Annotated in this window: 51 protein-coding genes, 3 pseudogenes and 1 riboswitch (1 of these 55 running past the window's edge); of the genes and pseudogenes, 18 read left to right on the top strand and 36 right to left on the bottom strand. The window is 64.1% G+C overall.

All coding sequences use genetic code 11. The features are described 5' to 3' along the window. The 6 genes from BLQ39_RS07110 to BLQ39_RS07085 all read right to left on the bottom strand — a co-directional run. Positions 1–25 carry the start of a GntR family transcriptional regulator gene (locus BLQ39_RS07110; protein ID WP_166784476.1) on the bottom strand. Its footprint begins 893 nt before the window's first position, so the window shows 25 of its 918 coding nt (coding positions 1–25); the start codon lies at positions 23–25; the stop codon falls past the left edge of the window. A 218-nt stretch (positions 26–243) separates the two neighbouring features. Beyond that, positions 244–1269, bottom strand: a complete 1026-nt coding sequence (gene pdxA / locus BLQ39_RS07105; protein WP_092322852.1) for a 4-hydroxythreonine-4-phosphate dehydrogenase PdxA — start codon at positions 1267–1269, stop codon at positions 244–246. Then, a complete protein-coding gene (locus tag BLQ39_RS07100) occupies positions 1266–2609 on the bottom strand; it encodes a four-carbon acid sugar kinase family protein (protein ID WP_092322850.1) in 1344 nt (447 codons plus the stop codon). Before BLQ39_RS07100 ends, pdxA begins: the two co-directional genes overlap by 4 nt. Further along, complete coding sequence (locus BLQ39_RS07095; RefSeq protein ID WP_092322849.1) at positions 2606–3661, bottom strand: 2-keto-3-deoxygluconate permease; 1056 nt, start codon at positions 3659–3661, stop codon at positions 2606–2608. Before BLQ39_RS07095 ends, BLQ39_RS07100 begins: the two co-directional genes overlap by 4 nt. Before the next feature lie 142 nt (positions 3662–3803). After that, entirely contained in the window at positions 3804–4847 is a 1044-nt protein-coding gene (locus BLQ39_RS07090; RefSeq protein WP_092322847.1) for an LCP family protein, read from the bottom strand. Then, the gene (locus tag BLQ39_RS07085) at positions 4847–6160 is read right to left on the bottom strand and encodes a UDP-glucose dehydrogenase family protein (RefSeq protein WP_092322846.1); all 1314 of its coding nucleotides are present in this window, start codon (positions 6158–6160) and stop codon (positions 4847–4849) included. The genes BLQ39_RS07090 and BLQ39_RS07085 overlap by 1 nt, the downstream gene beginning before the upstream one ends. Before the next feature lie 135 nt (positions 6161–6295). Here BLQ39_RS07085 and BLQ39_RS15820 point away from each other — a divergent pair, with 135 nt between their 5' ends. Further along, a complete protein-coding gene (locus tag BLQ39_RS15820) occupies positions 6296–6436 on the top strand; it encodes a hypothetical protein (RefSeq protein ID WP_166784477.1) in 141 nt (46 codons plus the stop codon). A gap of 25 nt (positions 6437–6461) precedes the next feature. Here BLQ39_RS15820 and BLQ39_RS07080 read toward each other — a convergent pair whose 3' ends face one another. Both BLQ39_RS07080 and BLQ39_RS07075 read right to left on the bottom strand, forming a co-directional pair. Further along, entirely contained in the window at positions 6462–7922 is a 1461-nt protein-coding gene (locus BLQ39_RS07080; RefSeq protein WP_092322844.1) for a hypothetical protein, read from the bottom strand. Then, positions 7919–8728, bottom strand: coding sequence for a glycosyltransferase family 2 protein (locus tag BLQ39_RS07075; protein ID WP_134575331.1), 810 nt, complete (start codon positions 8726–8728; stop codon positions 7919–7921). Before BLQ39_RS07075 ends, BLQ39_RS07080 begins: the two co-directional genes overlap by 4 nt. A 65-nt stretch (positions 8729–8793) precedes the next feature. Between BLQ39_RS07075 and BLQ39_RS07070 the strand changes: the two genes are divergently transcribed. Continuing rightward, on the top strand, positions 8794–9270 hold the full coding sequence (locus tag BLQ39_RS07070) for a GtrA family protein (protein WP_092322841.1): 477 nt from the start codon (positions 8794–8796) through the stop codon (positions 9268–9270). Positions 9271–9277: 7 nt separating this feature from the next. On the opposite strand, the gene BLQ39_RS07065 is transcribed toward BLQ39_RS07070, so the two are convergent. After that, complete coding sequence (locus BLQ39_RS07065; RefSeq protein ID WP_166784478.1) at positions 9278–10999, bottom strand: DUF4012 domain-containing protein; 1722 nt, start codon at positions 10997–10999, stop codon at positions 9278–9280. 249 nt (positions 11000–11248) lie between these two features. Continuing rightward, positions 11249–13117 (bottom strand): hypothetical protein, encoded by a 1869-nt coding sequence (locus tag BLQ39_RS07060; protein ID WP_134575332.1) that lies wholly within the window; start codon positions 13115–13117, stop codon positions 11249–11251. Between the two features lie 364 nt (positions 13118–13481). Here BLQ39_RS07060 and BLQ39_RS07055 point away from each other — a divergent pair, with 364 nt between their 5' ends. The 6 genes from BLQ39_RS07055 to BLQ39_RS15575 all read left to right on the top strand — a co-directional run bounded on the left by BLQ39_RS07055 (position 13482) and on the right by BLQ39_RS15575 (position 20116). Beyond that, positions 13482–14717, top strand: a complete 1236-nt coding sequence (locus tag BLQ39_RS07055; protein ID WP_134575333.1) for an O-antigen ligase family protein — start codon at positions 13482–13484, stop codon at positions 14715–14717. Positions 14718–14780: 63 nt separating this feature from the next. After that, on the top strand, positions 14781–16049 hold the full coding sequence (locus BLQ39_RS07050; RefSeq protein ID WP_092322836.1) for a nucleotide sugar dehydrogenase: 1269 nt from the start codon (positions 14781–14783) through the stop codon (positions 16047–16049). A 52-nt stretch (positions 16050–16101) separates the two neighbouring features. Next, positions 16102–17031 carry an NAD-dependent epimerase/dehydratase family protein gene (locus tag BLQ39_RS07045; protein WP_092322834.1) on the top strand — a complete coding sequence of 310 codons (930 nt, stop codon included), beginning with the start codon at positions 16102–16104 and terminating at the stop codon, positions 17029–17031. A 45-nt stretch (positions 17032–17076) separates the two neighbouring features. After that, positions 17077–18444, top strand: a complete 1368-nt coding sequence (locus tag BLQ39_RS07040; protein ID WP_092322833.1) for a lipopolysaccharide biosynthesis protein — start codon at positions 17077–17079, stop codon at positions 18442–18444. An 82-nt stretch (positions 18445–18526) separates the two neighbouring features. Further along, positions 18527–19654 carry a glycosyltransferase gene (locus tag BLQ39_RS16260; RefSeq protein WP_092322831.1) on the top strand — a complete coding sequence of 376 codons (1128 nt, stop codon included), beginning with the start codon at positions 18527–18529 and terminating at the stop codon, positions 19652–19654. Between the two features lie 147 nt (positions 19655–19801). Beyond that, positions 19802–20116: a hypothetical protein gene (locus BLQ39_RS15575; protein WP_135109379.1), complete on the top strand. Its 315-nt coding sequence runs from the start codon at positions 19802–19804 to the stop codon at positions 20114–20116. Between the two features lie 59 nt (positions 20117–20175). On the opposite strand, the gene istB is transcribed toward BLQ39_RS15575, so the two are convergent. The 13 genes from istB to BLQ39_RS06965 all read right to left on the bottom strand — a co-directional run bounded on the left by istB (position 20176) and on the right by BLQ39_RS06965 (position 36270). Further along, entirely contained in the window at positions 20176–20940 is a 765-nt protein-coding gene (gene istB / locus BLQ39_RS07025; RefSeq protein WP_092322828.1) for an IS21-like element helper ATPase IstB, read from the bottom strand. Further along, entirely contained in the window at positions 20937–22178 is a 1242-nt protein-coding gene (locus BLQ39_RS07020; protein WP_092322827.1) for a Mu transposase domain-containing protein, read from the bottom strand. Before BLQ39_RS07020 ends, istB begins: the two co-directional genes overlap by 4 nt. A gap of 385 nt (positions 22179–22563) precedes the next feature. After that, positions 22564–23811, bottom strand: a complete 1248-nt coding sequence (locus BLQ39_RS07015) for a glycosyltransferase (protein WP_092322825.1) — start codon at positions 23809–23811, stop codon at positions 22564–22566. Between the two features lie 9 nt (positions 23812–23820). Beyond that, entirely contained in the window at positions 23821–24909 is a 1089-nt protein-coding gene (locus tag BLQ39_RS07010; RefSeq protein WP_092322824.1) for a glycosyltransferase, read from the bottom strand. 11 nt (positions 24910–24920) lie between these two features. Further along, on the bottom strand, positions 24921–26054 hold the full coding sequence (gene wecB / locus BLQ39_RS07005) for a non-hydrolyzing UDP-N-acetylglucosamine 2-epimerase (protein ID WP_092322822.1): 1134 nt from the start codon (positions 26052–26054) through the stop codon (positions 24921–24923). Then, a complete protein-coding gene (locus BLQ39_RS07000; protein WP_092322821.1) occupies positions 26051–27151 on the bottom strand; it encodes a polysaccharide biosynthesis C-terminal domain-containing protein in 1101 nt (366 codons plus the stop codon). Before BLQ39_RS07000 ends, wecB begins: the two co-directional genes overlap by 4 nt. 6 nt (positions 27152–27157) lie before the next feature. Next, positions 27158–28210: a polysaccharide biosynthesis protein gene (locus tag BLQ39_RS06995; RefSeq protein WP_092322819.1), complete on the bottom strand. Its 1053-nt coding sequence runs from the start codon at positions 28208–28210 to the stop codon at positions 27158–27160. Continuing rightward, the gene (locus BLQ39_RS06990; protein WP_092322818.1) at positions 28203–29447 is read right to left on the bottom strand and encodes a glycosyltransferase family 4 protein; all 1245 of its coding nucleotides are present in this window, start codon (positions 29445–29447) and stop codon (positions 28203–28205) included. Before BLQ39_RS06990 ends, BLQ39_RS06995 begins: the two co-directional genes overlap by 8 nt. Then, positions 29444–31453 (bottom strand): NAD-dependent epimerase/dehydratase family protein, encoded by a 2010-nt coding sequence (locus BLQ39_RS06985; RefSeq protein ID WP_092322816.1) that lies wholly within the window; start codon positions 31451–31453, stop codon positions 29444–29446. Before BLQ39_RS06985 ends, BLQ39_RS06990 begins: the two co-directional genes overlap by 4 nt. Further along, entirely contained in the window at positions 31450–33255 is a 1806-nt protein-coding gene (locus tag BLQ39_RS06980) for a polysaccharide biosynthesis protein (RefSeq protein WP_241982923.1), read from the bottom strand. Before BLQ39_RS06980 ends, BLQ39_RS06985 begins: the two co-directional genes overlap by 4 nt. Beyond that, entirely contained in the window at positions 33246–34208 is a 963-nt protein-coding gene (locus BLQ39_RS06975) for a hypothetical protein (RefSeq protein ID WP_092322813.1), read from the bottom strand. The genes BLQ39_RS06980 and BLQ39_RS06975 overlap by 10 nt, the downstream gene beginning before the upstream one ends. An 8-nt stretch (positions 34209–34216) precedes the next feature. Continuing rightward, entirely contained in the window at positions 34217–34822 is a 606-nt protein-coding gene (locus BLQ39_RS06970; protein ID WP_092322811.1) for an arsenate reductase/protein-tyrosine-phosphatase family protein, read from the bottom strand. After that, on the bottom strand, positions 34822–36270 hold the full coding sequence (locus tag BLQ39_RS06965) for a tyrosine-protein kinase domain-containing protein (RefSeq protein ID WP_092322809.1): 1449 nt from the start codon (positions 36268–36270) through the stop codon (positions 34822–34824). The genes BLQ39_RS06970 and BLQ39_RS06965 overlap by 1 nt, the downstream gene beginning before the upstream one ends. Before the next feature lie 276 nt (positions 36271–36546). Between BLQ39_RS06965 and BLQ39_RS06960 the strand changes: the two genes are divergently transcribed. After that, on the top strand, positions 36547–38022 hold the full coding sequence (locus tag BLQ39_RS06960; RefSeq protein ID WP_092322808.1) for a calcium-binding protein: 1476 nt from the start codon (positions 36547–36549) through the stop codon (positions 38020–38022). A gap of 100 nt (positions 38023–38122) precedes the next feature. On the opposite strand, the gene BLQ39_RS06955 is transcribed toward BLQ39_RS06960, so the two are convergent. Then, entirely contained in the window at positions 38123–39475 is a 1353-nt protein-coding gene (locus tag BLQ39_RS06955; RefSeq protein ID WP_092322806.1) for a putative bifunctional diguanylate cyclase/phosphodiesterase, read from the bottom strand. Between the two features lie 286 nt (positions 39476–39761). Between BLQ39_RS06955 and BLQ39_RS06950 the strand changes: the two genes are divergently transcribed. Continuing rightward, a complete protein-coding gene (locus BLQ39_RS06950) occupies positions 39762–42065 on the top strand; it encodes a putative bifunctional diguanylate cyclase/phosphodiesterase (protein WP_167738561.1) in 2304 nt (767 codons plus the stop codon). A gap of 41 nt (positions 42066–42106) precedes the next feature. Here BLQ39_RS06950 and hxlA read toward each other — a convergent pair whose 3' ends face one another. After that, positions 42107–42730, bottom strand: coding sequence for a 3-hexulose-6-phosphate synthase (gene hxlA, locus BLQ39_RS06945; RefSeq protein WP_092322802.1), 624 nt, complete (start codon positions 42728–42730; stop codon positions 42107–42109). A gap of 48 nt (positions 42731–42778) precedes the next feature. Then, positions 42779–43438, bottom strand: coding sequence for a 6-phospho-3-hexuloisomerase (hxlB, locus tag BLQ39_RS06940; protein WP_241982924.1), 660 nt, complete (start codon positions 43436–43438; stop codon positions 42779–42781). 177 nt (positions 43439–43615) lie between these two features. Here hxlB and BLQ39_RS06935 point away from each other — a divergent pair, with 177 nt between their 5' ends. Then, positions 43616–44284: a helix-turn-helix transcriptional regulator gene (locus BLQ39_RS06935; RefSeq protein WP_241982925.1), complete on the top strand. Its 669-nt coding sequence runs from the start codon at positions 43616–43618 to the stop codon at positions 44282–44284. Positions 44285–44336: 52 nt separating this feature from the next. Here BLQ39_RS06935 and BLQ39_RS06930 read toward each other — a convergent pair whose 3' ends face one another. Both BLQ39_RS06930 and BLQ39_RS06925 read right to left on the bottom strand, forming a co-directional pair. After that, positions 44337–45956 carry an alkaline phosphatase D family protein gene (locus BLQ39_RS06930; protein WP_092322797.1) on the bottom strand — a complete coding sequence of 540 codons (1620 nt, stop codon included), beginning with the start codon at positions 45954–45956 and terminating at the stop codon, positions 44337–44339. A 123-nt stretch (positions 45957–46079) separates the two neighbouring features. After that, complete coding sequence (locus BLQ39_RS06925; RefSeq protein ID WP_092322796.1) at positions 46080–46649, bottom strand: metal-dependent transcriptional regulator; 570 nt, start codon at positions 46647–46649, stop codon at positions 46080–46082. Between the two features lie 18 nt (positions 46650–46667). Next, positions 46668–46741, bottom strand: a riboswitch (cyclic di-GMP riboswitch). 225 nt (positions 46742–46966) lie between these two features. Between BLQ39_RS06925 and BLQ39_RS16105 the strand changes: the two genes are divergently transcribed. Next, entirely contained in the window at positions 46967–47101 is a 135-nt protein-coding gene (locus BLQ39_RS16105; protein ID WP_256332716.1) for a hypothetical protein, read from the top strand. An 85-nt stretch (positions 47102–47186) separates the two neighbouring features. Here the strand turns inward: BLQ39_RS16105 and BLQ39_RS15570 are convergent. Continuing rightward, positions 47187–47306: pseudogene (locus BLQ39_RS15570) on the bottom strand (IS3 family transposase); the annotation flags it as partial. 1000 nt (positions 47307–48306) lie between these two features. Here BLQ39_RS15570 and BLQ39_RS06915 point away from each other — a divergent pair. After that, complete coding sequence (locus tag BLQ39_RS06915) at positions 48307–49959, top strand: GAF domain-containing sensor histidine kinase (RefSeq protein ID WP_241982926.1); 1653 nt, start codon at positions 48307–48309, stop codon at positions 49957–49959. Here BLQ39_RS06915 and BLQ39_RS06910 read toward each other — a convergent pair. After that, the gene (locus BLQ39_RS06910) at positions 49956–50645 is read right to left on the bottom strand and encodes a response regulator (protein WP_092322793.1); all 690 of its coding nucleotides are present in this window, start codon (positions 50643–50645) and stop codon (positions 49956–49958) included. The two genes, BLQ39_RS06915 and BLQ39_RS06910, sit on opposite strands and share 4 nt — an antisense overlap. A gap of 499 nt (positions 50646–51144) precedes the next feature. On the opposite strand from BLQ39_RS06910, the gene BLQ39_RS06905 reads away from it, so the two are divergent. Further along, on the top strand, positions 51145–52095 hold the full coding sequence (locus tag BLQ39_RS06905; protein WP_092322791.1) for a sigma-70 family RNA polymerase sigma factor: 951 nt from the start codon (positions 51145–51147) through the stop codon (positions 52093–52095). Positions 52096–52543: 448 nt separating this feature from the next. After that, entirely contained in the window at positions 52544–52729 is a 186-nt protein-coding gene (locus BLQ39_RS15565; RefSeq protein ID WP_134491973.1) for a hypothetical protein, read from the top strand. Between the two features lie 323 nt (positions 52730–53052). Here BLQ39_RS15565 and BLQ39_RS06900 read toward each other — a convergent pair whose 3' ends face one another. Continuing rightward, the gene (locus tag BLQ39_RS06900) at positions 53053–53403 is read right to left on the bottom strand and encodes a hypothetical protein (protein ID WP_092322789.1); all 351 of its coding nucleotides are present in this window, start codon (positions 53401–53403) and stop codon (positions 53053–53055) included. A 241-nt stretch (positions 53404–53644) separates the two neighbouring features. Between BLQ39_RS06900 and BLQ39_RS06895 the strand changes: the two are divergent. Beyond that, positions 53645–53797 (top strand): annotated as a pseudogene (locus BLQ39_RS06895) (SulP family inorganic anion transporter); the annotation flags it as partial. Between the two features lie 85 nt (positions 53798–53882). On the opposite strand, the gene BLQ39_RS06890 reads toward BLQ39_RS06895, so the two are convergent. From BLQ39_RS06890 to BLQ39_RS06875, 4 genes and pseudogenes are all read right to left on the bottom strand, one after another. Beyond that, positions 53883–54386 carry a hypothetical protein gene (locus tag BLQ39_RS06890; RefSeq protein ID WP_092322786.1) on the bottom strand — a complete coding sequence of 168 codons (504 nt, stop codon included), beginning with the start codon at positions 54384–54386 and terminating at the stop codon, positions 53883–53885. A gap of 52 nt (positions 54387–54438) precedes the next feature. Further along, entirely contained in the window at positions 54439–54828 is a 390-nt protein-coding gene (locus BLQ39_RS06885) for a DUF7882 family protein (RefSeq protein ID WP_174775369.1), read from the bottom strand. Between the two features lie 207 nt (positions 54829–55035). Further along, positions 55036–55329: a sigma-70 family RNA polymerase sigma factor gene (locus BLQ39_RS16220; protein ID WP_092322785.1), complete on the bottom strand. Its 294-nt coding sequence runs from the start codon at positions 55327–55329 to the stop codon at positions 55036–55038. 53 nt (positions 55330–55382) lie between these two features. Beyond that, positions 55383–55637: pseudogene (locus tag BLQ39_RS06875) on the bottom strand (integrase core domain-containing protein); the annotation flags it as partial. Positions 55638–55733: 96 nt separating this feature from the next. Between BLQ39_RS06875 and BLQ39_RS16255 the strand changes: the two are divergent. Next, on the top strand, positions 55734–56165 hold the full coding sequence (locus BLQ39_RS16255) for a transposase (RefSeq protein ID WP_092322783.1): 432 nt from the start codon (positions 55734–55736) through the stop codon (positions 56163–56165). Positions 56166–56532: 367 nt separating this feature from the next. On the opposite strand, the gene BLQ39_RS06865 is transcribed toward BLQ39_RS16255, so the two are convergent. Then, positions 56533–56895, bottom strand: a complete 363-nt coding sequence (locus BLQ39_RS06865; RefSeq protein WP_134575344.1) for a hypothetical protein — start codon at positions 56893–56895, stop codon at positions 56533–56535. Positions 56896–57130: 235 nt separating this feature from the next. Between BLQ39_RS06865 and BLQ39_RS06860 the strand changes: the two genes are divergently transcribed. Continuing rightward, a partial coding sequence (locus tag BLQ39_RS06860; RefSeq protein WP_143006459.1) for a hypothetical protein occupies positions 57131–57671 on the top strand: 541 nt, incomplete at its 3' end.

Here is a 57671-nt window from a genome sequence, read left to right as displayed (position 1 = left end):
CGGGCGATACCTCGTTTAGCCACATGGTGCCATCGTATATTCCAGCCGCGGCGGCCCCGGACGCCCCCGCGCTACGCGGCCTGGGCTGCTTGCCAGACATGATCCCAGCCCGGGGCCAGCTCGGCTGCTCGCTCGAGATCTCGAGCTGCGCGGGCCCAACGCCGCTGCGCGGGTGGCGCATCGCCGGCGAAGCGGCGTAGTACCCGCGCATCGACCCGACACGAACGAATGGGGAGACCCGCGCTACGCGGCCTGGGCTGCTTGCCAGACATGGTCCCAGCCCGGGGCGAGCTCGGCCGCGCGCTCGAGCGACAGCACCAGGCTCGCCTCCCGGGCGATGCCCTTGCCCGCGATGTCGAAGGCCGTGCCGTGGTCGACGGATACCCGCACGACCGGCAGGCCGACCGTGATGTTCACGCCGTCATCGCCGTAGACCGCCTTGAAGGGCGCGTGACCCTGGTCGTGGTAGCAGACCACGGCCAGGTTGTACTTGCCCCGCACGGCCGCCGGGATGAGGGCGTCGCCGGGCAGCGGGCCGACGACATTGAGCCCCCGGGCCCTGGCCGCCGCGACGGCGGGAGCCAGGATGTCGGCGTCCTCGTCGCCGAAGAGGCGGTTCTCCCCGGCGTGGGGGTTGAGCCCGGCCAGTCCGATCAGCTCGTTGGGCTTGCCCATGGACCGGGCGAAGGCGCCGGCGAGTTCGAGCACGTTGAGGGTGCGGTCGAAGGTGATGCCCTCGATGGCCTGGCGCATCGAAACGTGCGTGGTCAGGTGGAAGAAGTAGAGGTCCCCCGCGGAGAGCACGAGCGAGAAGTTCTTCACCCCGAACTCGTGCGCCAGAAGCTCGGTGTGGCCGGGCCAGTTGTGGCCACCCGCGTGCATGGCCGCCTTGTTCAGCGGAGCGGTGACGATGCCGTCCACTTCTCCCTCGCGGGCGAGGCGGCAGGCCTCCACCACGAAGCGGTAGGCGCCGTCCCCGGCGGCCGCGCTGAGCAAGCCGAGCGGAACGTCCGCCAGCGACGGGCCGGTCTGCAGCAGCTCGATCGTGCCGGGCAGGTTCTTCGCCTCGGAGACGCTGGTGATCACGCGGATGGCGCTCGGGTCGCCGCCCACGTTGAGAACGCCGCGGCGCATGGCGGCTTCGTCGCCCACGACAACGGGAATGCACCTGGTGCGCAGGTCGTCGTGGTTGAGCAGAGCCTTGGCCGTGATTTCGGGGCCGATGCCGGCCACGTCGCCAATGGTGACGGCGAGTCTGGGAAGCGTCATGGGGTTTCTCCTAGGTTGAGCAGTTGGCCGCGCACGCGGGCGGCCGAGGAATCGGGGTGCACGAGTTCGGGCAGGATGTCAGCGACCGAGCGCACGTCGCCGAACCCACCGGCCTTGGTGACAACGGTGAGCCCGTGCGCCCGCCCACCCTCGACCACGCCAATGGGGATGCCTTCGCGGATGGCGTCGGTCACGAGCACGGAATCGGCGCCCAGTCGGTCGAGCACGGCTCGAGCGCCCTCCCCGCCCATGAGCACGAGGGCTCCGACGCTGCCGTGGTCGAAGACGGCCGCGGTGATCGTGGCTAGACCGGCGGCAATCGCCATCGAGGGAGTGCCCCCGGCGGAGAGGCCGGCTTCCGTGCCGGGCCGCTCGCTCGGCGCGGTGATCGTGATGACACGGGGCAGGCCGGGGGCGGAGGCCAGCTCCCGGCCGATCCAGTCGTCGACGCAATCCGGGCTGAGGAACTCGGCCAGTGTCGGCGCGAACGCGCGATGCTGGTCGGCCGGCAGCGACTCGACCATGGTCGAATGCTGGGCGCGGGAAACCTCGTGCAGCGAGCTGACCACTACGACCACCCGGTCGACGCCCGGCGGGCGATCGACCGGGGACGCGTCATTCGTCGCTCCCGCCCAGACCTCGGCCATGGCCACGGCCAGACCGGCCGAGCCGACCGGAACGGCCCGCGGGCCGAGCTCGGCGACCGCGGCGGCGATCTCGGCGAGTTCGGTGTCGGTACTCGCATCCAGGGTCACGACCCGGGCACCCGAGGCCACGACCGCTGTGATGCGGGCGACGCAGGCGACCGCCCCCTGCCCGGGAGCCACCGCGGTGCTCCCCGGCAGAAGATCGCTCAGGGCGCTCGTTGTGACCGGCGTCACCGGGTCCAGGCCGATCGCGGTGGCCTCCACGCCGTCGCCGTTGACCAGCACTCGGCCGTGCGCCACGGTGCGGCCCATGGCCGGGTAGGCCGGGCACACGACGGCGAAGGCGCCCGGGTGGTGAGCCTCCCAGGCCTCCAGGGCGCCGAGCACCTGGTGGGCGACCGATCCCCGCATGGTGGAGTCGATCTTGAGGAACAGGCGCGTGGCGCCGGCCCGGCCGAGGGCGGTCACCGCGGCTGCGGTGCCTTCCCGGGCGGCCTGGTCCGGCTGGGCGCGGGAGTCCGTGACGACGGCCAGAACCGAGCCGGGCAGCAGGGCATCCAGGCTCGGCGTGCCCAGGGTGAGCCGGGCGCGCCAGCCTCGACGGGCGAACTGCACGGCCGAATCGCCCGCGCCGGTCAGGTCATCGGCGGCTATGCCGATGGCCACCGCTGCCTGGCGGCGCGCCTCGCTCATCGAGCGTCGGTCCGGCCGCCCTGAGCGATCGGCTCGCCGGCTGTCGGCTCCGGCTGGGGCTCGGCGATTGCGGCGGCATCCACGAGCCCGCCTTCGCGCTTGAGCACCCAGGCCGCGAGCAGCGGGGCGAGCACGGCGCTCACGAGCACGGCGGATGCGACCTGTGCGGTGGCAATCTCGACGAACGGCGCGAAGCTGGGGTCGGCGGCCGCGATTATGGCGGGGGTCGCGATGGCGTTGCCGGCGGTCGTGCCCACGGCGATTCCGATACCCGACTTGTTGCCGCGGCGCAGCACGAAGCGGTAGCCGATGTAGGCGAGCCCTCCGGTGACCAGCGTGGCGATTGCGCCGACCACGAGGCCGGACAGGCCGCCGTTGAGCACGTTGCCCAGGTTGATGCCGGTGCCGAGGGCGAACGCGAAGAAGGGGATGACCATGTTCGGGATCGGGCGCATGATCTCGGTCCAGCGCTGGTCGAGGTTGCCGACGATGATGCCGAGCACGAGGGGGATGACGGCGGCGAGCAGCAGCTGGAACGGGATGTCGGCGAGGCCGGCGACGCCGAGGAAGAGCATGGAGAAGAACGGGCCGTCGTTGATGGCGGAGGCCATGTACGCGCCGCGGTCGCGGGCGTCGCCGTAGCGGCCGGTGAACGCGAGCCAGAGGCCGCCGTTGCTGTTGTCGACGATCACGAGCAGGGCGAGGATCGAGACGCCGAGGATTCCGTTGATGCCCACCAGCTGGGCGATGAGCACGACGATGGTGGCCGGGATGATCGACTTGAAGAGCAGGATGACGCCGGTCGTGGCGAGAACCGGCCCGGAGGTCTTCAGCGTGATCTGCATGCCCGTTGCGAAGATCAGCAGGCCGATCAGGGGCAGCGCGCTGCCCTGGAAGAGTGCGGTGGTGAAGTTGCCCATGGCCAGGAAGCCGGGAGCGAAGGTTCCGACAACGGATCCCAGGATGAGCGGAATGAGCATCAACCCGCCGGGGATCCTGTTCATGCCGTCGAACAGGGGAACTCGGCTCTTGATTCTGGATTCGGCTTCCATGGCGAATCTCCTTAACTGAAGGGGCGTCGATGCCCGCGAGGTGTGTACGTACATAGTGTACCTACACTCAAGCGAATATCGCCACTTCAATTCTGCGTCATGGCTTACGTAGCGGACTTCGGGCGGAGCGCAGCCCGAAGGCCTAACCGATCGTCTGCACCTTCGGCTCATAGGTGTCGAGGGTGTCGGTCTGGAACCCTTTCTGCACAGCCTTGAGCTCTTCCCAGTCGATGTTCACGATCGACTGCCCGTCGGGTGAAGTGCCGGTGCCGAGCGTCGGCATGGTGAAGAACGTGACGTTTCCCACCCGCACGTCGCGCATCTCCACTCCCAGGCTGGCGACGTAGCCGGAGGTGAGGCCCTGATCGACCGCGAGGAACGGGGCGACCGCGCCGACAAGGCCGCTGATCTTGCCCGGGTTGGTCAGGGTTTCCGCGCTCAGCGTTTTCGTCAGGACCGCCTTGATGAAGGCCTGCTGGTTGCGCGCGCGCTGAAAGTCGCCGTCATTGAACGATTTACGCTCCCGCACGAATGAGAGGGCCTGCTCACCATCGACGTGCTGAACGCCCTGGGAGAACTGGTGGCCGCCCGCCTTGAAGGGGACCTGGCTGTCGATGTCCACGCCGCCGAGCGCGTCGGTGATGCCTTTGAAGCCGGTGAAGTCGACGATGGCCACGTGATCGATCCGCGCGCCCAGCACACCTTCGATGGTCTCCACCGCCAGTGGCACTCCCCCGTAAGCCAGGGCCGCGTTGATCTTCGCCTGGCCGCGCCCGGGGATGTCGAGCCAGCTGTCGCGCAGGATCGACATGACGTAGATGTTCTTCCGGTCGGCCGGGATGTGCGCGATCATGATCGTGTCGGAGCGCTGCCCCTTCATGTCCGCGAGTGAACCGTTGTTCGAACCGTGCGTGTCGGAGCCGAGCAGCAGGATGTTTTGCGCCTCGCCCGCGTCGCCCGTGAGCGCCAGCGGCCGCCTGCTGTCGTCCGTGGGGAAGGCGCCGGCGATCTTCTCCGTGCCGTCGAAAGTACTGCTGAGCGTCCACGCGTAGACGCCGACGATGCCGCCGACCAGCAGCAGGACCGCGCCGATGGCGATCAGTGCGATTCGCCCTCGCTTGCGCTTGGAGGCTCGCGTGCGCGCAGGCTTTGGCTTGAGGCCCGGGCCTGAAAAGATGTCAGTCACTAAGGTCGTCCCAATCCAAGGTAGGTCCACCCGGCGGCACGCCAAGCGGCCGCGTCGAGCGTATTGCGTCCATCCACAATTGTGGGGGTGCGCACGAGGGTCGCCGCCCACACCGGGTCAAGCTCCCGAAACTCGGGCCACTCGGTGACCAGGACTACGGCGTCCGCGTCACGCAGGGTCTCTTCGAGGTCGGTCGAGTAGGTGAGTTGCGGATGCCGCGCCCGCGAATTGTCGATGGCCTGCGGATCGGTGGCGACCACGTCGGCGCCGAGGCCGCGCAGCTGCACCGCCACGTCCAGCGCCGGGGAATCGCGCACGTCGTCGGAGTCGGGTTTGAAGCTGAGCCCAAGCACCGCGACCTTCGAGTGGTAGACGGGACCGGCCAGCGCCGAGACCGCGAGCTCGACGACCCGCTGGCGGCGGCGCAGGTTGATCGCGTCGACCTCCTTGAGGAAGGCCACCGACTCGCCCCGGCCGAGTTCCTCGGCGCGGGCGGTGAAGGCGCGGATGTCCTTGGGAAGACAACCGCCGCCGAAGCCGACGCCGGCGTTGAGGAACCGGCGCCCAATGCGGTCGTCGAAGCCGATCGCGTCCGCGAGCTGGGTGACGTCGGCGCCCGAGACCTCGGCAATCTCCGCCATCGCGTTGATGAAGCTGATCTTCGTGGCGAGGAACGCGTTCGCTGCGGCCTTCACGAGCTCGGATGTCGCGTAGTCGGTGACCACAGTCGGGGTGCCGGCGGCGATCGCCGCCGCGTAGACCTCGTTCAGAAGGCCCGTCGCGTGCTCGCCGGCCTCGCCCGCCGGCACGCCGTAGACCAGGCGGTCGGGGCTGACCGTGTCCTGCACGGCGAATCCTTCGCGCAGGAACTCGGGGTTCCAGGCGAGAGTGGCGCCGCTGCCGGATGCCGTGATCAGGTCGGCGAGACGCGCCGCCGTGCCCACGGGAACCGTGCTCTTGCCGACAACGAGGTCGCCCACGGCGAGGTGCGGCAGCAGCGACTGCACCGCGGCGTCGACGTAACGGAGGTCGGCGGCATGGCTTCCCTGCTTCTGCGGGGTGCCGACCGCGATGAAGTGCACCTGCGCGCCCGCGGCGTCCGCGATGTCGGTGCTGAAGCGCAGTCGGCCAGAGCCGATGGCCGAGGTGAGTACTTCGGCCAGACCCGGCTCGAAGAAGACCGGCCGGCCCTGGGACAGCCTGGTGATCTTGTCGGTGTCGACGTCGATCCCGACGACGTCGTGGCCGAGTTCGGCCATGGCCGACGCGTGCACAGCGCCCAGGTAGCCACAGCCGATAACGGAAATTCTCATGCGCTTCTCCACATATCCCCCGAGCCTACCGGTGCATCCCTGAGCGATTCCCCGCATGAATCCTGCGCCCAAAAGCCCCCGTTCTGGGGATAGTACGACCGGTCTAGCAGGGCTTTGCGCCGATAGGATGCAGTAATGACGAAAATCCGGCCGGAACAGATGGGCCATAAGGCCATACTTCGGCGGGGACGCAGCCACAAATGGCTGCAGTACACGCTGCTGACGCTGTGCGCGGCCGCCGCGGGTTTCGGCGGTTACGCCGCCTTCACGATGTAGCTGGCGAATGACCTCTATCCCGGCGCTACGGCGCCTCGCACACAACGTACGGGCCCGCAGCTAGCAGTAGAGACCCGCAGGGCAAGCCCGCGTGGTGCCGGATTCTCGGCAGGTCGGCGACATCCGGCGCGTCAACGAGCGCGGCATGGGCGCCCGACATCACCGTCACGCTGACGGTGCCGCCCCAGACACCCGCCAACCAGTCCACGCGAAGTGCCGCGATCTCGGCCGCCACCCGGCGCTGATCGGTGAGCGTCTCGCCTGTGTGACTGCGCACCTCACCCACATGCCCGGCCATTTGCACGGCCAGGACCGCCGTGAGCGCCGCGGCCCCGGCGATCGCCACCGCGCGCACCCGGAATTGGCGTTCGCGGGCCACGACCCGCAACGCCAGCACGACGAACGCGGCCAGCACAGGCACGAAGGCGAACAGCCCGGGCGAGGGGTGCCGAATCCACACGGGCGTGTGCGCGGAGGCGAGCCACCAGCCGAGCCAGGTGAGCAGCCCGAGGGCTGAGGCGGCCAGGAGCACGACGAGGTCACGCCGCGGCGTGCGGGCGACGACGTCGGCGGGCAGCTCGCCACCGCGACGGAGCACCATCACCGCGGCGAGTCCGTGCGCGAGTGCGCCGAGCGCGACCAGTGCGGTGACCGCGAGGGGAAGGCGCCAGTCCGACTGCAGCGCGGTGAGTTTCTCGAACGGCGACCACGTTCCGGTCTGGCCGCCGGAGAGAAGGAATCCGACGAAGTGGCGTGTGGTCACCGCGAAGCCCGCCGGTCCGAGCTCGATCAGCTGCCACAGGGCGAACAGCGCCGTCGGGACCGCAGCCATGCCGACGAAGGGAAGGAGCCGGCGCAGCCGCTGCCGCACAGTCTGCCCCGGCTCGCTGAGGAACACCGCGAGCACGAGGGCCGGCGCGGCCAGGAGCGCAATGGTCTTGGACTGAACGGCCAGGCCGAGGAAGAGCCCGGCGAGCCACGGCCGAGAGCGGAGGACGGCGAGGGCGAACACCAGGAGCGCGGCCGCGGGGATCTCACCGAGGATGTCGGCGGGGCCCTGCAACGGCGACGGCGACGCGTTCGCGTCCAGTCCGAGCGGCACGGCCACGGCCGCCAGGCCGGCCCATTTGCCGCCGATGCGGCTCCCCACAAGCCAGAGCCCCACTAGCAGGGCCGCAAAGAAAAGAAGTATGACGCTGCGCCCCGCCAGCACCATGTCGGCGCCCGTGGCGAGCGCCGCGGCGACCGGCAGAAGCACGACCGGGCCGGTGGAGATCCTCGGGTCGAACGGCGTGAGTTGGCTTCCGGACAAGGTGCCGTCGCTCGTGTAACCCAGGCCGCGGAGCAGATTGAGCGGCACGGTCAGGTTGAACGCCTCGTCTTCCCAGAGGCGCAGTTCGACCAGGCTGGGAACGGCGACGAGCAGGTGCGCGAGCACGACCGCCGCCAGGGCCAGCGGGAACACCGCCCGGCGCAAGAGCGTCACGGCCGGGGCGCACCCGACGCGGCCGCCGCCTCCACCCGGTGGTCGAGCTTGTCGAGACCCGGCCGCAGCGAGTACTGCCACACCTCCAGCGCGGCCCGGCGACTGAAATCGCGCAGCCGGGGCGGCGGAAGCATCGGCTGCTTCGCCTGCTCCCCCCACATGCTGCCGGTCGCCACGCTCCCGCGGCGCGGGATACTGCGCACGGGCACATGGCGCACGCGCAAGCCGAGCCGGCGCTCGGCGACCGAGAAGTGCACGTGCGGCACGAGGGCGGCCTCGGGAACCAGGTCAACGAGACGTGCCAGCACGTCGGGCCGGTAGGCGCGCAGTGGCGTGTTGACGTCGGGGATACGAGCCCCCGTCGCCAGCGCAACCACGAGGCCGACCGATCCCGTCAACACCCGCCGATACCAGGGTTCGGTGCGCTGCTCGCGCACCCCGTGCACGACGTCGGCGCCGTCGAGGGCATGCACGAGCGCGGGAAAGTCCTTCCCCTCGAACTGGCCGTCGCCGTCGACGTGCACGATCGCATCCGGCTCGAGCGCGAGCCCGGCACGGTAGGCGGCGAGGGCCGTGGGGCCGTGCCCCCGGTTGATCGCGGCGGTGATCACGGTGAGGCCAGGTGAGGTCTCCAGGAGGGCCGCCAGCACCTTTGCCGTCGAATCAGTCGACACGTCGTTGACCACGACGATGCTCACCAGGTCGGCGAGCGGGGCGACATGCTCGGCGATTTCGGCGAGGAAGCCGGGGAGCCCTTCGGCCTCGTTGTGGGCCGGCATGACCACGGCAAGATGGTGCAACTGCACGCGGACTCCTAGAGCTGGCCGCCCAAAACGTGATTCCCGGGCTCTCGTAGTAGCGTAGTGCAGCCATGATGAGTCGATCCCGAGTGAAAGGCCTGGCCGGACTGGGCGCCCGGTTCCTCCTGGTCGGCGGGATCAGCACGCTTATCGAAATCGGCGTCTTCAACGTGATCTACCTCATGTTGGGCTGGGACGTCTTGGCGGCGAAGGTGGTCGCGTCACTCGTGGCCCTGGTCAACGCCTACTTCGGCAACCGCGAGTGGACCTTCCGCGACCGGGGCCGGCACCACCGCACTCTGGAGACGGCGCTGTTCATCGTCGTCAACGCAGCCTGCACCGGCCTCGGCGCCGCACTCGTCATCGCCGGGGTCTGGCTGGCCGAGCGGCTGCTGCACACCGCGCCCGGCCCGCTACTGGTTAACATCGTCAACCTGGGCAGCATCGTGCTGGTCGTGCTGGTGCGCTTCCTGCTCTACCACTTCGTGGTTTTCCGCGGCGTGCGCGCGGCGCCGGCGGCCGCTCCGAGCCCGGCCGCTCTCCGCTGAGGCGTGCCTACTGCATGCATCCCGGCGTGGACAGCGTGACCGGCGTCGGGCGCACCATGGGGGTGCCGTGCACCTCGAGCGGGCCGTACTTGCCCGGGGCGCCGGTCATCGTGTAACTGATCTTCCGCACGGCACCAGGGACATTGAAGACCCTGACCTTGACCGCAGGTCGGCCCAAGTGCTGGCCACTGTATGACGGCTTGACCTTGTGCCCGTTCACTTGAACGGAGTCAATGGTCGCCCCAACCGGCCCGTAGAGCACGACGTCGGTGCTGATGTCTCCCGGCCGGAAGTTCACTCCGGCAATGTACGCGGGTAAGTGTCGCGCGTCGGCAGCGTTGATGGTCGAGGTGAGGGTGACGCTTCCGGTCAGGACGGGTTTCCTGGCCTGGCACTGCGTAGACGTCACGTCGTTGGTCACGTCAAGGTAGTAGTCCATCTTGGAGCCGGTGTTGTCGTTGATGTACGCGCCAACGACAGTGGCGTTCGCGTTATCCGTGGGGAGAGTGCCTGTGAGTCGTGTGCCGGCGAGGATCTTGCTCTGGGACTTGTCGTCCGTCCAGTACATGAGCCGGCCTTCATCCGTCGCCCTCGTCAGCTGCTGGACGAGCGCTCCGGTGTCTCCGACGCCGGAGGTGATGGCATCGAAAACCGACGCGGCGGCGGCGGCGAAGAAGACATCCTGGACCTTCGGATCCTCATAGCGGAAGTAGACCTCGTTGAGGAGCAATGGCACAGCATTTTCCGCGGTCAGTGTGTCTCCCGTTGCGAGCGTGACCGGGCCGGTGGCACCCAACAGGTAGCTGAGCGCGACTGGGTCGAAGGAGATGACGCCGTCAACCCTGGTGCCGAATGATTCCGCCCAGTAGGCCTTCGCGAGTTTGACGGTAAACGGGAAGTCGGGGGTGAGGGTCATGTCAGGAATCCAGCGCCCGATCTTGTCGCCGTAGAGCGCCTCCGTCTCACGGTCCAGCGGAATGATCGGTTTGGGCCGCGCATTGACGAAGTCGGTACTGGATGCTTGCTGGGAGATTGAGATCTTCCCGTCCTCGGCAGTGAGAAGCACCATGGCGGCCGGGTTTCCTCCGGTGCCGCGTGATTCCGCATTGCTCTGGAACAACATGAGGTAGTTGCGCGGCCCCTCCGCGCCCAACGCACCGGGGAGAACCTTAACGGTTTTCTCAAGGCCATCGAGCAGCCCCCCGACCTGGCCCAGCCCGCTGTCAAGGCGGGCAATGCCCGCCTCGACTGGGCCGAAGAGCCCCGCCCGATCCACTCGGGCCAACTGCGCGCTCGCTCGATTGGCTGACGCGTTCGCCGCCTGAACGGTTCCTTCCATGGCTGCGAGAGCCTCAAGGTTGATCCGACCATGAACAGGCTTGAGCTGGTCGATACTGAGTCCCGTGGCGGGAACGACCGCATTGACCGCAAGGTCGTTGACCGCAACGGCTGCCACCCGCACTGCGGCCAGGTTGGGGCCCGCGACCGGAACCCATTCGAGCGCACGCCACAGACGACCGCCCGTTGCGCCAGCCGCCTTTTTCGTGTGAGATTCGAGCTTTCGGGCGCTGAGGGCGGCTGCTTCGTTGTCACCGGCAACCAATTGCTTCTGTACGGCCGCTGCCATCGGAATCGCCGCTTCAAGTTCGCCTTTGGCTTGCACCATGTGGGTCGTCATCACGAGCGCCACTCCGCCGAAAACCAGCAGCGCCGCTCCAAAACTGCCCAAAACCCAAGCCTTCGCGCGTTTGTTCAGTGGCTCTCTGGACAAAGCACGTTTTCCCATATTTGGTAAACACTAGCCCGGGACCGCGACCTGTTGCCGCGGCCGGGCGGATTACCCTCCGGTCCCACCGCTCCCCGGCCAACTTCTCCCTAATGACAGTCTCGTGTTGCTAGCGGGCCCCGACGTGCGGGATCTGCGTCACCTAGCGCATGGCCCGGGCGCAGAACAAATGACGCCGACCGATCTGGCTGGTCAATAGAACCGGCGGAACACAATCGCGTTCAACGAAGTGGACAATGCGATTGGCGCAGACGTCAAGTTAGCGAAGATGACTGTGACCGTGTCCCTGACCGACACGTACGCGTGTGAGAGAACTAGTCCCGGGACATGGGACAGCATGGTGACGAGGACGTGGTCAAGAACGGATGCACCGACAAGGGCGAACGTCATTGTTTTCGTAGTTCGCGCCGGGCAGGAGAGAGCACTAACGACGATCAGGCGGGGCGACCTTCGAACCGATGCGATCTCATAGCTCGCCGGGTCATCGGGTCGCTTGTAGGTCAGTATCCCTAGGGTGTTGCCGATCGTCCCGGTCTCTTCCTCGTTGGCCGCGAAAAGGAGTCCCCGGTCGGACAATGCGGCCGTCCACCCTCTTGGGTTTTCGACAGGATTCTGTGCCGCAGGGTAGGCGGCGAAAAGCGGACGGACGGCCGGCGCATAGGCACTGTTTCGCGCGCGGATTGGGGGCAAGTCGTCCGCGGCGTAGACATCGGCAGTCGTGCTTCCGCCCATCTGGACGGAGTTGTCCGTCGCCCCCGCAACGAATATCTGTTCAAGCACGCTAAACGCTGTTTGCGGGTGCTGTATGACGTTTCGTGAGCAGTTGCCCCCCGTCCCGTCGTATCGAATCGTGGGCGGGCGAAAATACGCAAGCGAAGTTCCAGACGAGCCGAACGCGATCGCGGCGCCTCCCCGCTTGCGCGAGACCGAGAATTTGTCCTGGCTATGCACAGTGACCACGTAGTACGGACTTAGCTGGTACATCTTTGTGGGCGCCACGGCTGCGGTGAACGTGACGACATTACCGACCTTGAGGCCATGTGCCACCGACGTGACCGTCGAGCCAGAAACTGAGGCCGCACGGCCGCGAGTGCCCTGCTCGAAGCGGCAGCCGAGCCACAGGTTCTGCAGCGCGTTATGTAACGAAATTGTGTACTCGGAAACGTCCCCCTCGAACGATGTCCCAACGAAGGTATTCCCATTCACCGAGTTGATGGTAAGGCCGTCCATGACCAGGTGCCGCCACTCGCTTCGGCGCGTACCTCCACCGCCGAAACCTGACGACTGCTGGATGCCGCCACCAACAAACGTATTCTGATTGACCCACCCGCCAAGGTCCGGGACCAGTCTCACTGCAACCTTGGCGTAAGACACCCAGCCAATAAAGATTCGGTTATAGACAGTGCCGTTCCCGAGCCCGGTGAAGTGGATGCCCGTCTCGAAGTAGGCAGTGCGCCCAAAATTCAGGTTGCTGTTGTAGAGGTTCTGCACGCGAATGCCGACGCTTCCCGGCGTCAAAGATGTAGACCCCACTTTGACGACGTCCGGCAAAACAATGTCGGCGTTCTGCAGAATGCTCCCGAATGCGGGATGCCCGACAAGGAGGACCGTGCCTCCGTATGCCCGGGGTGCGATCAGAACGGCAGCCGAGCCGCGCACATTGCAGGTAACATCAATCGCCCCAGTCAGGGTCGCTAAGTTATACTCCCCTTCGAGCACGACGACTGCGCCCGGGTGAAATATTGTAGAAACGACGCCAACTCGCGCTGAGGCCGCTGCGGCCGTGAATGCAGCGACCACTGCCGCGGTGTCATCGGCCAGGCCATCTCCCACAGCGCCATGCGCCTCCGGCTTGAACACGCGCTCAAAGGCAGTCGATAGAGAAACCTCAGTCCGAGCGGCGCGGCTGTCGAGCAGCGCCGCGAAGGCCTCGTCCGAGGGAGTGACCAACGGCGCTGCGGCGCCTCCTGCGATGCCCGCGGCTGCGATGCCAGTGACCCTCAGGAACGACCGCCGCGACGCGACCGGCACGTCAGCGTGACCGGGAGAAACCCCGCTCACGTCCACTGACTGGTTGCCCGGATCACATTCAAGTGCCCGCGCTTGAGCCAGCTCAACACCGGAGGCGCTGGCAGTGACGTCCGGAAGATATTCTGTCGGTGCGGACCCAATCGGCCGACCCAAACGTGTTCTCATGTTTCTCCCAAATATGAGGATCACTCGTGTTTGTCGACACTATGCCCTGAACTGCGGGAGGCTGTCACCCTACAGGCACCCCCAAAGCGCGGGACAAACAGGCGACCGCGTCATTCGGGCGAGGGTCACATCGGCCGACTAAGCCTCGGCCTTTTTGTATCGATGGCAAGGTGCGAGACAAAGAGGACGCGGGCGATGAGGCTCCGGCGGAACCCCGTAGTCTTGACCTGTGAAACTGGGAACGCGCGCAACGAGCGTGACTATCGCTGGCCGTGGCAAGGATTCAGGCGCCCCTCGCTGGACGGATTGGCGCGCGGTTGCGCTCGCGATCGTCGCTTCCTTGGCGGCCGCCAGTCCAGAGATTGTCCTCCGCTGGGGAGCGGTGGCGTGTGTCGCGATTCTGGCAACGAGGCTGCTGTCGATGAAGGTGGACGCCACAAACTTGTTTGCCATCGCATTCACGCTCTGGTGCGTTATCTCCCAGACGTGGGCGCTCAATACTGAAGCGACCGGGCTCGCTATTCAGAACCACCTGGCTGTCCTCGCGATCTTCCTCGCGATTCGAACTTCGATCTTCACCCGTCGGGGACTTCTGCTGATCGCCTGGGGATACCTAGCGGGATGCCTTGTTGCAACCTATCAACTCTTCCGCCAGAACCCATCCGCAAGCGTCAGCTCGGAATTCTCGAATGCACGCTTGGGCATCGAGGGTCTCAATATCAACTACGTCGCCTACGCACTTGCTGTCGGCTTGGCCGTGATCATCCTTCTCTGGGCAGACTTGCGCGACAAGAGGGTTCGCGCCCTGCTCGCCGTTTCCGCCGTCCCGATTTGCATGGCCATCTGGTTCAGCGGAACACGTGGAGCCTTCCTTGCCGCAGCTTTGCTCGTCGTGTGGCTCGTCATATATCGGATGAGGCCTCCGCTAACGCTGGGCCTAGCTTGGGTCGCCGTCGGTATTACCGGCGGGGCAATTGCCACGGGGCTAGCGGATGCGGTCCTGAAAGTGGTAGACGCGGATTCGGCACGGAGTACCGGGGACTTGGCAGGCCGCCTCACCGTCTGGCCGGCCGCACGGGAGGTACTCGGAGACAATATTCTCACAGGCGTGGGTGCTGGTGGGTTCCGCACAGTGAGCGACCTGGGGATCGGCGCACACAACGTCATTCTTGAAATCGGCACCGGCACGGGACTCGTTGGCATAGTTCTCTTTCTAGGCGTGTACATCAGCGCACTGACGTCTGCCACCGCAGGCGCTCCCATTCGCCTTCGCTCGCTGCTGGTCGGCTCGATTCTTCTTGTGAGCGCGCCGATGTACCTCTCGGGCCACTGGGAGCTATCAGCCGCGGGGTGGATAGTCTTGGCCTTGTACTCCCGCATTTCAGTTTTACAGGGCCAGCCGTATTCAGCCGAGCCCGAGCGCCCAGGGGAGGAGCGGCGCGCAGCAGCGAGATCGCGCTTCTGATAACTTCGACAGGGGTCCGCGACTGAGGCCTGTCGATCGCACGACACTGCAGGACATGGGGAAATGGCAAGTAAAGACCGCAAAGTCGTCATTGTTGGACAAGGGTACGTCGGCCTCCCCGTCGCCATGCGAGCTGTCGAAGTCGGGTACACCGTCGTCGGCATCGACCTGGACGAGAAACGCGTCAACAGCCTACTGGAAGGCAAGTCTTACGTCGACGATATCTCGGATGCGCAACTCAGGACCGCGATCGATTCGGGCCGATACCTGGCCACGACGAGCTACGTCGACACTGCAGACTTCGGAATCGCCGTCATCACGGTGCCAACCCCCCTTCGCGAAAGCCTTCCCGACCTCACATTCATCGAGGAGTCCAGCAAGTCGCTTGCAGCCCACCTGTCGCTTGGCGCCACGGTGATCCTGGAGTCAACGACCTACCCCGGGACAACGGAGGAGCTTCTCGTCCCGCTTCTGGAGGAGCGGTCCGGGTTGATTGCGGGGACGGATTTCTACGTCGGCTACAGCCCCGAACGCATTGATCCGGGCAACAAGACGTGGGGATTTGTCGAGACCCCCAAAGTCGTCTCGGGCGTGAATGCGGCCTCACTTGCCCACGTACAGAGCTTTTACGACGACTTGGTCAACCAAACCGTAGCGGTCAGCTCGCCCAAGGAAGCTGAGCTCACGAAGCTCCTTGAAAACACGTTCCGGCACGTGAACATCGCGCTGGTGAATGAGTTGGCAATCTTCGGGCATCAGCTGGGCGTGAACGTCTGGGAGTCGATCGAGGCGGCAAGCACGAAGCCCTTCGGATACATGAAGTTCACCCCCGGGCCGGGCGTCGGCGGACACTGCCTCCCGGTCGATCCGAGCTACCTGTCCTGGCAGGTGCGACGCAAACTCGGCCAGAACTTCCGGTTCGTGGAACTTGCCAACGACGTCAACGACAACATGCCGCAGTACGTGGTGCAGCGAATGATGGAACTCCTGAACGAGGACGGTAAGGCGATGAAGGACTCACGGGTTCTTCTTGTCGGGTTGGCGTACAAGAAGAACACCGGAGACATCCGTGAGGCGCCTTCACTGCGCATCGCCGAGCTCATTCGAGGCTACGGGGCGATCGTGAGCGCGGTCGATGACCACGTGGAGAGTTACCGCTGGCCAGAGGGCATAACGAAGTCGGACCTCACGGCTGAGTCCGTGGCCCACGCGGATGTCGTACTCCTCATCACTGATCACGATGAATTCGATCTCGATGTTCTCGCCGCGAGCGATACCCCGGTGCTCGACACCAAGAACCGCGTGCGCTCTCCGAACGTGCGCACCCTCTAAGCAAGCCCTGACTGACCGAGCTCGACGTACAACTTTCAGGTCTAGGAGACACATGGAAATCCTCATTACCGGCGGTTGCGGCTTCATCGGAACCAACCTCGTTGACCGGATGCTGCAGCAGCCCGAGATCGATCGGGTTCGCACTCTCGATAACTACGTAACGGGCCTCCGCCGGGCGGTGCAGTCCTCACGTGTCCAGGAGATAGAAGGAGACCTCCGCAATTACGATGACGTGCTGCGTGCGAGTGACGGGGTCGATGCGATCGTTCATCTCGGCGCTCTGCCATCGGTGCCCCGGTCGATCAAGGATCCATTCTCCACGAATGCGGTCAATATCAACGGGACGTTGAACGTCCTCGAGGCTGCGCGGGCGAACAACGTCGGGCATGTCAGCGTCGCTTCCTCCTCATCGGTTTACGGCGCCAACCCGACACTGCCCAAGGTCGAGTCGCTGGCCACGCTGCCTCTCAGCCCCTACGCAGTGACTAAGCTCGCGACCGAGGCGTATACGAACGCCTACTCCACGACTTATGGGCTGGCCACTGTCGCCTTCCGCTTCTTCAACATTTTCGGCCCCCTTCAGCGCGCCGACCACGTGTATGCAGCGGTGATTCCCAAATTCCTGGCCGCCCTCAAGGAGGACGCCCCCCTCACGATCTTCGGAGATGGCGACCAATCTCGGGACTTCACCTCCATCCATGCCGTGACGGATGCCCTCACGAAATCGGCCCTGCGGACGGTGACAAACGGCACGCCCGTGAACCTCGCGTTTGGCGGCCGTACGTCACTGAATACTGTTGTCGATCTTCTTCAGGAGATGCACCCCAAGAAGATAAGTGTGGAGTACGTCGAGCGACGGGCGGGCGACGTGACTCATTCGCAAGCATCGTCGACTCTGCTCGAATCGTTACTCCCCGACGTCGAGCGACCTGAGTTTGTCGAAGCGCTCCGCGAAGTCTACGACTGGTACATGGGGCAATAAGCGCTTGCTAACACCTGCTAGTCAAGCCCGTGCGCGGAGAGTGTCTTGAGCGGGCCAACGGCTTCCTCCGTTGCAGATGGACCCGAGATCCACGGCAAGGCACGAACGAAGGCGCTCGCGCTTGGGATAGCGACTGGCCTGGGGTCTCGCCTACTGACGCTCGCCGCTCCGCTCCTGACGATTCCAGTCACTTTAAGATACCTGGGGGCGGACTTATTCGGCTTTTGGATGATCGTTACCTCGATCACGGCAATGGCGATGTTCGCAGATCTCGGATTAGGAAACGGGCTACTCACACGTCTCGCCGCGGCGGCGGCGACACGTGACTTCGCGAAGGCAAAGTCCCTAATTAGCACGGCCTACGTGGCGCTGGGCGGGATTGCCCTCCTCCTCTTGGCTATCATTTGGTTAGTGCTCCCGGCCCTCGACTGGACCCACTTCACGCGGGCGAGCAATGACCTCGATCCAGGCGCCATCGAACTTGTTGCCGGCCTCTGTCTGTCTGCATTTGCGATAACGATTCCACTTTCCCTCGTTCAGCGCGTGCAATACGCCTTCCAAGAGGCGTGGAAAAGTAACGTCTGGCAAGTCGCGGGCTCTGCTCTCACAGTCCTTACCGTTTATGCTGCTGCATTCCTTGGCTTGGGTTATGGGGCCATCATTGCCGCAGCGGTGTTCTCCAGTCCCGCAGTGATTCTGATAAACAATGTTATCTACTACGCGCTCGAACACCGGGAACTCACCCCCACATTCCGCGACGCTTCTTCCGGCACCGTGGCCTCCCTCCTGCGAGTTGGCCTTGCGTTCTTTTTTCTCTCTATTCTGACTTCTCTTTCACTTAACGTTGACAACCTCATCCTCGCGAACGTCAGCGACCTTGAAACAGTGAGCGAGTTTTCGGTGACTACGAAACTATTCTCGTTACTCGCACTCGCCATCACGCTCGTGGCGTTGCCGCTGTGGCCTGCAAATGGCGATGCTCTCGCCCGAGGGGATACCGACTGGGTCAGACGCGCGACCAAAACAATGATGCTCCTCTCCGTGGGTGCGGTAGGCATCGGCGGTGTGATTCTTGTGTTCGGACGGGATTTCATCACCTCCCTCTGGTTGGGCAACGGACACACTATCTCGCTGACTCTGGCTGTCAGTTTGGTGTTGTGGTCGATAGTGATGGCATTCGCGTCACCCTATTTCAGCGTGCAAAACAGCGCCGGACTCCTTCGCTATCAGTTCGTCGGCTGGACGCTCTTCGCGCTTCTGTCGGTACCACTCAAGTTCATGTCGTACTCGCTGTTCGGATTGCCTGGCATCCCCCTCGCGGGAGTAGTCGCTTACGTGACCTTCATCGTTCCGGCAGCGCTGCTCGGCTACAGAGCCACGATGCGACGGGCGGCGACAAGTGGAAGAGCATGAATCACCCTCCCCGCGCCGACCGTTACATGTCGCGTATGTCGGCCCGGTCGATTTTCCGTCAGCTTCAGCCGATGCGCAGCGCATGGCCGGGATCATTCACGCGCTGAATGGGGCCGGGGACCGAGTGAGCGTTGGATCCGCTGGACGCGGTCACGCCTTGACTCAAGACCACGATATCCCCGGCACGTCCGTCACCCGGCTGGCTGAGGTGCCAGATCCCAGTTGGCCGAAAGTCCAACGAATCTGGCGAGGCCTTACCTGGGGCGCGGCCACCCGCGCGTGGATTCAGGAAATGGACCCAGCCCCAGATGTCATCCTCACTTACGGCACATCACTCGGCTATCTGATGCGCCTGATTCCGCTGGCACGCCGCCGACGGATTCCACTCGTCATTGACGCTGTCGAGTGGTACCAGTCGTCGCATCTCCCGGGCGGGAGGCTCGGGCCCTTCGCCGCTGCGAATGCCGTGTCAATGCGCCTTGCCGCGTTTCGGGCAGACGGCGTGATTGTGATCAGCCGCTTCCTTGAACAGCATTTCAATCGAAACCGGCTTCCTACCCTGCGAGTTCCCCCTCTGTTCACGCTGCCAAGGGACGCGGACAGCCCCGCGTTGCGCGATCGCCCCATGCGGCTGTGCTACGTAGGCTCACCCGGGAGGAAGGACCAACAATCGCTTCGGAACCTCGTTCGCTTGCCGGGCGAACTCGCGCTGGACGCTACGCAGCTGAGTATCAAGATCGTCGGGTTAAGCAATAGCGCTGCGAAAACCCTACTTGGGGCAGATCTTGCTGATTCGATCGACAACGAATGCGTAGAGTTCCTGGGGCGCCTCCCATCAGGAGAGGCCCGCCGAATAATTGCAGGTAGTCACTTCTCAGTCCTGCAGAGACGGGAACAACGGTACGCTCAAGCCGGTTTCCCCTCAAAGGTCCCAGAGAGCTTGCTACTGGGCACTCCAGTCATGGCGAACATAACAAGTGACTTGGCGGACTTCTTGGTCGATAGGAGCAACGCAAGAGTGGTTCCTTCCGCGGAACTCCCCTCGCTAGTTCGAACTGTGTCTGAGGTACTGCGGGAGCCGTACAGCTTCGACCGCGGCTCTATTGCACGCGAAGCCAGCGAGAAGTTTTCACCTGAGCGATACGCCGGTTCCATTCATGACTTCCTGATCCGCTGTTTGGCACAGCGAGAAGCAAGTGGGCGAAGCTAATGCGCGGAGCAGGAAGCGAACCATCCTCGCCGAGTGAGAAACCTCACTTCCGTCCGAACATAAACGGCTTGCGAGCGCTTGCCATTGTGCCGGTGGTTGCTTTTCATACCGCGCTTCCTGGCTTCGAAGGGGGATTCACCGGCGTCGATGTTTTCTTCATCATTTCGGGTGATTTCGGCCAACCTTCTGCGTGAAGTCGACCGGCCCGGAAGACTTGACCTTCGTGCTTTCTGGGCAGCGCGACTTCGCCGCCTGACCCCCGCGCTCTCAGTATTGATTGTGGCTACTGTTTTAGCCGGGCTCGTCATTCTCTCGCCACTCGAGTGGAAGTCGCTGGCGCAGCAGGCTGGCGCATCTGTTCTATACCTGTCGAATGTTTTGTTCGCTGCACAGGCGTCCGATTACTTTGGCAACAGCATCGACCAACAGCCCCTGCTGCACAAAAAGCAGCACTTGTGTTAACGCCAACCGAAAATAGGGCCATTTCTGCCAACTGAAAATAGGGCCACTCTCGTGTGGTTCTAGTGTGCCGTAGTCGCGGCGGGTTGGTGTTGCTTGAGCCGGTAACTGTTGCCCTTGAGGCTGATCACGTCGGCATGGTGAACGATGCGGTCGATCATGGCGGAAGCGATGGTGAGGTCTCCGAACACGTCGCCCCAGCGGGCGAACGGCAGGTTGCTCGTCATGATCAGTGACGCGTGTTCGTAGCGGGATGACACGAGCTGGAAGAACAAGTTCGCGGCGTCCTGGTCAAAGGGGATGTAGCCGACCTCGTCGACGATCAGCAGACTGTAGCGGAGCAACCGGATCAGTTCGGCGGCGAGTTTCCCCCGCGAGTGGGCCTCTTGCAGACGACTCACCCAGCCGGTCGCGGTGTCGAAGAGGACCCGGTGGCCGGCTTTGGCGGCCTTGATCCCGATGCCGACGGCGAGGTGCGTTTTCCCGGTCCCGGGTGGGCCGAGCAGGACCACGTTCTTCGCTTCGGTGAGGAACACGCTCGTGCCCAGGTGCGCGACCAGGTTCCGATCCGCTGAGGGCTGGTGGTCGAAGTTGAAGTCCTCGAGCGTCTTATGGCCGGGGAACCGGGCGGCCTTGATCCGCAGCCCGGCGCCGGAGGCTTCGCGTTCGGAGACCTCCTTGGAGAGCACCGCGGCCAAGTACTCCTCGTGAGACCAGCCCGCGTCCCGGGCCTGTTCGCCCAGCCGCCGGAACGCTTCGCTGATCCGGGGAGCCCGCAGCGCGCGGGCGTAGTACTCGATCTGCGATGCCGCTTCCGGACCGATCACGACGCGACCGCCAACTCGGTCGGGGCGGTCTCAATGTCAACCCGGAACAGCTCGTCGTAACGGGCCAGCGACGCCGTCTCGACGACCGCCGTGACGGTGGGCCGGCGGGCGCGTTGGGCTTGGAACTGGGCGCGCAACTCGGCCGCGCGGGCAACGTGCGCGGGGTCGGTCACGGTCAGTTGACGAGCCCACTTCCGGCGATGTTCGGCGATGAGGACGCCGTCGTGGTGAACAGAGACGGTGTCCAGGCTCGCGCTGACGTCCACGACGCGGCCGATCATGGTCGGGTCGACGGAGTAGTCGTTGCTGAACGCGCGAACGTAGTAGTCCCGCGGCAACCGGACGCTGTTACGGAACACGACCTCCGGCGCCATCGGCGGCAAGCCCCGCATCGCGGCTCGATCGATGCTGATCAGGTCGTTGGGCCGGCCTCTGCGGGACCGGGAGAGCCGGTTGTTCGCGACCGGCAGCCAGGCGGCGAGCTGCTCGTTGAAGTCGTCGGGCGAGGTGAATGCCCGGCCTGACATGAAGCGGCTGCGGAAGAACTGGTTCATCCGCTCGACCATGCCCTTGGACTCGGGGTCCCGGGCTTTCAACAGCTTGATCTGGGTGCCGAGGGTGCCGGCGAACGCGGAGGCGGGCTCGGTCAGTTTGCCGCGCCCGATGCCCGACTCGTTGTCCCAGGTCAACCGGGTCGGAACCGCCCCAGCTTCCTGCACCAACGACCACATTCCGCCGAGCAGATCCGGCGTCGTCCGGGTCGGCAACATGCGCCCCTGAATGAACCCGGAAAACGTCGACGTCATCACCAACACCGGTGGCGTGTCGATCTGGTCATGGCCGAGCGGCAGGTCCTCGTGCGGGAACCACAGGTCGCACTGGACCTGGAACCCGGGCGGGTGCACGAGCCGGTCCGCGGGGTCCGGCACGACGTAGTCCGGTCGGAGCTCGGCGACCTTGGCCCGGAAGAGCGACGGAGACCCTGACCAGCCCACCCGCTCGGCCGCGGTCGCGGCCGGCATCGTCGGCGTCGCCGCGAGCAACCCCCGCACCTGGGCGGCGAACGCGTCGAAGCTCGACCCGGTCGGCTCCCGTTGATACGTCGGTGCCCGGTCCACGGCCAGCGCTCGATCCACCGTTCCCCGGGACACCCCGACCAGCCGGGCTATCTCCCGCTTCGAGTGCTTCCCCGTCGAATGCAGGTGGCGAATCTTTGCCCAATCATCCAATTTGATCACCTTCCATAATGGTTGGTGGCCCTATTTTCAGTTGGCGTTTCTGGCCCTGTTTTCAGTCGGCGTTAACACACTTGAGTCAATCGCTGCATTGCGCGGCGCGCGACTCACTTGGGGGACCCACCTGTTCAACACAATTGACAAGCTTTGCGATCGCCAGTTTTGCGCCGTGAAGATTGGATCGATTCCGGTATATGCAGACCCGGGTCATTTGTCTTTCGCGTGGACGCAATCACAGGAATCCAACGTGCGTGAATTTCTTCGGTCCGCAATGGCCGACACCCCACGGCTTTAGTCACGGCGAGCGAGTGACGCCACGCCGTCGCCGCCATATTCGCCGATCACCCATCGGTTCCTTAAGAAAGGCGCGCGCGAGAAAGACACTCGACTAGACCGACTCGCTAAGCGTCCGATCTGGCTGTCTTGGCGCGTTGAGGCTTTGAAGGAAGATTGCGATGCGCTTCCCTTGGGCATGTAGAGACTTCTCGCTCATCACAAAGCGCTGGCCGAGGACTGCGCGATCACTTGCGGCAGAGCGATCGGCTCGGACCGCGCAGATTGCAGCGCTGAGCGCTTCCGTGGAATCGTCCACAGTGAACTCTAGATACGAATAGTAACGGTCCGGAATACCCGACAGTCTGGTCGTTACCACAGGCACTCCAAGAGCGAGATACTCCAGCAGCTTCGACGGAAACGAGTATCTCACGAAGCCTTGGGATGCCGGTCTCGGGTTCACAAGCAGCGACGCTCCTCGAAGGAACGGCATGAGATCACTGTGTGGAACGACGCCGTGATGACAAATCCGCTCGTCCAGTCGGCTCTGTTCCAGAACCCACAAGTCCAAGGGTCCCCTGCCATATAGATCGAGACGCATGTTGGGGTCAGCGAAGCTTCGGAACGCGCTGACGAGGTTGCTGACGCCGTACTCGGCGCTGATTCCGCCAGCGTAGGCGACGCGAAACACGCTGGACGGAGTGCCGGAAGGCCTAGGGACCTTCGAAATTTCAGGATCTGCGAACCCCTCCATGACCAACTTGTTCACTCCGGGGGCGAAGTCATCAGCCAACGCAGAGGTGAGGGCGATTACCCCGTCAAAGCCGGAAGCGAGCTTCCTCACGATTCCTTGGTCGAAGCGCTTGAGTAGTCGAGTCAAACGGCCATCGACTGCCCTCACCAAACCCGGCGGATCGGTCATGACGAGGCAGATCTTCAGCCCGAGTGCCCGCCTCAACAGCCTGGCGAGGAGCAGGAAGGGGGTGTGAACTCCGTGGACAACCATGGTCCCAGCGTGCTGGCTCACGATGAACGGAATTCCTTGGACAGTACCTGCGCACAGTCGAGTCAGGTGTTTCAGTACGAGTAGATTGACGAAACCCAAGGTGACCCCGTTGACGCCATGTTCGGCAAAGCGCCGGGAACGGATGATGATCTCCGGATACTCGGGGTAGTTAGGCACAGGAAGCGCCGAAACCAGACTGACGCGCATGCCTGCCGACTGAATTCCTCTCACAAGGTTCCACGCAAACTTGTGTGTCTGCGTCGGCAATACTGCGCTCCGCTCCGCGATGGTTTCCAGGATGTCGTCGCGCACCGTGAAGCCGAGGAGCACGACATCGCTTCGCGAAGGATTGTCCATTGTGTGTGGTCAACTTTCCAGTATCAGATTATAGATCTCCGAGAGGCGGGTGGTCATGTGGCCTGTTGTGTATCTCGATTCGAAAACCGTCCGCGCCTCGACTCCAAGAGCTTCTCTCAGTGCGACGTCAACGAGAAGACGGCGAATCGCCTCCGCGAGGGCTCTCTCGTCGGAGGGCGGCACAAGGAGCCCTCCCCCCTGCGCGAGAACCTCTGTGTTACCTCCCACGCTCGTTACCACCACCGGTAGGCCAGCGGCCATGGCCTCGAGCAGGGCATTCGACATGTTTTCGTGCCAACTCGGCATCACAGCGATATCGGCCGCGGCTAGCAGCGCCGCCACGTCATGTCGGCGGCCCAGTAAGTGCACATGAAAGCGGGTCAACAATCGCGCCTGCCGCGATATTTCTGCGGAGTCGGGTCCATCCCCAACGACGACCAAGTGAACCTTCGCATCAGCGTCCAGCGGGCCGGACTCAATCGTCATGAGCGCTTGAAGCAAGTCCAAGTGGCCCTTGTCTCGCACGAGTCTCGCCACGATTATCAAGACGATGTCATCGTCTCCGATGGCTAAACTCCGTCGCGACGCCGCACGATCACTCGCTGAGGCTGTCACTGGGTCAACACCGTTTGGCACTACCCCGATGATCTTCTGTGCGACTGGCCGAAGAATCGGTTTCCTTAGTGCGTCCTCACAAACAGTTGATACGTGGGACGCCATCCGCAAGGTCAATGGTTCCAGTCCGCGAAAAACAATCTGCTGCCGTAGCCCCCCCGCGCCATACACCAAGTCGCCAACAGAGCCGTGAACGGAAACGAGTATCCGCGGCACACCCGCCATCCTCGCCGCAAGAACGCCGTGAAATCCCTCATTCCCCAAGCCACGAACGTGGGCGAGGTCGGGACGAAACTCGCGCATTTGGCGTGACATTTCGCGCACGAGCCCCAAGTTGATTCCCCCCGCGGGGCGTGGTTGGGCCACGTGTCGAAACTCAAACGTATTCGTCAGGTCAGAGTTCAGGATTCTGTTGAGTGCGCCAATCGGCCCACCCGAGCCCGGTGATCCGAACGAGTGTTGCACTATCCGCGGTCTAGTCATTGCGGGTGCGCCTAGGACATGCGAATGCCGGTTCGGGCATTGTGACTGTGCACCGTTGACCTCAGGAAGGCGAGTACCCGTCTTGACGTGTCTGCGATTGCATATTCCCCAGGCGGCGGTGTCGGACCGTCGATGCGGAATTCCTCCAGGGCGATACGGACCCCGTCAGAAATGGCGCGGGACGAAACGCCTACTGTGATGATTCCCCCCGCGTCGAGCGCCTCAGGCCGCTCAATGGAGTCACGAAGCGTGACTGCTGGGAAGCCGAGAATGGTTGATTCCTCGCTGATTGTCCCGCTGTCGGAGAGAACGAGCTTCGCTGACTGCTGCAACCGGACATAGTCGTTGAATCCAAACGGAGGGTGGAACGTCAGCCCGCCCTTCAACGCCTCCGGTTGAGCTGCAAGGCGGTTGCGCGTGCGGGGATGAGTCGAGACAAGTACGGGCAGAGAGTATTCGGCGGCGAGTTTGCTCAGCGCATCCAGCACAGATGTCAGACGATCCGGATTATCGACGTTCTCCTCGCGGTGCAGACTGACCAGGAAATACCCTCCGGCCGTGAGCCCTTGGCGGTCAAGCACGTCGCTCGCTGCGATCTCGGTCGCGTTGGCGTTGAGCACCTCCTTCATCGGCGATCCAGTGAGCAAGATCCTCGACGGATGAATGCCTTCAGCGAGAAGATTCCGTCGGGCGTGTTCGGTGTAGACAAGGTTGTAATCCGCGACATGATCGACCAGTCGGCGATTGACTTCTTCCGGAACGTTTTCATCGAAACAGCGGTTGCCCGCCTCCATGTGGAAGACGGGGATCTTCATTCTCCGAGCCATGAGGGCCGAGATGCAGCTGTTCGTGTCGCCAAGGACGACCATCGCGTCGGGCTTCTCTGCGGCCAAGACGGCCTCGACTTTCGTCAAGATTGAACCCAGTACGGCCCCCAGCGAAGTCGTATCGGCAGCGAGGAAATGGTCGGGACGACGCAACCCTAGGTCTTCAAAGAAAACCTCGTTGAGCTCGTAATCATAATTTTGGCCGGTGTGAACGAGCACGTGATCCGTGTGCTTGTCCAGCCTCTTGATCGTCGCTGCGAGGCGGATAATCTCGGGACGGGTACCCACCACAGTGAGCACTTTGAGTCTTTTGGTCATTTTCTTACGGTCTCCGCAATCGTGTCAGGACTTTCAGGGCTGAATATTTCATTTGACCAGAAGGACGTGTACAGCACGCCGGGTCCGGTGTTGATGATGTTGTGCGCCCACATCGTGGGCATGTCGACTGCAACGGGTTCGGCGCCTGTCACGTGGAATTCGTGGACTTCGTCAGTGAAAAGTCGACGCAGGGCAATTGTTGCCGTGCCGGCTAGTACCGTGAATCGCTCAATTTTGCGTCGGTGGTAGTGGTCGCCCCGACTGATGCCCGGGGCCGTCGTTGAGAATGAGGACTGACCGCACCCGCCGTGCGATCGCACAATCTCGAAGAACGAACCTCGGGAGTCTGCGTGCCGAGTCAGTCGAACGGGCGCCTGGCGGGGGAAGGTGTGGGAACGATAGGTATTGAAAAGGTCGCGGTCAAATCTGCTCGAGACGTCCGGAATCTCCCCATGAGCGTATAAGGACGCCATGCCTTCGAGCCTGCGAAGGAGGCCGGTCACAGTCTCGCGGACCTCGAGTGATCCGGCAACCTCGCTCGTCGCGTACCCGGTCAGCAAGTCCGCAGCATCCTGCGCGTGGAGCAGCGTCAGTTCGTTGTCTTGCTGCACGACGGGTCGATCCCCCTGCGCGAGCATGTGACAAAAGGTCGCGGTAACGGCGTTGTAGAACGGCCGGCCATGCTCGCCAAACAGGTTGGGGAGTTGGACATCCTCAAACTCAGCACCAGCCACCTCCGCAGCCTTGCGTACGATAGTCGCCGCGGCCGCTTTAGCGGCGCCGTAGACGCTGCCGTTTGTCGACTGGATCGAGTTGGCGAAAACGATGGTGGAAGGCGGCTTGCTCGCACCGGAAATCGTCTCCGCGACCTGCTGGGCGAACCGCACGTTACCTTCGCGCACCTCGTCGTCGGTCCCCCGATTCACACCTGCGATGTGTATCAGTCGGGTCGCCCCGTCGACCGCGTGAATGGCGCTCTCGCGATCGAACGCATCGCCAACCGAGAATGCGGCGAAGGTCGTCCCCTGCTCATGAAGAGCCGCACGGACGTGCCAGCCCAAGAAACCATTGGCACCCGTGAGGGCCACTTTATCCATCGCGGGCTAGCTCTCGCGCTCGGTCGGGAGCCCCGCAAGTGCGAGTTCGGTGCGCACTTCAGGAAGAGTGAGCAGCAAATCCTCGACATCGGATACGGACATCCGCTCGACGGTGTGCGAGTCATAGTCGGTGTATTCGCTCAGTGCGACATCGCCTTGTTCGACGTAAATGCTGTAGTTGAGGTCGCGGTTATCGGCCTGAATACGGAAGTAGTCGCCCATATCCTGTGACCTTGCGAGTTCTTCGCGGCTCGCCAGTGCCTCGGAGAGCTTCTCCGCATGCCGAGTCCCAATGACCTCCACGTGGGAAGGAGACCTAAACAGATTGATCGTCGCCTGTGCCAAGTCGCCGACGGTGCAGGCCTGCGCCTTGCGGATGAAGAGGTCACCCTGCTTAGCCTCGTGGAAGGCGAATTCGACCAGCTCCACGGAATCCGAAAGCGACATCATGAACCGCGTCATCTCAGGATTCGTAACGGTGAGATTCTTGCCGTCCTTGAGCTGACGGATGAACAGTGGAATTACGGAACCTCGTGAGTACATAACGTTTCCGTAGCGCACGCACGAGACTGTGGTTTCCGCATTTGGGTTGTTGAGGCCGTGCGACTGGGCCACCTTCTCCATGATCGCCTTGCTCATGCCCATCGCGTTGACCGGGTATACAGCCTTGTCCGTGCTCAGGCACACGACCGACTGCACCCCTGAGAACTCCGCAGCCCTGACCACGTTTTCGCTTCCGACGATGTTGGTGCGCACGGCCTCCATCGGGAAGAACTCACATGACGGGACCTGCTTGAGTGCGGCCGCATGGAAGACGAAATCGACATCTCGCGAGGCCCGCTCAACGCTTAGATAATCCCTGATGTCACCGACGTAGAACCGCACCCGAGGGTCAGCGATCTCGTGTCGCATGAGGTCCTGCTTCGCCTCATCCCGGCTCAGAATGCGAATCTCTTCGACATCACGCGTCAGGAGCTTTTCGGTCACGGTGTGGCCGAAAGATCCGGTCCCTCCGGTGATCAGAATTCGCTTGCCCTGGTAATCGTTTTGGTTATTCACTCATCGATCCTTTCAATGCTTCAACAATTGTGTGCGCGGCGACCTGCGCCGAAAGATTCAAGTTATAGAATTGGCGACCGCTCGCAGCCATGCGATTTCGATCCAGTACGGACAGGCCTGCCATTTCTTCAACCGCTGCGGCCAGGGCGTCGGCATCTCCGGGCTCGACATTGATGGCGGCGCCGGAGGCCTGCAACAGCTTGGCCCCATCTCCCGCTATGTGCCCGATGATCGGTACTTCCGATGCGAGCAGCGAAGCAATCTTGCTTGGAGTCGTGTGTCTCAGAAACTCTGAACCAGACAGGGACACTAATTGCGCGTCGGCCGAGGCCATCACGGAAGGAACGGAATGCTTTGAGATACGACCCGCGAATGTGACGTTGGTGAGCCCTCGTCCGCGCACGTCGCGCTCCAGCCTCGACCGCGCAATACCATCGCCCACGATCGAAAACCGGATATGCGTTAGAGACTTGAGTTTCTCAGCGGCGTCAAGGAGCGTTTCCAAGCCCTGGACATCCCCAATCGCGCCGACATACATCAGCGTGAACTGCCCTTGTGGGCCGTGCTGAGCGGCCCCATTCCGGAACTCAGAGACCGGACGGAACAGCGACTCATCCGTCGGATTCGGTACGTACACGATTTTCGATGGTGAGATTTCGGGATGCCGCGTGAGAATGAGGTCTCGAACACTCGGAGAGATGACGCCTACAACGGCAGAGCGTTTCTCCGTGACCCGGACGATTCGTCGCATGAGTGCTCCGGCCACGGCGCCAGCTTTGCCACCGGGGAACATGCCGCTCTCCATGAGTGAGTCAGGCCACAGGTCTTGAACGTGAAGGAAAATTGGTACGCGGCCGAGTTTCGTGTGCGTGAGCAGCGGCAAACTGACCGTGATGGGTGAGTTGTATACCCATACCGCGTCAACTCCTCGCAAGGCATCGCCGCCAAGAACAGTTGCCGAAGCGGCGAAACTTGCGTAATTCAGGATGCGGCCGGCTCTAGACGAGCTGTGGTTTGGATAGAGGGGCACACGCGTGAGCCTCATGTTGCCGTCCCGCGTGACGGCACGCATTCGCTGACGGTACCCGGGATAGAGATTCCCATCGGGATAGTTGGGGAAACCGGTCAAGACGCTCACGTCGTGCCCCGAACGCATGAATTCGCGGGCGAAAACACCCGGGAGCGCTGCCGGCCCGGGCTCAGGATCGAACCACTGAGAGAGAATGCCGAGCTTCAACTGGACCTCTCCGGCGCGCCAGCCAGGACATCCGCCACGTAGGAATTCTGTTCAAGGCCAACGGTGCGAGCCCACTGCGCATCCTGCTCCTGACCGAGCCACATCAATTCCACGCGACGCACGAGCCCGTTCACGGGAGGTAACACGTGTCCGATCGCATAGCCCAAGGTCACCAATGACCTGCAAACAGCTGCGGGGACTGCCACGGGCGGCCGGGTTCCCGCGCTCTCGAGCACTGACGAAGTCGTCATCCCTTCCCACGGCTGCAGTACGATGCCTGGTACGGTGCCCGGGTACGCGCCCACGCGCGCCACGAATTCGACAAGACCGCGCAACGAGCTGACGACCGTCGGCGCATCCCCCGGCCGCGCAACCGAAGCCAAGGGCGAGCGGGCGAGACGTCGAAGCTGCCTGGTCGTCGCGCGCCCTAGCCCTTGAACAGACGTAGCGCGAACAATAACCAGGTCCAAGGTTTGGATATCCGCTACTTTCGCCACGTAGGCCAGAAGTGCCGACTCGCCGAGCGCTTTGGACTGCGAGTACGGGGAGAAGGGGCTCGTGTCCACCGACTCGTCCAGCATCTGTCGCCGGCCCTGCACGGCGGCGGAACTCAGGTGCACGACCCGTGTTGCGTGCGCTTGCTCGGCGGCACGGAGGACCACAAGTGGGAGCAGAGCGTTCGCCCCTGAAAGGGAAGCGCTCGCTGCGGAACCGGGCAAAGCGAGCCCAGCCGCGTTTACAACTACGTCAGCTCCAGCGAGGGCGGTTGCCATCGAATTCACTGCCTCAGAGCTGAATTCAAGGCCTTCCAATACTTCGTCAGCCGTGGCTGCGGAGTCCAAGAACAGACGCGGCGCAATCACGTCGACCACGTCACAGCCCTGGGCTCGGAGTTCCTTCGCGAGAGCTTTCCCAATGAACCCACTCGCACCGACGACAGCCCACCTTCCCCGAGCCGAAATGGCCAGAGGACGGGTGGAAATCGCGGAGGGAAACGTTGCGGTTGGCGGAGTGAAGGACGGTGCTCCCCAACCCCGCAGTCGGGGCAGAGCCAAGTAGGCCGCCGACGATGCGGCGATGGCAAGAAACGCAAGCAAAGATCCGGACTCGGCAAGTGCGAGCAGGCCCAAAGCGGAGGTCACAAAGGTGGCGCAGGTAACGATCAGGGCAACGCTCAAATGAGAAAGGCCAGTATCGGTGAGTCTCTGGTACACGTGCGAACGATGCGCTCGCTGCCAATCATCACCGCGCAGTATGCGGCGGAGGAGCGTGGCACAGGTGTCGACCAGATAGATAGACAGCGGAGCCACCATTGCGACTAGTGGCGCCCCCTGGAGAACAGCCGCGATCACGATGACGGCAATAGTCCCACCGAGCAGATAGCTGCCCACATCCCCAAGGAAAACCCGATTGCGCATAAGGTTCCACGGTAAGAATGCAGCGAACGAGGCTGCGAGAACCAGGCCGGCCGGAAGGAGCCAACGAATGTCGGTCATGACGCTGATCGCGACAAATGCCAGACCGACCGCAACACCATGGAGACTGGAAATAGCGTTGATGCCGTCCATGAAATTTGCCACATTGGTGTAACCGGCGAAAGCGATTGCGCCGATCGGCACCCACCACCAATCCGAACCGGAAGCAGCAGCAAGCGCCGACGTCGCGAAAGCGCCAATGAGGAGTTGCGTGCCCGCCCTCACCGCGATCCTCACGCCCTTGAGGTCTTCGAGTACGCCGACGAAACTAACCGCGCCGCTCGTTAGAAGCACGATCAGGAGTTGCTGCTTCCCACCTTCCGGACCCAGGCCGACGAGTATCCCGACCCCGCCCAGAACGCCCAGCATCGGCGCTAGACCCACACCGCGCAATACGGGTGATGTGTGCGACGAACGGTGGTTCGGCACATCAATCACGCGCAGTCTTTGCAGGAATGGCTTAATTGCGTAGGGCGCGACAAGACTTATGCACAGCGCTGCAACTATGGCGACCCACTCAATAAATGTCATGCGGTAGCGGCTTCAGCGCATCGCTCTTTCCAGCGGGCCTTGTTGAGCCTCTCCGGCGAAATCGGGTCGATCGACGCGTGCGAGATCTTGGGGTGGATGGGGCGCTCGCCGGACTCGTTGTCGCCGATGAGTTCCTCGTGCAGCTTCTCCCCAGGGCGCAGGCCCGTGTACACGATCGCGATGTCCTTGCCGGACATGTCGATCATGCGACGGGCTACGTCGAGGATCTTCACCGGTTCACCCATGTCGAGGATGAGCACCTCGGCGGGGCGGCCGATGCCGCCAGCCTGCACGACGAGCTGGCAGGCCTCCGGGATGGTCATGAAGAACCGGGTGACGTCGGGGTGGGTGATCGTGAGCGGGCCGCCCGCCTCGATCAGCGAGGTGAACGTTGGCAGCATCGAGCCACGGCTGCCAATTACGTTACCGAAGCGCACCGAGAGGTAGGTCAGCCCGGTCTCCTGCGCGGCCCAGGCCGTGAGCTTCTCGGCGACCCGCTTGGAGTGGCCGAGCACGCTCGTGGGGTTTGCCGCCTTGTCGGTGGAGATGTTCACGAACGTCGTGACGCCGACCGCGCGAGCGGCGTCGAGCACGTTGAGCGTGCCGAGCACGTTTGTCTTCCACGCTTCGTCGGGGTACTGCTCGAGCATGGGCAGGTGCTTGAGGGCTGCCGCGTGGAACACGACCTCGGGCCTGCGTTCGCTGAAGATGGCCTCCAGGGCCTCAGCGTCGCGGATGTCGGCCAGCACGACGTCTTTGGTGTCGAGCAGGCCGTGGCCGAGGATCGAGATCTGCGCCGACTGCAGGCCCGTCTCGTCGCGGTCGAGCATCATCAGCTCGCTCGGGGCGAACTTCTTGATCTGCCGGCAGAGTTCGGAGCCGATCGAGCCCCCGGCCCCGGTGACGAGAACCCGCTTACCGGCGAGGTAGCCGGCGATCGAGGCGACCTCGGTGTCGACCGGGTGTCGGCCGATCAGGTCTGCGATCGAGAGATCGCGGAGATCTTTGAGGCGCGACTTGCCCTCGAGCACGTCTTCCAGGGGCGGGAGCACCTTGACCTGGAGCCCCGCGGCCTTCGCCGCGTCGTATATTTCGCGCAGCAGAGCGGCGTCCGCCTTGGCGATGGTCACCACCAGGGTCGTAGCTTCGGTCGTGCGGGCCGCGTCAGCTAGCGCGTCTCGTGAGCCGAGCACGCGCACTCCGTCAAGCCAGACGTTGCGCTTGCGCGTGTCGTCGTCGATCAGGCCGACCGGAAGGAAAGGAGACTTGCTGTCGGTCTTCATGCGTCGCACGATTTCAGCGCCCAGGTAGCCCGCCCCGTAGATGAGCGCGTTCTGAGTGCCGGCAACCGGCCCCAGAGAGCGCTCGACCAGCAGACGTTTGATCCAGCGCACGCCCCCCATGAGGATGAACGCGGCCGGCAGGGCGATCATGACCGTGCTTCGCGGGATCCCCACGGAATGGCCGAGGAGGAAGACCGGAATGCCGAGCACGAGCGTTGCAACAAGCACAGCGCCCAGCAGGGCACGAAGCTCGGCAAAGCTGCCGTATGGGTGCCGGCCCTGATAGAGGAAGAACATCCAGCCGGCGAAGAACTGGACCGCGAGCGCGGCTGCGCACAAGACCAAGAGCGGCACCCAGGACACGCGGGACAACACGAACTCGTAGCGCAGGATCTCGGCCACGACGAGGGCGACCGCCCAGGCCCCGGCATCGAAGGCGTACTGCGTGCCGAATCGGATGAGCGGTGCCGAGCCGTAGATGGCCTGCATCCGGCGAGTCGCAATATCACTTATTGCCATGAGGCACCCCCGTCATTTGATTTGCTCAGTGCGTTGCCGGCCCAGAGCCACACGACGCCGTCGGCACTCGATAGCGCGACTTCTCCCGGTTTGAACGCGGCGTCGCGACAGCCGGTGGGCGTAATGGCGCCGTCGAGGGCCTCCGGTGTGGAGAGAACCTGCACGCCCGCACAGTCCTTCTGGTCGGCCGCGGCCAGGATATAGCCGTCGCTCGTGGCGCTCAGGTTGACGGCGCCCGGAAGCGACGCTACCTTGCCCCAAGCCTCGCCGCCGTTGCTCGTCCGGGCGAACGCACCGTCGGCGCAGAGGACGCCGCCGTCGGCGTCACCGCGTGGCGCGAGCGCGATCACCAAGGAGCAGGGTGCCGCAAAAGTCCCGACCGGGCTGTGCACGGTGGCGCGATCGGCGGGGTCGACGTACCAGTTGCCGCTGAGTCGGTCCGGGAAGTCGGCCCACTCGGCACCGGCGACGAAGGTGCCCACGAGTTGTGGAGCGCATCCCTCGGCGGCGAGGGTCACCATCGACGCCTGCTTCGCGTTGATGGCGTTGATCGAGAGGATCGACGAGGCGCCGGTGTTGATGGAGGCGTTCGAGCCGGACCAGGTTGCACCGGAGTCGGTGGTGAGCTCGGGGCTCGCTTGTGCGGCGGGGCAGGGGCCGGTGCCGGCGCGCCAGGCGGTGGAGCCGTCGAGGGCCGCGAGCATGCGGGTGGGGGGCACGGTCTCGACAGGCTCGACCACCGGGGGCTGGGTCTCGACAGGCTCGACCGCCGGGGGCTGGGTCTCGAGGGGCTCGACCAACGGGTGAGATTTGGCTGCGGACTCGGTGGGCGCGGGGCCGGCAAGGGCGAAGTAGACCAGGGCGATGTCGAACAGAACAAAGGCGACGAGCCCGACGACAATCCAGGCGCGGCGAGCCCGGCTGTTGCGACCCCTCTTCCTGAACGGCGCCATGGTGTCGCCTAGTGACGCACGACCGTCGCGGCACGCTGGAACAGCGACACGACAGCATCGACGGCGGGCACCAGCTGCCGAGCGGACTCGGCGTAGGTGTCGTCGCTTCGGCGGTACGGGTCGACAACATCATCGTCATCGGCGGAAACGGGCGGGGCTGCGATCCCCCGCTGGGAGGCTGCGACCTCGACCAGCGTGGCGAATCTGCCCGAGATGTCATCGACGGGCAGCCCGGCAGCCTCGTCGAGGTCGAGGTCGGTGACGCCGCTGATCAGGCGAGCGAACTCGCGGATGGTGAAGGTGTAACGGATGGCGCGCGGCGCGAGCTCGGCGATTGCGCGGCGGTGCTCGCGGGACATGGCGAACACGAGGTTCGCGTCGGCGAGGTGCTGCGCGGACAGTTCCCGCGCAACATGGGCCACTGGGTCTGCGCCGAACTGGCGGGACAGCGCTGCGGCCTGGTCGGTCATTGGATGCCCGGTCATGCCGATCGTGCCGGCGCTGGCAAGCGACACCTGCGGCCAGGGCGCCAGCCCCGACCGCAACAGCTGTTCGGCCAGCGGCGAACGGCAGATGTTTCCGGAGCACACGGTGAGAATCGAGAAGGTCTGCATTAGGCGGTCTTCACCTTGCGCCGCAGTTTGCGCACTGCGCGGCTCTCGGCGGGCGCCTCGGGATTGTCCAGGGTCTCGTCGTGAACGGTTCCGTAGCTGTACTGCCCGTAGCCGTAGGAGTCGGGGCCCTTCGTGGGCAGCATGGTGATGACCACGCCGACCAGCCGGCTGCCGACCCGCTCGAGCGCCTTCACCGCGGCGGCGAGTTCGTTGCGCTTGGTGCGGCCGGAGGCGACCACCATCAGGGCGCCGCCACAAAGTTTGCTCAGCACCGCGGCATCCGTCACCAGGAGAAGCGGTGGTGCGTCGATGAGCACGATGTCGAACTGCTCGGTGAGCGATGCGAGCAGGCGGGCCATGGCCGCAGAGCCGAGCAGCTCGCTCGGGTTCGGTGGAACGCGGCCGCTGGGTAGCACGAACAGTTTGCCGCGGCCCCACTTCTGCAGCACGTCGGCGAGTTCGGCGCGGCCGATGAGCACGTCGGTGAGGCCCACGCCCCCCTCGATGCCCAGGTACTCGGCCAGGCGGGGCAGGCGCAGGTCGCCGTCGATGAGAGCGACACGGGCGCCGGTTTCGGCCAGGGCGATGGCCAGGTTGGCCGTGGTCGTGCTCTTGCCCTCACCGGGAACCGAGCTAGTGACGACAAAGCTGCGCGGGCCGCCCTCGACGTTCACGAACTGCAGGTTGGTGCGCAGGCTGCGGAACGACTCGGCGCGCGGGTTCTTCGGGTCGGCGTGCACGACCAGGGGACGCTTCTTCGCCTCCGGGTCGAAGGTAATGCCACCGAGCATCGGCGATTCGGTGACGAGTTCGATGTCGCGCAGGCTGTGAATGCGCGTGTCGAGCACGCTGCGCAGCACGGCGAAACCGATGCCGAGCGCCAGGCCGACGAGCAGTCCGAGCGCGATGTTCAGGGGCACGTTCGGGCTGGCCGGCTTCGTCGGCGCGATCGCGGGCTGGATCGTTTCGATCTTGACCGGGCTGACGGCGTCCTCGCCGTCGGGCTTCTCGAGCTTCTCAACGACGATCTTGCTGAAGTTCTGGCCCACGGAGTTCGCAATTTTGGCCGCGAGTTCCGGATCGCTGTTGGTCACCGAAATGTCGATGAGCACGGTGTTCAGCGGGGAGCTGGACGCGACCATCGAGGCGAGCTGGCCCGCGGTGAGATCGAGCTTGAGCTCGGCGATGACTTCGTCGAGCACGATGGCACTGTTGACGACGTCGACGTAGGAGGTAACGGCCTGGCGGGCGAAGCTCGTGCCCTGCACGAGGTCTCCGGTGGCGGCGCCGGCGGCGGACTGCACCGAGATGTAGAGCTGGGTGCTGGCGACGTACTTGGGCGTGGTGGCGATGGAGGATGCCGCCGCACCGGCGATTCCGAGGAGCATGCAGGCGAGGATCAGGATCCAACTCTTGTGGAATATCCTGACGTAGTCCTTCAATTCCACGCGACAGCCTCCAATGTAGTAACTCAAGGAAACTGCCGAACGTGGGAATTTCTGTTCTCCATACTTGCACACGCCTCGAGCTGTCTACCCCTTTTAGCGAGGTAGCGCTGTGCCTTCTTTGGGTGCCGATGGGAAGAGCGTGCCCGGCGCTGACAGGGTTGCTCGCTGGCCTGGCCGTCGAAAGGGAGCAGGACGATACCCCTCGCTCTGGGAGTGATGCGAGACAGCGGCCGCCCCTAGTATTTGGATCTCCCCCATAACTGTGAACGGACATCCATGCGCACGATAACCGCGATTGTTGGCTTGACGGCATTGTTGATGACCGGGGGCGCGGTCGTTGCCCCCAGCGCGAGCGCGGCCACGTCCCTGAACGGGAAGACTTGCACCATCGTCGGCACCTCCGGGAACAACACGTTGCGTGGGACCAGCCGCAACGACGTGATCTGTGGTTTGGGTGGCAACGACGTCATTTACGGCGGCAGCGGAAACGACACCCTCGACGGCGGTTTCGGCAATGACGCTCTCTTCGGCCAGGGCGGCGGCGACACTCTCATCGGCGGCGCCGGCAGCGACACCGTGTCCTATTCAGGAACGACTCTCGCAGTGACAGCGGACCTGGACGGCGTCATCGGTGATGATGGCGTGTTGGGGGAGAAAGACACCATCCGGACAGACGTCGAACACATCGCCGGCGGCTCGGGCAGCGACCGCCTCACCGGGAACAGCGGGAACAACACGATGAGCGGCGGGACCGGCAACGACACGATCAGTGGCGGGTACGGCAACGACACCATGGTCGGCCAAGGCGGTGCTGACGTGTTCTATGGCGGCGCCGGGACTGACACGGTCTCCTACGCCAAGGCCACCACTCGAGTCGTCGCGGACCTCGACGGCATCACCGGGGACGACGGCGTGACCGGCGAACGAGACACAATCAAGACAGATGTTGAAAACCTTGTTGGCGGCGCCGCGGGCGACGTCCTGGCGGGGAACAACGGTGCGAATGCATTGGTGGGAGGTGCGGGAAGCGACACTCTGGGCGGCGGTGCAGGCAACGACACTCTCACCGGCGGGTTGGGAACTGACACGAGTCGAGGCGGTAGCGGAACAAACACCTGCGAGATTGAGACGGGTGAGACGCGTGACTGGACATGCTCCCTGATCAGCAATCTCAGTCACCTGCTGAGCACCGTTGCAGGCTCGGTCTCCTCGCCCGGGGACTACATGGCTGGTTGCTTTGTCGGGGTCGCCTCACCCAGCGGCGGCGGTTTCGATGCCGGCTCATACATCACGCCAGGGGGAAGCTTCGCCTTTTCTTCACCCAGAGGGCCAAAGCAAGGCCTCATTCTCAAGGCAAATGGTTCGACCTCGTGCCCCTTCCATTTCCACCTCGGCGTGTTTTCGGTATCAAATGAGATGGGGCCCCTCAAGTACGTCTTGCCGGAACTGGTCACGGTGAAGGTGGTTGTGAAGAATGACCTTGGAGCAGTCATCCCAGGAGTAAATGTCCTCATCACGCCGCTCTACAATTCCCTCTCCATTGCAGGCACCGGAGGCAGCGGGACTGCCAGTTTCGGCATGATTCAAGTCGTCGGTATTTCGAACTCACAAGGAGAGTTCCAGTTCAAGGTTCCCCGTGGAGCCGGCGTGACGGTCAATGCCACGGCGAGCTTTGCGGGGATAACGATGGAGGCCAACCCTGTGAGTATTGAGACCGAGAAGACCCTGGTTGCAAACGTCGTCTTTGGCTGACGATTCAGGGCGTTGTGCATAGTCTCGCCCCGTCGCCCGGTAGTGGCGGGCGCGGGGCGGGGCTACCGAAGATCCAGGACGTCTGGGGCCTGACCCTTGCTCAGTTCACCGTGGCCGGCGCCCACGCGCGGGTCAGCACCTCTGCCGTAGCCGGGCGGCCGAGGAAATATCCCTGGGCGAGGTCGCAGCCGAGGAGTCGGAGGTGCTCGAGCTGTTCGGGAGTCTCGACTCCTTCCGCGACGCAGGTCATCCCGAACTCGTGGGCGAGACGCACGACCGCCGCGACCAGTGCCGCGTCACGGGGGTTGGTCGTCAGGCCGGCGACGAAGGAGCGGTCGACCTTGAGTTGCTTGGCGGGGAGGTAGCGAAGGTAGGAGAGGGAGGAGTATCCGGTGCCGAAGTCATCGATCGAGAGCGAGGCGCCGGTCTCGGCAAGGGCGCTGACGGTGTCCATCATCGTCGAGCGGTCCAGGATGAGCGCGGTCTCGGTCATCTCCAGCACGAGGTCGTCATGGGTGAGACCGTGTTCGGCGATCGTTGCATCGATCAGGTCGACGAGGCCCGCGTGCAGCAGCTGAACCGGAGAGAGATTGACCGAAATCGTGAAATCGGCCGGCACCACTCCGGCTCGCTTCCAGTCGCTGAGTTGCCGCAGGGCCTCGTTCAGTACCCACTCGCCCAGCGGCACGATCAGGCCGGTGTCTTCGGCGATCGGGATGAAGTCGTCCGGCGGAACGAGACCGTGCTCTGGGCGATTCCATCGCACCAACGCCTCGACGCCCTTGAGTGACCCGTCGGCAAGGGTATGGATCGGCTGGTAGTGCAGCACCAGCTCGTCTCGTTCGAGACCCTCGCGGAGAGCGGTTTCGATGTCGAGCAGGCGCCCTGCCTCCCCGCCCACCCGGAGGTCGAACAGGGTTGTCTGGTTGCCCCCGCGGCTCTTCGAGAGCCGCATCGCCGCGCTCGCTTCCCGGAGCAGGTCGGTGGGGCCGTGGCGCTGGGCGGCGGCGGCGATTCCAATGGAACCGGTCACTCGCGCCTCGGCGCCGTACCCGTCGGCGGGCAGCTGGATGGCGTGCAGGATGCGCTCGGCGACCATGCCCGCTCCCGCGGCATCCGTGTTCTCACACAGCACCAGGAACTCGTCGCCGCCCAGCCTGGCCACCGTGTCCTGGGCACGGGTCGCCGCGACCAGCCGCTGCGCGGCCTGCAGGAGCACCGCGTCGCCGGTGTCGTGGCCCAGGGACTCGTTGATGAACTTGAAATTGTCGAGGTCGATGAGCAGGAGGGCGACGGGACCATTTGGCACACGCCGGGCCAGGACCCGCTCGAGGGTCTGAGTGAGCAGGAGCCTCGTCGGCAGCCCGGTGAGCGCGTCGTGGTGTGCGCGGCGGGCGAGCTCGGCGTCTTCGGCGCGGCGCAACAGATCTGCGACGGAGGGATGGACGGTCACGATTGCACCTCGCTGGGAGCGGTGCCTCTTCGGGGATCCCGTGTGCGCGATGGTGCAAGGTGGTTCATGGGGCCCAGTTTCATTGGTCGAGCTCGCGTCGCGGCGAGTGTGCCTCTGGAAACCTTAACACCCCCGTTGCCGGCGGGACGACCGTCCTACCCCCCAAGCGGGGAACTGGGACGCGTGGCGCTCATGTGTCGGCTGCGCGGCGGCTATGCCGCGCCTGCGCGGTGGGATTTAGCCGAGCCGAATTCGGCTAACGTGAATCAACGATATGGGGGCCGCCATGGTGGCGATCGCAGAAGCGGCTCAGGCCGAACAGGTACGGGCCGGCGCACGATTCGGCTCGTGGCCGAGCTGGGTCATGGCGCTCGTGCTGGCGCTGTACCTGGCCGGCATCTCGTTCGGCAGCGACGACGGGTTCAGCCCCCTGGTGGACGGCTGGCTCGGGTTGCTCAGCGTGTGGGTTCCCGTCTTCGTGGGCGGGCTGGCGCTGTACCGCGCACGATTCCGGCAGCTGGAGCTGGTGCTCGCCTCGGTCGCCATGGCGTCGTTCGCGGCCGGAGACACCTACTACGTGCTCGCCAGCGCCGGCGGCGTGACGCTGCCGTATCCGTCGCTGGCCGACATCGGGTACCTGGGCTTCTACCCCCTGATGCTCGCCGCGCTGGCGGTGCTGGTGGGCCGCAACGCGCGGAAAATGGCCTGGCCCGTGGTGCTGGACGGCGCCCTCGGATGCCTCACCGCCGCCGCCGTGCTGGCCGTGCTGCTCGACCCGATTCTGGGCTCCGCCGTCGAGGGCCCGGCCTCGCTGGCCACGGTGGTCGCCGTCGCCTATCCCCTGTTCGACCTGCTGCTCGTGGCCGCGTTCGTCGGCATCGGCGCCTCCCAGGGCCGAAGCGTGGGTTCCCGGTGGATTCTGCTCGTGCTCGGCCTGATGATCTTCGCCGCCGCCGACGTCGGCTATGCCCTGCTGGAACTCACCGGCCTGTATGTTCTCGGCACCCCCCTCGACATGGGCTGGGCCACCGGTCTCGCCCTGATCGCCTGGTGGATCGCCGGCTCAGCGCGCGGAGGCAGCACGCGCGCGGTCTCGGCGCGGTCGATCCCGGCCCAGACCGTACCGGTGCTCGCCACCGTCAGTGCGCTCACGGTGCTCATCCTGGCCAGCGAGCTCGACGTCCCACCCCTGGCCGTGGCGCTCGCCAGCCTGGCCCTCGTGCTGGCGGCCGCTCCCCTGGTGTTCCGGCAGCGCATCCGGCTCGCCGACATGCACCGCCAGGCCATGACCGACGAGCTCACCGGGCTGCCGAATCGACGAGCGCTGTACACCGAGGTGCCGCCTCGGCTGGCCGCGGACCAGCGGCGCCGGAGCGCGCTGCTGCTGCTCGACCTCGACAAGTTCAAGGAGGTCAACGACAGCCTCGGCCACGACGTCGGCGACCGGCTGCTGGAGCAGGTCGCCGCTCGGCTGCTGGGTCAGCTGCGCGCCGCTGACCTGCTGGCCCGGCTGGGCGGGGACGAATTCGCGATCCACCTCGACGGATGCGACATCGGCCAGGCCGAAACCGTTGCCCTGAAGCTGCGCGCGGCGCTGGCCGAGCCGTTCACCCTCGCCGGGATCACCCTGCAGGCCAGTGCCAGCATCGGGATCGCCATGTACCCGGAGCAGGGCGAGGACCTTACCGTGCTGCTGCGAAAGGCCGACATGGCGATGTACAAGGCGAAGTCGACCCGGAGCGGGCACCACGTCTACCTCGACGACGACGACGACAGCCACGGCGGGGAGCGGCTGCGCACCCTGGATGAGCTGCGCAGGGCGCTGCTCGACGACCAGCTCGTGCTGCACTACCAGCCCAAGGTCGACCTCTCCACCGGCGCCGTGCGCGGCGTGGAGGCCCTCGTGCGCTGGGAGCATCCGGGGCGCGGCCTGCTCTACCCGGATGCGTTCCTCGTGCTCGTCGAGGAGGCCGGCCTGATGCCGGCGATGACCCAGATCGTGTTCGAGAAGGCCCTCGACCAGGCCGCGACCTGGCAGGCGCAGGGCCGGGCGCTGTCTGTGGCGGTCAACCTGTCGGCCAGCTCGCTCGTGGACGCGGACCTGCCCGATCGGATCGGTGCGATGGTGGCCGAACGCGGGCTGGCGCCATCCGTTCTCGTGCTCGAGATTACCGAGGACTTCTTGATGGCGGACCGGGACCGGGCGCACGCCATCCTCACCCGGCTTCGCGCCATCGGCGTTCGGATCGCCGTTGACGATTTCGGCACCGGTTACAGTTCGCTGGCCTACCTGCGCGAGCTGCCCATCGACGAGCTGAAGCTGGACAAGTCGTTCGTGATGCCGATGGCCGACAACCCGCGTGCGACGGCGCTGGTGGCCTCGACCATCGCCCTCGCGCACAGTCTCGGCCTGCGGATGGTCGCCGAAGGGGTCGAAGACAGCGTCGCCTACGCCGACCTCGCCGGCTACGGGTGCGACGTCGCGCAGGGTTTCTACATGTCGCGGCCGATCCCGGCGGCCGAGCTGGACGCCTGGTTGGCGAGCCGCGATCCGGCGGGTGTGCGGCCTGAACCGGCGGCCTACTCGTAAACTGCGAGGCGCGCCTCAGGCCGCCTGCGCTCTTTCCTCTCTTAGACGATCACGGCGCGGAGTTCGGCGGCAGCGGCACCCACGTCGGGGGCGCCGTAGATGGCGCCACCGGCGACGGCGACCTGTGCGCCCGACTGCTGCACAGACGCGATGGTGGAGGCGTTGATGCCGCCGGCCACCGAGAAGGGCACGCCCGAGGCTTCGCCGTCGCGAAGCAGCGTCGAGAAGGTGAAGCCCTCTTCGGCCTGCTCGTCGAGGCCGGCGTGCATCTCGACGAACAGGGCGCCGAGCGCCACGACCTCCTTGGCACGCTTGGGCTTGTTGCTGACGCCGATCAGGTCGACCACAATGCCCTTGCCGTGCTTCTTCGCGGCTTTGACCGCGCCGGCGATGGTGCTGTCGCCAGCCAAGCCGAGCACGGTCACCAGGTCGGCACCGGCGGTGAAGGCGATGTCGGCTTCGAGCTCGCCGGCATCCATGGTCTTCAGGTCGGCGAAGACGATCTTGTCGGGGTGGGCGGCCTTCACTGCGGTGATGGCCGAAAGGCCTGCGCTCTTGATCAGCGGGGTGCCGAGCTCAAGAATGTCGACATGCGGTGCCGCGGCGGCGGCGAGTTGAAGTGCGGCCTCGGTGGTGAGGGTGTCCATGGCGAACTGGAGTTTCATTGTTCTTCCTTTGTTTCGGGTGGATAGACAGGGAAAAGGGGACGCCGATTACTCGATGTTTGCGTGGCGAGGCCAAAGTTGGTCCGCGTTCTGTCCACTTCGGCGCCAGAGCGCGTGGAAAAGTGCGTCCCCGACGATCACGACAGTCTGTTCGAAAAGGCTGCCCGCGTACTGCGCGGAGGCGTTTCCGGATCTGTCGCGCTTGTCGGCGGCAGGCACGATGACAGTCGCTACGGAAAGCTGCGCCAGTGGTGATTGTGACGCGGTGGTGATCGACGCCACGAGCGCTCCAGCACGCACTGCGGTGGTTGCCGCGCGAACAATTCCGGCGGTCGTGCCCGAGCCACTTGCGGTTAGTAGCACATCCCCTTTTCCGATGGCCGGGGATGTCACTTCTCCGACCACGTGAACGTCGAGGCCGAGGTGCATGAGGCGCATCGCGGTCATGCGCAGGGCTAGCCCCGACCGGCCGGCGCCGAGCACGAAGACGCGCGGAGCCTCGGCGACTAAATCGGCGAGAACCCCGAGCGCGTACGGATCGTCGTGAACCAGTCGTTCGATGACGGAGTCGAGTTCACGCACGATGCGCGTCAGCGAGGAATCAGCGCCGGTGTTCAATACGTCCATGCCTCCATGCTCGCGCAGCGCCCCAGATGAGGCCCCCACCTGACAGACCAGTATTACTACCCGATTGGGTAGGTAGGGCAAGATGGGTGGGTGACCACTCGAATCGAAGACTCGTCGATCCCCTCCCCCGCGTCGCGTCGGCTGCTTCTCGAGCACGCCCGAACTGTCTCCGAACAAGCCGACCGCCACGCAGTGACACTCGAGTCCCTCTTGGCTGTCCTTCGATCCTCGCGGGTGGACGACAAGGCGGCTCGCACAATGACCATAGATATCGCCGCCACCGCTCTGGTGGAGATTCGGATGACCACAGATCAACAGCGCGGAACAATGCTCGAACCGGTCGTGGGTGCATTTGCCCGCCTACGGAATGACCTGCGCCCTCTCGAACGGTTTGGGGACCTGGAGGTCCAGTTTGTGGAACCGCCGGCCACGGGCAGGGCGTTGCCGGGCGAAGTAGCTCACGCGGCACGCGCGATCGTGCGGAGTGCAGTGCTCGCCTTCGTGGATAGTGGCGCTGCCCGCCGCGTGAGGATCCAATGGGACTGCGACGGACTCAATCTTTTGATCGGCATTCGCGACGACGGTGCGGGAGATCTGTCGCACCACGATGATTCCCTCCGCCCGATTGCGGAGCGGGTGAGTGCCTTAGATGGTGAGTTCGCGGTGTCGTCGACTCCGGGCTGGGGGTCGTTGCTAGAGGTGCGTCTGCCGCTGGATCCCCCGAACGAACCCGAGCCGCTCGAAGACGTCGTCGCCCTGTCGCACAGGGAGAGGGAGGTGCTGCGACTTGTCGTTTCGGGTGCACGAAACAGCGAGATCGGGTCGCAACTGGATATCAGCAACAACACTGTGAAGTTCCATGTGTCGAACTTGTTGCGGAAAGCGGGCGCACGTTCTCGCGCAGAACTCGGCGCGCTTACGCGCTGACAGGTGGTCGTGACCACCGCTACCGGCCGCATCGCTGCCGAGTCCGCTGGGATCAGCGCTCCGGATGAAGTTCCTTACTCCAGACCACCGCACCGTTGGCGTTGCGCAAACTCACAGAAAACACGTCCTCTTCACCAAGATCCACGTGGCCGAAGTACTGGTTCTCGCCGCTGCGAGGTGACTCGTTGGCGTAGCTGCCGGCCTGGTAAAACTCCACGCTAGGACCAAAGGTTCCATCCATCTGGTTGGGACCGAAGCTGCCGGCGTTGATAGGCCCAGCCACGAACTCCCAGAACGGGTCGAAGTCCTGGAACACCGCCCGTTCCGGCGAGTAGTGGTGCGCCGCGCAATAGTGGACATCCGCGGTGAGCCACACGACGTTCCTCACCCGGTGGCGCTTGAAGGCGGAAAGCACGCCCGCAATCTCCAGCTCCTTGCCCAGCGGAGCACCGTTGTCCCGGTTGGCCAGAGACTCCTGGTTCACCGGGCCGTCCGAAACTATGAGGCCAAGCGGCAGGTCCGCCGCGATCACCTTCCAGGTGGCCGTGGACTGGCGCACCTCCCGGATGAGCCAGTCGACCTGTTCCTGGCCGAGGATGTTGGTCTGCTGGGCCTCCTTGCCATCGGTGTTGGGGTCCTTGAAGGTGCGCATATCCAGGCAGAAGATGTCCAGCTGTGGTCCCCGGGAGATCTTGCGGTAAATGCGCGCCGGTTCAAACCCGGTGCTGCCGTCGGTCAGCTGGGCAATGGGCTGGTTCTCCTGCCAGGCCTGGCGGGCGCGGGCGGCCAAAACATCAACGCGCCGCTCGGTGTAGCGGGCATCGGTCAGGATCTGGCCGGCGTACCAGTTGTTATGCGTCTCATGGTCATCCCATTGGGCGATCACCGGAACATCCGCGTACATGGCCCGGAGATTGGCGTCCAGATGGTTGTAGCGGTGCCGCCCCCGGTACTCCTTCAGCGTCTCGGCCACCTTGGACACCTCCTCGGTGACGATGTTCCGCCACAGCTTCCCGTCCCGTTCGGTCACCTGGGCCTGGATGGGGCCGTCTGCGTAGATGGTGTCCCCCGAGTGAATGAAAAAATCCGGTCGTGTAGCGTGCATCGCGGCGTAACCACGCATGCCACCGATCTCCTCATTGATGCCCCACCCCTGACCAGCGGTGTCGCCAGTCCACACAAAGCTCTGGCGCCGCGGGGCGGAACCGCTGCCGTGCCGGCCCTGGCCCGGTGCCGTGCTGAAAGAGCCCTGCGCAGCCTCACCGAGGTTCCCGTCCACATCCTCAAACTGGAGACTGAGGGCAAAATGCGTTCCCGAAGGAAGGTCCCGAGAGTTGATCCTGGACGTAAAATCGGTGGCTTCACTGGCAGGACTGCCTCGTAGGACGCGCTCAAAGGCACGGCCGCCGCCCAGCGGAGACCCGCCGTCGTCTACCGCGCGCAGGGTAGCGACCAGCAGACCCTGTCCGGACCCGCGGGACCAAAGGACTCCGGAATCGGTGGTCACGTCGCCCGTGGATATCCCGCTCGGCAAGGTCAAACGGTTCCGAACCAGGGGAATGGCCGCGGGACGGGCAGCCTGGGCGGCCCCGGCGGCACCAGGTGCGGCGACGGCGAGACCGGCCGCGGCAATGGCAACGGTGAACATGGAGCGGCGGGTGAATTCTGTCATCGTTCCACCCTTGCCGCACTACATAAACCCCCAGTGACTCCAGGATGAACTTGGAGGCAAGGCAAGGTGCCCTGCCTTGCGGTCAGGGATGCGATTGGATCCGGCCGTCAGGCCGCCGCGGGCTCAGGCCGCCGCGGCGCCTTCGACCCAGACGGCATCGGAGGCCACGCTGCCGAGGTGAATCTGCCCGGCCTGACCCCGGACCTGGATCGTCATGACCGCGGAGTTCGAGCGATGCTTCCGCACCGTGAGTCGCGTTCCGGCGGCCAGGCCCAGCTCGGCCAGATAGGCGAGCAGGGTCGGCACGGCGTCGGAAACGCGCACGATGGCCATCTCCCCGCCGGCCGTGGCATCGGTGAGCTTCATCACGACGGGGCGCACCGGGCGAGCCTGCGTCGGGGGCGAGGTCGGGGTTGCGGGGGCGGATGCCCGGAGGTGGTTGTCCATGCGCTCCACGATCGCGTCGGAGACGCTGCGCTCCAGATTCTCCACCTCACCGCGCGCGTCGTCGCCGGTGTAGCCGAGGGTCTGGATCAGGAAGGCCTGCAGGATCCGGCGCCGACCCGCCGTGCCGATCGGGCGAGCGCGTGCGGCAGCCGTGATGTCGGCCGGCCTGGTATCCGCCGGCCTGGTGTCGGCTGGGCTGATGTTGGCCGGTCTGGTGGGCGCTGCGAACAAGGCCTGAGCAGTCATCCGGGTCGATCCATCCAATTCGGTGGGCCGGCTAACCCGAAGGTCCCGTGCCTTTGCGACCCCGCCTTACGACGAGTGTGCCATTTCGTTTGGCGTAGAGAACCGCCGCGGTGATCCAGTGATCGCCCCTCCTGAACCTAACAGTGCGGCACGGCCCGGGGGAAGCCCCACAACGGGGAGTCTGTCCCCCGTTTTCGGTCTTGCGCGCCGCACGGTTTCTGCATCGTTCGGCTGGTGACATTCGCTCGGAATCGGCGTACCGTTTTGGGTGAGGGTCATCGCGGAGTCATCCCGGGCCCGCAGTTAGGGAGCACGAAATGCCTGACAAATCACCGCACCGGCACCATGACAAGAAGCCGGGAAGGTCCATCAAAGAGAAGCGCGCCGAGAAGCGGGCCAAGGGCATGACCGAAACCACAACGGATGCCGTTTCGCACATCAAGAAGCACTAGCGGCTGCTGACGGGCTCGGTGCTGCCGGGCTCGGTCCTTGGTGCGCCCTCGGACATGCTGATGATTTCGCTCGCCGGGCCGCGCTCGCGAGGCGCAGGTCTTCCCTGGTTGCCCACCGCTTCTGGTCGAAGACGTTCTTCTGCAGTAGCGCGAAGAACGACTCCATCGCGGCCTTGTCACCGCAGGCTCCGACGAGGCCCATCGCGTCGTGGTTGGCCGAATAATCCACGAGGAGCAGCACCCCGAGGGCTCGTCCTCGGAGGGCGCACGTGTCGATCCGGCCCCTGTTTGGCGTGAGTGGAACCGGGCAAGCGGGTGGCCGCGGTATCCGCGTTCGTGTGAGGGCGTGGCTTCATGGAGCCGACGTGCTCCACGTCAATCAGAACATCAAGCAGGCCGATGGGCCTCCGATGCTCAGTAGCTTCCGGGACGACAGCGGGTAGCCGCTGTATTCACGGCACCTGGGGGCGCCGTGATGATTGAGGGATATGTTGGGTCGAGCCGGGAGCGGCATCGGAGCCGGTCGAGGCAGCGCCGGTCCGTATTACTCCCCACGAAGGAGATTCAGTGTCGAATCAGTGGCATGAACCGTGCGCAGCGGCAGATCTCGAGGTCTGCAGTCTGTCCGATCATGAGTGGCGTGTGGGTGATCGCCGGCGGAATGAAAGGTCGCCCGAGAAGGTGCTCGGTTACATTGAGAAACGTGGTCCTGTTTTTGAAGTCATGAACATGGAGGCGCCACGACGGCATCTCATGTTTGATCGTTTCGAGTCCGCGGTCGCATCGTTTGCGTCAGTCTTCCCGACTTAGATTTTGTCCACGGCGTTGACGCCGACTTCTCAATTCACTCGGCCAGCGGAATGCCAGTCCAGGGAAAGGACGTACCGGGTTGATCCGGCTGTGGATTTACCGTCACGCCGAACGTTTCCGAGTTGCGTTCGCCTCGGGGACAACTTGACGGAGGCGAGAGTCAGGCGCTGATGTGGAATGTATTAGATGGTGTGTGTCAAACCACCCAAGAGTGCCGCAAGGTTCTGGCTCGCACATGAGAGGGTTGCGGGAGAGCAAGCCAGACCGTGGCCGCCGTGCATAAGCGCTGGTCGAAGCGATAACGAGCATGCGGAGCAAGCCAAATGATGGATCGGCATCACGACCAGACTGTGCCGGGTACCCGTGTCCTGGGGAGTGAGGGTCTCCTGCCTGGGGTGGCGACTCCTGCCGAGGGGCTCGCAGCGGTCGTTGACCGCATGCGTGGTCTAGTTGGAGCTCTGTCCATCGTTGCCGAGGGCCTGAGCCTGGAGATCGTGCTGGAACGCTTGGTCAGGATGGCCTGCCAGCTCGTGGATGCAGAGTTTGGGGCGCTGGGTGTGATTGGCGATGACGGCTCCCTGGACCAGTTCATCACGGTCGGTTTCGACGCTGAAACGACGAAGCTCGTTGGGCCGCTTCCGACCGGGCACGGGGTTCTGGGCTTACTCATCCGCGAGCCACGGCCGCTCCGCTTGCACGACTTGGGTAAGCATCCCGCGGCAGCGGGGTTTCCACCGAACCACCCACCCATGGTGTCGTTTCTGGGTGTTCCCGTCCGCGTTCGGGATGTTGTGTTCGGGAATTTGTACCTCACCGCAAAGCGTGGCGGGGGCGATTTCACTTCGTCGGACGAGGAACTGGTGGTCGCGCTGGCCGCAGCGGCGGGCGTCGCCATCGAGAACGCGCGTCTTTTCGAGAAGTCCGAACTGCGCAGGAAGCAACTCGAGGCCGGCGTGGACGTGGCCAGAGGGATCCTGGACTCTGTCGATAACGAAAACCAGGAGGGCCTCGATCTCGTAGCCCGGCGGGCCATGCTCGAAACCGGGGCGGACTTCGCTTTCCTGGGTTTCCCGACGGAGGAGAACAGCCAGATGTCGTGCGTGGCGGCCGCGGGGCCAGGCGCGGCGGCTCTCGTCGGCCGCGTGGCGGCTATCCGTGCCTCCGCTCTGGCCGAACTGGAAATCCGGGGGCCCGCGATGGCGTTGCGGGAGTCTCCACTCGTTTTCAGTAGGATTGGCGTCGGAGTCGACGAGGGGCCGGCGATGGGCCCAACGCTGATGGCGGCGGTCCACCGTCGCGGCGGACGAGGTGGGGTGTTGGTGCTCTCCCGGCGCGCCGGATCCTCAGGATTCGGTCCAACCGACGTCGAGATGGGCGCCGTGTTCGGCGCGCATGTGGCGATGGCGCTCGAACTGACCCAGATCAACCAGGCGAGAGAGCAGCAGGCCGTTTTCGGCGACCGTGACCGGATCGCCCGCGACCTGCACGACGTCGTTATTCAGCGGATCTTTGCGGCTGGTCTGAGCCTGCAGGGCATCCGTCATTTCACAAGCGACGTCAGAGCCCTCGAGCGAATCGAGACGGTCACAGAAGAATTGGATGGAACCATTCGCGAAGTGAGACGCACCATTCACTCACTCAGCGGAATCTCCCCCACAACAGAGACCTTGAATAGCCGGATCCTGAGTGCCATCAAGGACAAGACGGACTGGCTTCCTTTCTCTCCGCGCGTGCTTCTCTCAGGTCCTCTCAGCGAGGATATCGGAGTCCTCCTGTCGGAGAACCTGCTGGCCGTCATTTCCGAAGGACTCAGCAATGCCGCGCGCCACTCCGGGGCAACCTCGATCGACGTTTCCGTGAAGGTCGGGCAAGGCCGGGTGAAGCTCCTCATCTCCGACAACGGACACGGCTTCTCGGGAACAGTCAAGCGCAGCGGCCTGGACAACCTCAAACATCGAGCAAAAGCCTGCGGCGGGCGTATGGCCGTCTCGAGCGTCCCGGGGGAAGGAACCCGCCTCGTGTGGTCCGCGCCAATCCGCAGGGTTTAGCGTCGCGGTTTGTCCCCGCCCCTCGCGACGAAGACCGCCGCCTGGGTGCGGCGGTGGAATCCCATCTTCGCCAGCATCGACGACACATAGTTCTTGACCGTTTTCTCGGTCAGGAACATCGCATTGCTGATCTCCCGGTTCGTGAGCCCCTCACCGATCAGGCTGAGTACCCTCCGTTCCTGATCGGTCAGCGGCGCCGACCGCGGATCCCGCAGATTCGGGTCCGCGAGGTTCTCAAAGATCCGCGCCCTGTCCCTGGGGTCGAAAAGAGTCTCATGGGCCGCGGCCCGGCGTATCTTGTCGAGCAGATCGGCACTGTGGATCTCTTTGAGCACGTAGCCCGCGGCGCCGGCCAGGACAGCACCGCTCCGCGCCTGGTCATCGTCGTAACTCGTCAGGATGAGGCACTGGACCGCTGGTGCGGTTGACCGCACATTGCGGCACACCTCCACACCGGTGCCGTCCGGGAGTCGACCATCCAGAATTGCCACGTCCGGACGCAAAGCCAAGATCCTTTCGGTTGCGTCCTGCGCCGAACCGGTATCCCCGACAACCTCGAAACCCTCCTCCGCCAGCAGCTCCCGCAGCCCGCGCCTCACCAGCTCATGGTCGTCCAGGATGAACACTCGGATCAGAGATCCGGAGCCTTGCGCTTCACCCGACAATGACGCTGATGCCTCATCCATGTTTCTCCTTCACCAAGTCCGCGAGTACGTCACTGCCCACAGAAGCGGACGCGATGTACTCCAGCAACGGGTTCGCCCGTTCAGACCATTGTCGCGCGCCGGGACGCAACCGAACTAGAGCATAAAGTCCAGTGTGTTCGAGATGGGTGAAGTCCCCGGCCCCCCTTCTGGGCGGCGCCACCGAGAAAGGTCGATTCCGGTGTGGCAAGCACACCCGAAGAGCGCGAAACCGAGGACTTATTGCTCTACAGTTCAGCCGAATCGGGCCCGTACCTTGAGAAATGTCAGCGTGATCGGGTGAAGAACGAAACAGAGACTCGGAAGCCTGGCGTCAGAACGTGCACGAGAGCACCACTTGAATGACAATCAGCTGGGGGGAAATAACTGTGAATACGCTGCTTCGTTATGGTTCGGTCCGGACCGCTGGACAGGCCCGGCTGTCTCCGGTCTCATCGACGGGCTTACTCGCCTTGATGCGGGATGCGCGGAAGGCACTCTCATGAGCGCGGCCCTGCAAGCATCCTCGACTTCGTCCTCACGCGCCCGATATAACTCAGGATCGACGGATCCGTTCGGTGACTACCTGCGCAGGATCGGCAAGGAATCGCTGCTCACCGCTGAGGACGAGGTCGACCTCGGCCGGCGAATCGAGGTGGGCCTCTTCGCGGCCGAGAAGCTGCACCAAGGCGTGTCCGACACGGTTCACCAGCGCGAATTGGCGTGGCTCGCCCATGATGGGAAGCGCGCGAAGAAGCGTTTCATCGAGGCCAATCTGAGGCTCGTGGTCAGCATCGCCAAACACTATTCCGGTCGTGGCGCTCTCATCATGGATATTGTCCAGGACGGCAACATGGGCCTGATGCGTGCGGTGGAGAAGTTCAACTACATGGCTGGCTTCAAGTTCTCGACTTATGCGACGTGGTGGATCCGCCAGTCCATCCACCGCGGCATGGCAGACAAGGTGAGAATGATTCGCGTCCCGGTGCACACGGCCGAGAAACTCAACAAGATAAAACGGATCCGCCGGGACCTCACCAACACGCTTGAGCGTGAGCCGACCGTGGGAGAGATCGCGGAGGCCAGCGATATTCTGCCCCACGACGTGTCGAGACTGCTGAAGTACGATCAGGAACCGATTTCTCTGTCTGCGCCGGTTGGTGACGGAGACGGTGACATTTCGGAGTTGATCATCGACGGTGACTCACTGCAACCCGACGAGTATGGGATGCTCGCCCTGCGAACGACGGATATTTCCTTCTACCTCACGGCGCTGCCGGAACGGGAACAGTCGATCCTGAGCGCCCGCTTCGGACTGAACGGCGATGGACCCCGGACCCTGGAGCAGGTGGCCGTAGTCGAGGGTGTGACCCGCGAACGAGTCCGACAGATCGAGAAACGCGCGTTGGCGCTGCTGGCCGTTCCGCGCTTGCGATCGTACTTGATCGATTAGGACGTGCGCGGAGCGGTCACGCTAGCCAACCCTCCTCCCCGATCTTTACGGCTCCACGGAAAACCCCTGACCTTCGCCCTATCTTCGAATGCTCGCTGAGCGGGAAGTATATTCAATGAGACTCACGTGCCCCTACTGCCGCTCACACGCGCGGCTAACACCAAACCCGGCCCATGTCGAGAGAGACACACTTCCTCGCTACGTGTTGAAATGCTCAGGATGTGACCACACGACAGTGGGACGCGAACCAGTTCGGGTGCCCCTGGGCGCCTCAACCGGGCATTTGGGATTCGCACGGTGAAGGCTGGCATCGAGAGCGGCGGCTACACGATGAAGTCGGGGGTCAACGTCGCCTCCTTGATGAATGCGACAGTGGATCCTGGGTCAATGCCCCCGGATCATGGCCTCGGCTCGAGTTCTCTGGCCCTGACCACGCCATACTCAAGCCATGCAGTCTGATGCCTCCGCACCGACACTGAAGGAACTCGGGGCAGCACGCGCTGACCTTGACCGTTGGGAGCACTACTCCGACCACCCTGGCTTCATCGTCAAAGCCGGCGGTCAGGAAGCCTACGACGCAGAACTTGGACGGCGTTTCCAACGAGTCACTGCGCTGGAATCCCGTTCGAACTAATCAGCGCACTCCCCTGCGGGCAGGTTTCCGATTGTGCTGGGCAAGGCTCAGTTGGAGCAGTCGGAGAGCGCGGTTGAGGTGCTGGGAAAAGCATCAGAGCTCTTGTCCGCGCTGGCCAAGAGCTCACAAATCAGGACCCCGCCGCTGCCGGATCAGCAAGCGATCCCGGCCGCGTTCCGCAAACCCCCTCCAACGAGTAGCGTTCCAGACGGTCGGCGATCTGACCTGCATGGGTATGCCGAGAATCGCGTTCTCCTCGGCCAGAATCGCGATGCGCTCATTCGCCGTGAAACGGTGCCTCGTCGTTCGCTGACGCCCCTGCGTCAGCCCCGGCTGTGCAAGAGGGCGAGTTGTCCACGGGCCCACTGTGGCAGCACGCGTTCGAGGCGTTCGTCGAGGGATCGCGGTTCTCGTGTCGGCTGACGTTTTACGAAATCACCAGCTGGCGGGGCGAATATGGATTCTGCCTCTGCCATGGAGCCGACGAAGAAGGTTCGCATGGGATCACCGAACTCCAGCACCTCGTGCTGGTCTGCGTTCAGACTGATGAAGCCGATGAGTGAGAAAGGACTGTCCCAGGGCACTCGTCGGTCGCTCACTCTCCATTCGCCGTCGGAGATCTGGGTGAGCTGGACATCGTCTGGCGTCCGCACTTCACGCTCATCGGTTCTCATCGCGATTTCTCTTCTCTTGTCTGGTTGCGGACCGAAGCTAGTTGCAGCGCCCGGAAGCGCCCGTGTTGAATGACCTGAGGTGGCCTTGAAGCGGTGAGTTCAGCCTCGTGGAATCAGTGTGATACACGGACTTCTCAGCTCACAGGGCCAAAGGTCCCGAGGTTGCGAGGTTGCGAGGTTGCGAGGTTGCGAGGTTGCGAGGTTGCGACATGTAGCACTGGGGACCTCAAAACCACCCAACTCCCACATCTGGGACGCATCAACGGTCGCCGCCCTCGACGCCATCACGAACAAGTACGAGCGCCACGGCAAACGCGCCGTGATCGAGGGCCTCAACGAATCCAGCCCCACCATGCACACCCGGCTCGCCGGAAACATGGGCGCCGGTCACTAACCACCTGCTGAAGGGGGCCGGGTTTGTGAAAACCGGAACCTCCGTGCAGGAATTAGCTGTTTCGTCCGGTTTTTGGGCCTCCGCATCAGGCAGTCTGCGTCGAGAATGATGCCATAGGCCGGCCGCAGCCGATCTGATCGACCGACCCTGCAAGCTGGATCAGCAGGGCATCGCCCACCGTCTCCGAGCTCGCGATGAGGAGGTCAAGGACCGCAATTTGGCTGCTAATCAGCACAGCGTCCTCGTCGATATCGACAGGCCCGTGGGCGCGCGCGAGGCCGAGGAGAGCGCCTGCGTGGGTCTCCGCCACCAGACACAAACTGAGGTCATCGTCTTGCTGTGACAACGTGTCGTCGAATGCGGCGGTTACCTGCTCTTCAGGTACGGCGCGGCCGATCAGGGTCTTGAAAGCTTCTCGGCGCCGGGGTCCGAGGTTCTGAATGAGGAACTCGTCTGTAACCACGCGTGTGTCTGCCTTCGCATCTAGTCGCACCGGCGTCTCGGCTGGCAAGACCGGCGACGGCCCGGCGTTGGACTTCGCACGCATGGTTGCGCTCATCGGCTTGACGATCGCGCTGACGCTATTCATGACCCCTCCGGGGTGGGGCGAGAAAATGGGAAAGTTGAGGAATGCGAAGATCTCAGGATCGTGTCACGGCCAGCGTCCGGGCTGGGCGAACCGCGAGGCGGGGGCCGGATGACCGACCGGCCCGCGGCGGAACCTCAGATTCAAGCGTTGGTATCCGCTCGCTGGAGATCACCAGGCCCTGGGAACTGGCTGCGGATCGGGTGAGTTCCTCGAGCCAGTGCGGATTGATGGTGGGCACGCTCCCGCCGGCGAATTTGAAGTAGAGGGGGATGGCGGGGTTGAGCCACACCGAGCTGCGGCCGCCTCCCCCCTGGGCGGAGTCGTTCCAGGACAGCGAGAAGCTCTCCCCGCGACGAAGTTTCTGGATGACGACGATTTGAACATGGGTCAAGGTTCGATCGTCGATGTCGACCACAACGCGATCGTAGGTTAGAGACCCCATGCTGCGCTCCCGGTTTCTGTTGTCATGGTTCGATTGTCGAGAATCGGCCCGCCCCAGGAGTAGGGCACAAAGTCCCCCTTCTGGCGGACATGGCAGGAAGACACGACAAACGCGCTTGATCAATCGCGCGCCGACGGGAAAGGACGCCCCGAAGCCGATCCCAGCCCATCGGGCGAACCTGAATGGCAGGATGCGAGCCTCGTGCATTCAGTCCCGCAGGTACCGTTCGAGCCGCGGCACGTGCAGCAGGGCGAGCGCGCGCTTCTCGATCTGGCGGACGCGTTCCCCGGTCACGCCCTGGAACCGGTCATGAAATCGTTCCCCCACGGTTGGGTCACGCTCAAGCATGCTGGTGAGCTCTTGGCGGGTCCGTTTGATCTTGTTGAGTTTGTCAGCCGTGTGCACGGGGACGCGAATCATCCGTACCTTGTCGGCCATGTCGCGATGGATGGACTGGCGGATCCACCACGTCGCATAAGTTGAGAACTTGAAGCCGACCATGAAGTCGAATTTGGGACTGCCCCGAGTTCAGTTGACTCAAGGGGTTAGTGGTTTCAGGCGGCCTTGAGGGCCATGTGTATGGTCTCAAACTCGATCGGGGTGAGCTTGCCAAGGCGGCGTTGCCGGCGCTTCCGGTGGTAGGTCCGCTCGATCCAGACGACGATCGCGAGGCGCAGTTCCTCCCTCGTCGTCCAGCGCTGCCGGTCGAGGACGTTCTTCTGCAGGAGCGCGAAGAAGGACTCCATCGCGGCGTTGTCGCCGCACGCGCCGACGCGTCCCATCGACCCAGTGATGCCGTTGTTCCTCAGCACCCGCAGGCGAGCACGCCATGGTGTCTTTTCGCGGTTGTGTTGGCGGCGCGGTTCCGGATAACGGGTTTCTCCCAAGATAATCCGCTCACGTCGATGCTCGAGTGGGCAGCAATGACGACGCCGACGGCCATTGGCGGCGCTTGCGCCTTGTCGGCCACTGCCCTCCCCGGGGCTTCTGTGACCCGGGCCCCCGTTGCGGCCCGTGTCCTGTCTGGGTGGGTGCGATCATCGGTGGGCGTTCACTGGTCCGCCATTGTGAGTTGTGAGGTAAGGAGTATCTGTTTCATGTCGAATCGTCGTAAGTTCAGTGCCGAGTTCCGGGCCGAGGCCGTAGAGCTGGTCATTTCATCAGGCCGACCGATCGATCAAGTTGCCCCCGAGATCGGTGTTGTCGAGGGGACGCTGGGCAATTGGGTTCGCGTCTGGAAAGAGGAACACCCCGAGGCCGACGCTGCCGAGCCTGGCCCGGTTGAGTGGGCCAAACACAATGCCTTGCAAGCCGAGAATGCTGAGCTGAGAGGTTGAATTCCTAGGAAAATTCAGCGCCTTCTTCGCCGCGAAGCAAGGATAAACGGCGTCGCCCTCACTCGCACAAGGGAGGTCTACAACCAGCCGCCGCGCTGGCCGCTCACCACGACCGCCACCAAAAGGCAGCGGCGCAGAAAAAAACACAACAGATTGTCTCAAGAACTTGACGGGCGCAATCAAAGAGAACCGCGCCGCGAAGCGGACCAAGGGCATGACCGAAACCCCAACGGATGCCGTTCGCACATCAAGAAGCACTTGCGGCTTCTGACGGAACGAGTTGGCGTCGCGGGATTGCCTGCGCCGGGGCATCCGCTCGCTGGGTGTTGTGTGTCGAACCTACGGGCGCGCGCCCGTAGGCTCGCCCCTACGCAAGATCCAGGTCGTCCCAACCGAGGGAGTCAGGGTCCGCCTTCGTCTCGAAGAGGGTGAGGCGAGGAGTCAGGGACAAGTTCTGGATGCGGCCGCGCAGATAATCGACCACCTCGGTCGTGTCGGGTTCGGTGCTGCCGGTCTCGGCCTCCGGTGTGCCCTCGGACATGCTGATGATTTCGCTCGCCGGGCCAACCACGAGCTGCACGACCACCGGCTCGCCACCGAACCCGACAGCCGGCAGCTCGACCACCTCGGCGCCGTGGTGATCGCGTATCGCGGCGACCAGGAGCAGGAGAGAATCGGCCACTCGATCAGCTGTCAGGAACGACGCCCCACTGTACGAAATTCTCTTCATGCTGTCACCCTTTACCCGGTGTGCGGTGGGGGCAAGGGGTGTGGCTGGGGGTGGGCTGAGTGTTGGTGAGTGCGGGGCCATCGTCGTCGCTGTGGCAGAACGCCTCCCGCTTGGCCTCACTCGTGTCCTCGCTCTTCTCCTCGCTCTTGTCCTCCACAGGGCGGGTCCGGGTGAGGTTGTCGCGACACGGTCGAACATAACTGCGGATGTCGGTGGGTGCTGAGAGAATCTCAGTATGTCAAGCATCGAAGCTGTATTCAGCTCCCTCACCGGCTCCCTCGCCGGCGAGCGGCTGGACGCAGCCGCGTTTGCCGCCCTGACCGACGACGACCTGGAGGCCACCCACAAGAGCATCGCCGCGCACGTGGGCGAAACCACGAAATACGCGGCCCTGTCCGCAGCCGAGATCGCCCGCCGCTCCGACTGGGCCCTCGGCCAGGCCGGCCTGGCCCGCCGCAAGGGCCACCTGAGCCCGGAAGCAATGGTGCAGTCCCTCTCCGGCGGCTCCCGAGCCGACTCCCGCCGACTCGTGGACGTCGGCACAATGATGGCCGAAGCCGAAGCCGCCGAACAGCTCGCCAGACAAGCCGCCGAACAAGCCGCCGACCAGGCCGCGGAACACCCCGAGTGGGACCTCCCGGCCGCCGCCCTCGAAGCGCCCTGGCACGCGCCACTCGGCGACGCCGTCACCGCCGGCCGGATCGGCCTCGACACCGCCGGCTTCCTCCGCAAGGGCCTCGGCGAACCAGCCGCCGGCGTCACCCCGGAGATGCTCC

The sequence above is a fragment of the Cryobacterium psychrotolerans genome (assembly GCF_900101115.1).
Taxonomy (GTDB): domain Bacteria; phylum Actinomycetota; class Actinomycetes; order Actinomycetales; family Microbacteriaceae; genus Cryobacterium; species Cryobacterium psychrotolerans.
This window is presented reverse-complemented; position numbering and strand designations above follow the sequence as displayed.

Coding starts and splice junctions, on each gene's coding strand:
- BLQ39_RS16220 (WP_092322785.1), bottom strand. CDS start 55,329: ATGGTCGGCTTCAAGTTCTCAACTTATGCGACGTGGTGGATCCGCCAG.
- BLQ39_RS06885 (WP_174775369.1), bottom strand. CDS start 54,828: ATGGGGTCTCTAACCTACGATCGCGTTGTGGTCGACATCGACGATCGA.
- BLQ39_RS06975 (WP_092322813.1), bottom strand. CDS start 34,208: ATGGCGCCGTTCAGGAAGAGGGGTCGCAACAGCCGGGCTCGCCGCGCC.
- BLQ39_RS06900 (WP_092322789.1), bottom strand. CDS start 53,403: ATGAGAACCGATGAGCGTGAAGTGCGGACGCCAGACGATGTCCAGCTC.
- BLQ39_RS06865 (WP_134575344.1), bottom strand. CDS start 56,895: ATGAAGAGAATTTCGTACAGTGGGGCGTCGTTCCTGACAGCTGATCGA.
- wecB (WP_092322822.1), bottom strand. CDS start 26,054: ATGACCAAAAGACTCAAAGTGCTCACTGTGGTGGGTACCCGTCCCGAG.
- BLQ39_RS06910 (WP_092322793.1), bottom strand. CDS start 50,645: ATGGATGAGGCATCAGCGTCATTGTCGGGTGAAGCGCAAGGCTCCGGA.
- BLQ39_RS07070 (WP_092322841.1), top strand. CDS start 8,794: ATGATGAGTCGATCCCGAGTGAAAGGCCTGGCCGGACTGGGCGCCCGG.
- BLQ39_RS15575 (WP_135109379.1), top strand. CDS start 19,802: ATGTTTTCTTCATCATTTCGGGTGATTTCGGCCAACCTTCTGCGTGAA.
- BLQ39_RS07010 (WP_092322824.1), bottom strand. CDS start 24,909: ATGACTAGACCGCGGATAGTGCAACACTCGTTCGGATCACCGGGCTCG.
- BLQ39_RS16105 (WP_256332716.1), top strand. CDS start 46,967: ATGCCTGACAAATCACCGCACCGGCACCATGACAAGAAGCCGGGAAGG.
- BLQ39_RS07000 (WP_092322821.1), bottom strand. CDS start 27,151: ATGGATAAAGTGGCCCTCACGGGTGCCAATGGTTTCTTGGGCTGGCAC.
- BLQ39_RS06890 (WP_092322786.1), bottom strand. CDS start 54,386: ATGAATAGCGTCAGCGCGATCGTCAAGCCGATGAGCGCAACCATGCGT.
- BLQ39_RS07100 (WP_092322850.1), bottom strand. CDS start 2,609: ATGAGCGAGGCGCGCCGCCAGGCAGCGGTGGCCATCGGCATAGCCGCC.
- BLQ39_RS06960 (WP_092322808.1), top strand. CDS start 36,547: ATGCGCACGATAACCGCGATTGTTGGCTTGACGGCATTGTTGATGACC.
- pdxA (WP_092322852.1), bottom strand. CDS start 1,269: ATGACGCTTCCCAGACTCGCCGTCACCATTGGCGACGTGGCCGGCATC.
- BLQ39_RS06930 (WP_092322797.1), bottom strand. CDS start 45,956: ATGACAGAATTCACCCGCCGCTCCATGTTCACCGTTGCCATTGCCGCG.
- BLQ39_RS07015 (WP_092322825.1), bottom strand. CDS start 23,811: ATGGACAATCCTTCGCGAAGCGATGTCGTGCTCCTCGGCTTCACGGTG.
- BLQ39_RS07050 (WP_092322836.1), top strand. CDS start 14,781: ATGGCAAGTAAAGACCGCAAAGTCGTCATTGTTGGACAAGGGTACGTC.
- BLQ39_RS06980 (WP_241982923.1), bottom strand. CDS start 33,255: ATGGCAATAAGTGATATTGCGACTCGCCGGATGCAGGCCATCTACGGC.
- BLQ39_RS16260 (WP_092322831.1), top strand. CDS start 18,527: ATGGCCGGGATCATTCACGCGCTGAATGGGGCCGGGGACCGAGTGAGC.
- hxlA (WP_092322802.1), bottom strand. CDS start 42,730: ATGAAACTCCAGTTCGCCATGGACACCCTCACCACCGAGGCCGCACTT.
- BLQ39_RS15565 (WP_134491973.1), top strand. CDS start 52,544: ATGCAGTCTGATGCCTCCGCACCGACACTGAAGGAACTCGGGGCAGCA.
- BLQ39_RS07095 (WP_092322849.1), bottom strand. CDS start 3,661: ATGGAAGCCGAATCCAGAATCAAGAGCCGAGTTCCCCTGTTCGACGGC.
- BLQ39_RS07045 (WP_092322834.1), top strand. CDS start 16,102: ATGGAAATCCTCATTACCGGCGGTTGCGGCTTCATCGGAACCAACCTC.
- BLQ39_RS06925 (WP_092322796.1), bottom strand. CDS start 46,649: ATGACTGCTCAGGCCTTGTTCGCAGCGCCCACCAGACCGGCCAACATC.
- BLQ39_RS06905 (WP_092322791.1), top strand. CDS start 51,145: ATGAGCGCGGCCCTGCAAGCATCCTCGACTTCGTCCTCACGCGCCCGA.
- BLQ39_RS06935 (WP_241982925.1), top strand. CDS start 43,616: ATGACCATAGATATCGCCGCCACCGCTCTGGTGGAGATTCGGATGACC.
- BLQ39_RS06985 (WP_092322816.1), bottom strand. CDS start 31,453: ATGACATTTATTGAGTGGGTCGCCATAGTTGCAGCGCTGTGCATAAGT.
- BLQ39_RS15820 (WP_166784477.1), top strand. CDS start 6,296: ATGACGAAAATCCGGCCGGAACAGATGGGCCATAAGGCCATACTTCGG.
- BLQ39_RS06950 (WP_167738561.1), top strand. CDS start 39,762: ATGGTGGCGATCGCAGAAGCGGCTCAGGCCGAACAGGTACGGGCCGGC.
- BLQ39_RS16255 (WP_092322783.1), top strand. CDS start 55,734: ATGCTCGAGTGGGCAGCAATGACGACGCCGACGGCCATTGGCGGCGCT.
- BLQ39_RS07085 (WP_092322846.1), bottom strand. CDS start 6,160: ATGAGAATTTCCGTTATCGGCTGTGGCTACCTGGGCGCTGTGCACGCG.
- BLQ39_RS06970 (WP_092322811.1), bottom strand. CDS start 34,822: ATGCAGACCTTCTCGATTCTCACCGTGTGCTCCGGAAACATCTGCCGT.